General features: G+C 70.0%; 53 protein-coding genes and 1 pseudogene (2 of these 54 running past the window's edge). 29 read left to right on the forward strand and 25 right to left on the reverse strand.

Annotated features, from left to right (window positions below; all coding sequences use genetic code 11):
- The 5 genes from KIP79_RS02210 to KIP79_RS02230 all read left to right on the forward strand — a co-directional run.
- A protein-coding gene (locus tag KIP79_RS02210) for an alpha-ketoacid dehydrogenase subunit beta (RefSeq protein WP_214102987.1) crosses the window boundary here: on the forward strand, nt 1-616 show its 3' portion. The gene continues 368 nt to the left of window position 1, outside the view; the window shows 616 of its 984 coding nt (coding positions 369-984); its start codon lies off the left edge, out of view; the stop codon is at nt 614-616.
- Complete coding sequence (locus KIP79_RS02215) at nt 613-1,725, forward strand: 2-oxo acid dehydrogenase subunit E2 (protein ID WP_214102988.1); 1,113 nt, start codon at nt 613-615, stop codon at nt 1,723-1,725. The genes KIP79_RS02210 and KIP79_RS02215 overlap by 4 nt, the downstream gene beginning before the upstream one ends.
- 71 nt (nt 1,726-1,796) lie before the next feature.
- Nucleotides 1,797-3,095 carry a GH1 family beta-glucosidase gene (locus KIP79_RS02220; RefSeq protein WP_214102989.1) on the forward strand — a complete coding sequence of 433 codons (1,299 nt, stop codon included), beginning with the start codon at nt 1,797-1,799 and terminating at the stop codon, nt 3,093-3,095.
- Nucleotides 3,096-3,322: 227 nt separating this feature from the next.
- A complete protein-coding gene (locus KIP79_RS02225; RefSeq protein WP_214102990.1) occupies nt 3,323-4,201 on the forward strand; it encodes an aldose 1-epimerase family protein in 879 nt (292 codons plus the stop codon).
- Nucleotides 4,202-4,232: 31 nt separating this feature from the next.
- A complete protein-coding gene (locus KIP79_RS02230) occupies nt 4,233-5,219 on the forward strand; it encodes a phosphotransferase family protein (RefSeq protein WP_214102991.1) in 987 nt (328 codons plus the stop codon).
- A gap of 40 nt (nt 5,220-5,259) precedes the next feature.
- Here the strand turns inward: KIP79_RS02230 and KIP79_RS02235 are convergent, their stop codons facing one another.
- Entirely contained in the window at nt 5,260-6,006 is a 747-nt protein-coding gene (locus KIP79_RS02235) for an anti-sigma factor (protein WP_214103137.1), read from the reverse strand.
- 98 nt (nt 6,007-6,104) lie between these two features.
- Between KIP79_RS02235 and KIP79_RS02240 the strand changes: the two genes are divergently transcribed.
- The 3 genes from KIP79_RS02240 (at nt 6,105) to KIP79_RS02250 (ending at nt 9,560) form a co-directional block, all read left to right on the forward strand.
- Entirely contained in the window at nt 6,105-7,358 is a 1,254-nt protein-coding gene (locus tag KIP79_RS02240; RefSeq protein ID WP_214102992.1) for an FAD-dependent oxidoreductase, read from the forward strand.
- A gap of 11 nt (nt 7,359-7,369) precedes the next feature.
- Nucleotides 7,370-8,704 (forward strand): class II 3-deoxy-7-phosphoheptulonate synthase, encoded by a 1,335-nt coding sequence (locus KIP79_RS02245; protein WP_214102993.1) that lies wholly within the window; start codon nt 7,370-7,372, stop codon nt 8,702-8,704.
- Between the two features lie 67 nt (nt 8,705-8,771).
- Complete coding sequence (locus tag KIP79_RS02250) at nt 8,772-9,560, forward strand: SAM-dependent methyltransferase (protein WP_214102994.1); 789 nt, start codon at nt 8,772-8,774, stop codon at nt 9,558-9,560.
- Nucleotides 9,561-9,829: 269 nt separating this feature from the next.
- On the opposite strand, the gene trxA is transcribed toward KIP79_RS02250, so the two are convergent.
- From trxA to KIP79_RS02275, 5 genes are all read right to left on the reverse strand, one after another.
- A complete protein-coding gene (gene trxA, locus KIP79_RS02255) occupies nt 9,830-10,207 on the reverse strand; it encodes a thioredoxin (RefSeq protein WP_214102995.1) in 378 nt (125 codons plus the stop codon).
- 497 nt (nt 10,208-10,704) lie between these two features.
- Nucleotides 10,705-12,393, reverse strand: a complete 1,689-nt coding sequence (gene cydC, locus KIP79_RS02260; RefSeq protein WP_250212571.1) for a thiol reductant ABC exporter subunit CydC — start codon at nt 12,391-12,393, stop codon at nt 10,705-10,707.
- A gap of 40 nt (nt 12,394-12,433) precedes the next feature.
- Complete coding sequence (gene cydD, locus KIP79_RS02265) at nt 12,434-14,053, reverse strand: thiol reductant ABC exporter subunit CydD (protein ID WP_214102996.1); 1,620 nt, start codon at nt 14,051-14,053, stop codon at nt 12,434-12,436.
- An 18-nt stretch (nt 14,054-14,071) separates the two neighbouring features.
- The gene (locus KIP79_RS02270) at nt 14,072-14,806 is read right to left on the reverse strand and encodes a cytochrome d ubiquinol oxidase subunit II (protein WP_214102997.1); all 735 of its coding nucleotides are present in this window, start codon (nt 14,804-14,806) and stop codon (nt 14,072-14,074) included.
- A 12-nt stretch (nt 14,807-14,818) separates the two neighbouring features.
- Complete coding sequence (locus KIP79_RS02275; protein ID WP_214102998.1) at nt 14,819-15,979, reverse strand: cytochrome ubiquinol oxidase subunit I; 1,161 nt, start codon at nt 15,977-15,979, stop codon at nt 14,819-14,821.
- A gap of 71 nt (nt 15,980-16,050) precedes the next feature.
- Here KIP79_RS02275 and KIP79_RS02280 point away from each other — a divergent pair, with 71 nt between their 5' ends.
- A complete protein-coding gene (locus tag KIP79_RS02280; protein ID WP_214102999.1) occupies nt 16,051-16,374 on the forward strand; it encodes a PadR family transcriptional regulator in 324 nt (107 codons plus the stop codon).
- Here KIP79_RS02280 and KIP79_RS02285 read toward each other — a convergent pair.
- The 7 genes from KIP79_RS02285 to lon form a co-directional block, all read right to left on the reverse strand.
- Nucleotides 16,358-17,020, reverse strand: a complete 663-nt coding sequence (locus tag KIP79_RS02285) for a permease prefix domain 1-containing protein (protein ID WP_214103000.1) — start codon at nt 17,018-17,020, stop codon at nt 16,358-16,360. The genes KIP79_RS02280 and KIP79_RS02285 overlap by 17 nt on opposite strands.
- A 79-nt stretch (nt 17,021-17,099) precedes the next feature.
- Entirely contained in the window at nt 17,100-18,311 is a 1,212-nt protein-coding gene (locus KIP79_RS02290) for a pentapeptide repeat-containing protein (RefSeq protein ID WP_214103001.1), read from the reverse strand.
- A gap of 218 nt (nt 18,312-18,529) precedes the next feature.
- Nucleotides 18,530-19,852, reverse strand: a complete 1,323-nt coding sequence (locus KIP79_RS02295) for a S1C family serine protease (protein WP_214103002.1) — start codon at nt 19,850-19,852, stop codon at nt 18,530-18,532.
- 367 nt (nt 19,853-20,219) lie between these two features.
- Nucleotides 20,220-20,795, reverse strand: coding sequence for a hypothetical protein (locus tag KIP79_RS02300; protein WP_214103003.1), 576 nt, complete (start codon nt 20,793-20,795; stop codon nt 20,220-20,222).
- A 97-nt stretch (nt 20,796-20,892) separates the two neighbouring features.
- Nucleotides 20,893-22,062: a C39 family peptidase gene (locus tag KIP79_RS02305; RefSeq protein ID WP_214103004.1), complete on the reverse strand. Its 1,170-nt coding sequence runs from the start codon at nt 22,060-22,062 to the stop codon at nt 20,893-20,895.
- Nucleotides 22,063-22,385: 323 nt separating this feature from the next.
- Nucleotides 22,386-22,550: a hypothetical protein gene (locus KIP79_RS02310; protein WP_214103005.1), complete on the reverse strand. Its 165-nt coding sequence runs from the start codon at nt 22,548-22,550 to the stop codon at nt 22,386-22,388.
- A 146-nt stretch (nt 22,551-22,696) separates the two neighbouring features.
- Nucleotides 22,697-25,051 (reverse strand): endopeptidase La, encoded by a 2,355-nt coding sequence (lon, locus tag KIP79_RS02315; RefSeq protein ID WP_214103006.1) that lies wholly within the window; start codon nt 25,049-25,051, stop codon nt 22,697-22,699.
- Between the two features lie 177 nt (nt 25,052-25,228).
- On the opposite strand from lon, the gene KIP79_RS02320 reads away from it, so the two are divergent.
- The 5 genes from KIP79_RS02320 (at nt 25,229) to KIP79_RS02340 (ending at nt 29,858) form a co-directional block, all read left to right on the forward strand.
- Nucleotides 25,229-26,479 carry a sensor histidine kinase gene (locus KIP79_RS02320; RefSeq protein WP_214103007.1) on the forward strand — a complete coding sequence of 417 codons (1,251 nt, stop codon included), beginning with the start codon at nt 25,229-25,231 and terminating at the stop codon, nt 26,477-26,479.
- Complete coding sequence (locus KIP79_RS02325; protein WP_308169526.1) at nt 26,476-27,132, forward strand: response regulator; 657 nt, start codon at nt 26,476-26,478, stop codon at nt 27,130-27,132. Before KIP79_RS02320 ends, KIP79_RS02325 begins: the two co-directional genes overlap by 4 nt.
- A gap of 78 nt (nt 27,133-27,210) precedes the next feature.
- Nucleotides 27,211-27,846: a biliverdin-producing heme oxygenase gene (locus KIP79_RS02330; RefSeq protein WP_214103008.1), complete on the forward strand. Its 636-nt coding sequence runs from the start codon at nt 27,211-27,213 to the stop codon at nt 27,844-27,846.
- 1 nt (nt 27,847) lies between these two features.
- A complete protein-coding gene (locus tag KIP79_RS02335; protein WP_214103009.1) occupies nt 27,848-28,438 on the forward strand; it encodes a TetR/AcrR family transcriptional regulator in 591 nt (196 codons plus the stop codon).
- A gap of 49 nt (nt 28,439-28,487) precedes the next feature.
- A complete protein-coding gene (locus KIP79_RS02340; RefSeq protein WP_214103010.1) occupies nt 28,488-29,858 on the forward strand; it encodes an MFS transporter in 1,371 nt (456 codons plus the stop codon).
- A gap of 48 nt (nt 29,859-29,906) precedes the next feature.
- On the opposite strand, the gene KIP79_RS02345 is transcribed toward KIP79_RS02340, so the two are convergent.
- Nucleotides 29,907-31,169 carry an RNA-guided endonuclease InsQ/TnpB family protein gene (locus KIP79_RS02345; RefSeq protein WP_308169527.1) on the reverse strand — a complete coding sequence of 421 codons (1,263 nt, stop codon included), beginning with the start codon at nt 31,167-31,169 and terminating at the stop codon, nt 29,907-29,909.
- Nucleotides 31,170-31,200: 31 nt separating this feature from the next.
- Between KIP79_RS02345 and tnpA the strand changes: the two are divergent.
- Nucleotides 31,201-31,613 (forward strand): annotated as a pseudogene (gene tnpA / locus KIP79_RS02350) (IS200/IS605 family transposase).
- Nucleotides 31,614-31,651: 38 nt separating this feature from the next.
- Here the strand turns inward: tnpA and KIP79_RS02355 are convergent.
- The 3 genes from KIP79_RS02355 to KIP79_RS02365 all read right to left on the reverse strand — a co-directional run bounded on the left by KIP79_RS02355 (nt 31,652) and on the right by KIP79_RS02365 (nt 35,531).
- Entirely contained in the window at nt 31,652-32,998 is a 1,347-nt protein-coding gene (locus KIP79_RS02355; protein ID WP_214103011.1) for an FG-GAP and VCBS repeat-containing protein, read from the reverse strand.
- Nucleotides 32,995-34,512, reverse strand: coding sequence for an alkaline phosphatase D family protein (locus KIP79_RS02360; RefSeq protein ID WP_308169528.1), 1,518 nt, complete (start codon nt 34,510-34,512; stop codon nt 32,995-32,997). Before KIP79_RS02360 ends, KIP79_RS02355 begins: the two co-directional genes overlap by 4 nt.
- A 185-nt stretch (nt 34,513-34,697) precedes the next feature.
- Complete coding sequence (locus tag KIP79_RS02365) at nt 34,698-35,531, reverse strand: hypothetical protein (protein WP_214103013.1); 834 nt, start codon at nt 35,529-35,531, stop codon at nt 34,698-34,700.
- Nucleotides 35,532-35,650: 119 nt separating this feature from the next.
- Between KIP79_RS02365 and arfB the strand changes: the two genes are divergently transcribed.
- The gene (arfB, locus tag KIP79_RS02370) at nt 35,651-36,073 is read left to right on the forward strand and encodes an alternative ribosome rescue aminoacyl-tRNA hydrolase ArfB (protein ID WP_214103014.1); all 423 of its coding nucleotides are present in this window, start codon (nt 35,651-35,653) and stop codon (nt 36,071-36,073) included.
- Here the strand turns inward: arfB and KIP79_RS02375 are convergent.
- Nucleotides 36,070-36,696 carry a DinB family protein gene (locus KIP79_RS02375; RefSeq protein WP_214103015.1) on the reverse strand — a complete coding sequence of 209 codons (627 nt, stop codon included), beginning with the start codon at nt 36,694-36,696 and terminating at the stop codon, nt 36,070-36,072. The two genes, arfB and KIP79_RS02375, sit on opposite strands and share 4 nt — an antisense overlap.
- Before the next feature lie 176 nt (nt 36,697-36,872).
- Between KIP79_RS02375 and KIP79_RS02380 the strand changes: the two genes are divergently transcribed.
- Nucleotides 36,873-37,766, forward strand: a complete 894-nt coding sequence (locus tag KIP79_RS02380; RefSeq protein ID WP_214103016.1) for a DMT family transporter — start codon at nt 36,873-36,875, stop codon at nt 37,764-37,766.
- Between the two features lie 11 nt (nt 37,767-37,777).
- Here KIP79_RS02380 and KIP79_RS02385 read toward each other — a convergent pair whose 3' ends face one another.
- The gene (locus tag KIP79_RS02385; RefSeq protein WP_214103017.1) at nt 37,778-38,557 is read right to left on the reverse strand and encodes an HAD-IIA family hydrolase; all 780 of its coding nucleotides are present in this window, start codon (nt 38,555-38,557) and stop codon (nt 37,778-37,780) included.
- A gap of 96 nt (nt 38,558-38,653) precedes the next feature.
- Here KIP79_RS02385 and KIP79_RS02390 point away from each other — a divergent pair, with 96 nt between their 5' ends.
- Genes KIP79_RS02390 through KIP79_RS02405 form a run of 4 tightly spaced genes read left to right on the forward strand, consistent with a single transcriptional unit; the run spans nt 38,654 to nt 42,232 of the window.
- Nucleotides 38,654-39,646 carry an LLM class flavin-dependent oxidoreductase gene (locus tag KIP79_RS02390; protein WP_214103018.1) on the forward strand — a complete coding sequence of 331 codons (993 nt, stop codon included), beginning with the start codon at nt 38,654-38,656 and terminating at the stop codon, nt 39,644-39,646.
- Nucleotides 39,647-39,685: 39 nt separating this feature from the next.
- Nucleotides 39,686-40,594, forward strand: a complete 909-nt coding sequence (locus KIP79_RS02395; protein ID WP_214103019.1) for an ABC transporter substrate-binding protein — start codon at nt 39,686-39,688, stop codon at nt 40,592-40,594.
- Nucleotides 40,581-41,471, forward strand: coding sequence for an amino acid ABC transporter permease (locus KIP79_RS02400; protein ID WP_308169529.1), 891 nt, complete (start codon nt 40,581-40,583; stop codon nt 41,469-41,471). Before KIP79_RS02395 ends, KIP79_RS02400 begins: the two co-directional genes overlap by 14 nt.
- Complete coding sequence (locus KIP79_RS02405; protein WP_308169530.1) at nt 41,468-42,232, forward strand: amino acid ABC transporter ATP-binding protein; 765 nt, start codon at nt 41,468-41,470, stop codon at nt 42,230-42,232. Before KIP79_RS02400 ends, KIP79_RS02405 begins: the two co-directional genes overlap by 4 nt.
- On the opposite strand, the gene KIP79_RS02410 is transcribed toward KIP79_RS02405, so the two are convergent.
- Together KIP79_RS02410 and KIP79_RS02415 are read right to left on the reverse strand one after the other, a co-directional pair.
- Nucleotides 42,229-43,119, reverse strand: a complete 891-nt coding sequence (locus tag KIP79_RS02410; RefSeq protein ID WP_214103020.1) for an LLM class flavin-dependent oxidoreductase — start codon at nt 43,117-43,119, stop codon at nt 42,229-42,231. The genes KIP79_RS02405 and KIP79_RS02410 overlap by 4 nt on opposite strands.
- 23 nt (nt 43,120-43,142) lie before the next feature.
- Entirely contained in the window at nt 43,143-43,772 is a 630-nt protein-coding gene (locus KIP79_RS02415; RefSeq protein WP_214103021.1) for a TetR/AcrR family transcriptional regulator, read from the reverse strand.
- 56 nt (nt 43,773-43,828) lie between these two features.
- Here KIP79_RS02415 and KIP79_RS02420 point away from each other — a divergent pair, with 56 nt between their 5' ends.
- From KIP79_RS02420 to KIP79_RS02430, 3 genes are read left to right on the forward strand one after another with little or no spacing between them, the layout of a single operon-like run.
- Nucleotides 43,829-44,176 (forward strand): alpha/beta fold hydrolase, encoded by a 348-nt coding sequence (locus KIP79_RS02420; RefSeq protein WP_214103022.1) that lies wholly within the window; start codon nt 43,829-43,831, stop codon nt 44,174-44,176.
- A gap of 35 nt (nt 44,177-44,211) precedes the next feature.
- Nucleotides 44,212-45,033, forward strand: a complete 822-nt coding sequence (locus tag KIP79_RS02425) for a phosphotransferase family protein (protein ID WP_214103023.1) — start codon at nt 44,212-44,214, stop codon at nt 45,031-45,033.
- A gap of 36 nt (nt 45,034-45,069) precedes the next feature.
- Nucleotides 45,070-45,327, forward strand: a complete 258-nt coding sequence (locus tag KIP79_RS02430; protein WP_214103024.1) for a TFIIB-type zinc ribbon-containing protein — start codon at nt 45,070-45,072, stop codon at nt 45,325-45,327.
- A gap of 57 nt (nt 45,328-45,384) precedes the next feature.
- Here KIP79_RS02430 and KIP79_RS02435 read toward each other — a convergent pair whose 3' ends face one another.
- Both KIP79_RS02435 and KIP79_RS02440 read right to left on the reverse strand, forming a co-directional pair.
- Entirely contained in the window at nt 45,385-46,323 is a 939-nt protein-coding gene (locus KIP79_RS02435) for a hypothetical protein (RefSeq protein WP_214103025.1), read from the reverse strand.
- Nucleotides 46,320-47,960, reverse strand: coding sequence for an ABC-F family ATP-binding cassette domain-containing protein (locus tag KIP79_RS02440; protein ID WP_214103026.1), 1,641 nt, complete (start codon nt 47,958-47,960; stop codon nt 46,320-46,322). Before KIP79_RS02440 ends, KIP79_RS02435 begins: the two co-directional genes overlap by 4 nt.
- A 273-nt stretch (nt 47,961-48,233) precedes the next feature.
- On the opposite strand from KIP79_RS02440, the gene efeU reads away from it, so the two are divergent.
- From efeU to efeB, 3 genes are all read left to right on the forward strand, one after another.
- Nucleotides 48,234-49,070 (forward strand): iron uptake transporter permease EfeU, encoded by an 837-nt coding sequence (gene efeU / locus KIP79_RS02445; RefSeq protein ID WP_214103027.1) that lies wholly within the window; start codon nt 48,234-48,236, stop codon nt 49,068-49,070.
- A gap of 41 nt (nt 49,071-49,111) precedes the next feature.
- Nucleotides 49,112-50,248 (forward strand): iron uptake system protein EfeO, encoded by a 1,137-nt coding sequence (gene efeO / locus KIP79_RS02450; RefSeq protein ID WP_214103028.1) that lies wholly within the window; start codon nt 49,112-49,114, stop codon nt 50,246-50,248.
- A gap of 129 nt (nt 50,249-50,377) precedes the next feature.
- On the forward strand, nt 50,378-51,634 hold the full coding sequence (gene efeB, locus KIP79_RS02455) for an iron uptake transporter deferrochelatase/peroxidase subunit (protein WP_214103029.1): 1,257 nt from the start codon (nt 50,378-50,380) through the stop codon (nt 51,632-51,634).
- Nucleotides 51,635-51,754: 120 nt separating this feature from the next.
- Here the strand turns inward: efeB and KIP79_RS02460 are convergent, their stop codons facing one another.
- Entirely contained in the window at nt 51,755-52,741 is a 987-nt protein-coding gene (locus tag KIP79_RS02460; RefSeq protein WP_214103030.1) for an aldo/keto reductase, read from the reverse strand.
- A gap of 113 nt (nt 52,742-52,854) precedes the next feature.
- Nucleotides 52,855-54,819 carry a CehA/McbA family metallohydrolase gene (locus KIP79_RS02465; protein WP_214103031.1) on the reverse strand — a complete coding sequence of 655 codons (1,965 nt, stop codon included), beginning with the start codon at nt 54,817-54,819 and terminating at the stop codon, nt 52,855-52,857.
- A 217-nt stretch (nt 54,820-55,036) separates the two neighbouring features.
- On the opposite strand from KIP79_RS02465, the gene KIP79_RS02470 reads away from it, so the two are divergent.
- Together KIP79_RS02470 and KIP79_RS02475 are read left to right on the forward strand one after the other, a co-directional pair.
- Nucleotides 55,037-56,092, forward strand: a complete 1,056-nt coding sequence (locus KIP79_RS02470; protein WP_214103032.1) for a hypothetical protein — start codon at nt 55,037-55,039, stop codon at nt 56,090-56,092.
- 107 nt (nt 56,093-56,199) lie between these two features.
- On the forward strand, nt 56,200-56,535 hold the start of the coding sequence (locus KIP79_RS02475; RefSeq protein WP_308169531.1) for a toxic anion resistance protein. 765 nt of this gene lie beyond the right edge of the window; the window shows 336 of its 1,101 coding nt (coding positions 1-336); its start codon is at nt 56,200-56,202; its stop codon lies off the right edge, out of view.

The following is a 56,535-nucleotide window of genomic DNA, read 5'->3' on the forward strand; positions in this document are numbered from 1 at the left end:
CCCGACGCACAGCCAGAGCCCGCAGAAACACTTCATCGGCATGCCCGGCCTGGCCCTGTACGAGCTGAGCCCCTTCCACGACGCGCACGCCCTGCTCACCGACATGTTCGCCCGCCAGGCCCCCTGCGTGCTCTTCGAGGACAAGGTGCTCTACACCCGGCGGATCTGCCGGGACGGCGTGGTGGACGACCTGTTCCGGTTCGAGCTGACCGGCGGCTGGGCCCGCGTGTACGCCGACGGCGACCTGCCCCCGGACTGCGTGATCATCGCGCCCGGTGGGCTGGCCGACCGGGCCCTGGAGGCGATGCGGGAGCTGCTCATCGAGCACGAGATCACCTGCGTGCTGCTGGTCCCCGGCCGCCTCTACCCGCTGGAGGTGGCCCCGGTGCTGGACCTGCTCCGCTCGGCCGGCACGGTCTGCGTGGCCGAGGACGGCACCGCCGGCGGCACCTGGGGGGCCGAGGTGGCCCGATTGCTCCACCCGGCACTGTGGGACACCCTGTCCGGCCCGATCCGGCTGGTCAGCGGCGCGGACTCGGTCATCCCGACCGCCCCGCACCTGGAACGCGAGGTCATCGTGCAGGCGGACACCATCAGGAAGGCAGTGCTCGCGTGATCGAGATCCGGGTGCCCAAGCTCAACAACAACGACACCAGCTACGTGCTGGTGGAGTGGCTGGCCGACGACGGTGCCGCCGTGGCCATCGGCGACCCGCTGGTGGTGGTGGAGACCTCCAAGACCGCCGAGGAGCTCTGCGCCGAGGACGCCGGCATCCTGCGCCGGGTGATCGCCGAGGGCGCCGACTGCGAGCCGGGCCAGCTGATCGCCCGCCTCCAGGCGCCGGGCGAGTCCGCGGAGATCCCTACGTCCGTGGAAGCGCCCACGGAGGCGGTGGAGGACGTCGTCATCACCGCCCCCGCCCGCGCCCGCATGGCCGAGCTCGGCGTGACGGCCGGGCAACTGGCCGTCCTCGGCAAGAAGGTGATCCGCCGCGAGGACGTGGAGAGCCTCGCCGCCTTGGCGGAGCAGGCCGCCGAGCCCGAGGACCCCCGCCTCGTCCGGCTCACCAAGGCCCAGCGCCTCACCGCCGAGGTGGTCAGCCTCTCGCACCAGACCGTCCCCGCCGCGTTCACCGCCGTCAAGGTCGACGTCACCGACACGGCCAAGCTGACCAGGGACCTGTCCCGGCACGCCCGCACCCTGATCGGCCTGTCCGAACTGCTGGTGAAGGCGGTCGCCGAGCAGCTGATCGAGTTCCCGCTGATGTTCGCCACCCTGGTCGAGCCCGGCACCGTACGGCTGGCCGAGGCGGCCCACGTGGGCGTCACCATCGACGTCGGCAAGGGCCTGTTCATCCCGGTGGTCAGGGACGCGCAGGCCCGCCCGCTGGACGCCGTGGCCCGCGAGCTCATGGACTACCGGATGACCGCGCTGCGCGGCAGCTTCCGGGAGCGTGACCTGGAGGGCGCCAACATCACGGTGACCCTGCACAACGACGGCGCGGTGACGCTGGCGGTGCCGATCATCTACCCCGGCCAGGTGGCCGCGCTCTCGCTGGCCGCCACCCAGCAGGAGGTGGTCCCGGCCGGGGAGGGCTTCGCGGTCCGGCAGGTGGTGCAGCTGGGGATCGCCTTCGACCACCGGGTGGTGAACGGGCGGGACGCCGCGCTCTTCCTGGCTGCGGTGAAACACCTACTGGAAACACCACGCCATTGGCTGGAATGACGCACCATACGGTATTTCTGCTCATACCACTCAGTACGTGAGCAACCGCTACACAATTACCAAGGAGACCCATGAACGCTCTGCGGTTCCCGAGCGACTTCGTCTGGGGCGCGGCCACTTCCGCGTACCAGATCGAAGGAGCGACCAAGGAGGACGGGCGGGGGGTGTCCATCTGGGACACCTTCGCCGCCACCCCGGGAAAAGTGCGGAACGGCGACACCGGGGACCCCGGGGCCGACCACTACCACCGCTACGAGCAGGACCTGGACCTGATGCGGGACCTGGAACTGCGCAGCTACCGGTTCTCGGTGGCCTGGCCGCGGATCCAGCCCACCGGGAAGGGCGCGCCCAACCAGAAGGGCCTGGACTTCTACCGGCGGCTGGTGGACGGATTGGTCGAACGGGGCATCCGGCCGATGGTCACGCTCTTCCACTGGGACCTGCCGCAGGCGCTCCAGGACGAGGGCGGCTGGGAGAGCCGGGAGACCGCGCACCGGTTCGCCGACTACGCCGAGATCGTCTTCGGGGCGCTGCACGTCCGGGACTGGCTGACCATCAACGAGCCGAAGACGGTGGTGGAGTGCGGCTACAAGACGGGCGTGCACGCCCCTGGCGTGGCCGACTGGGACCGGGCCCTGGTGGCCTGCCACCACCTGCTGCTGGCGCACGGCCTGGCCAGCCGCGTCCTGCACGAGCAGTACGCCGGCCGCCGGATCGGCCCCGCGCTCAACCTGCACCCGACCTACCCAGCCGAGGACACCCCCGAGGCCAGGACGGCGGCCTGGCACCAGGACGGGCTGGAGAACCGGCTCTACCTCGACCCGATCTTCAAGGGCGCCTACCCCGAGGGGATCCTGACCGACCGCAGCCACATCCACGAGGGCGACCTGGCCGCCATCAGCGAGCCCGTCGACCTGCTCGCGGTGCAGTACTACACGCCGGTCTTCGTCGGCTCGGACGGCGAGCGGGTGATCAAGCATCCGGTGCGTGCGGCGAGCTGGCTGGAGGACTACCCGGACGGCTTCCACGACATCCTGGTCCAGGTCAAGCGGGACTACCCCGAGGTCCCGCTGGTCATCACCGAGAACGGCCTGGCCACCGACGACGAGCCCGGCCAGGACGGCCGGGTCGCGGACCTGGACCGCATCTCCTACCTGCGCGGCCACCTGGCGGCACTGCACCGGGCGATGAAGGCGGGCGTACGGGTGGAGGGCTACCACGTCTGGTCGCTGCTCGACAACTACGAGTGGGCCGAGGGCTACGCCCAGCGGTTCGGCGTCGTGCACGTGGACTTCGCCACCCAGCACCGCACTCTCAAGGACAGCGCCCTCTGGTACCGCGACGTGATCAAGACCGGAGAAGTCCGATAATCCCAGCAAACCGCCCCCTTTTGTTGACTCTCCAACCTAAAGGACTAGGATTACCCATAGTAGTGGGAGCGCTCCCACAATCGCTCGGTTCCCCTCCGTAAACTGATCTCGTCCGGCCGCGCCGGTGTCTGGAGCTATGGAGGGAGGACACCGGCTGAACGCGGCCGGACCAGGCCAATGCCGGCCAACGTACGGTTCGGTTAATAAACACAGAGAGGACACCCCCCGTGTCTACGTACACCCTTCTTGGCGGTGGATATCAGGCGGATGTGACGGATGTCGGCGCAGCCGTGCATGGACTGCGTTTCGACGGACGTGAGTTGATACCGGGCTGGGCGCCGGAAGGGCCTCCCCCGTTCTTCAACGGCGCCGTGCTGGCCCCGTGGCCCAACCGGGTGGTCGGCGCGCGGTATGTCTTCGCCGACGAGTGCTTCGAGTTGCCGGTGAACGAGCCCGAGCGGGGCCACGCCCTGCACGGGTTCGTCGCCGCCGTGCCGTGGACCTGCGCCGAGTTCGCCTGCGTCGAGGACGACCACGCGTTCGCCCGGTTCACCCACACCCTGGAACCCCAGCCCGGCTACCCGTTCCGGCTCCGCCTGGAGACCCGCCACGACCTGTCCGCCGCCGGGCTCACCACCACCGTCACCGCCGAGAACATCGGCGAGAACGCCGCGCCGTACGGCACCGGACCGCACCCGTGGCTGCTGGCAGGACCGGATGTGCGGGAGTACGAGCTGGACCTGCCGGCCGCCAAGGTCCTCCTGGTGGACGAGCTGCTCGCCCCCCGCGCGCTGGAGGACGTCACCTACACCCCCTACGACTACCGCCAGGCGCGCCGGATCGGGGACACCGCCATCGACCACGCCTTCACCGCGCTGGCCGAGGGCCAGGTGCGGGTGCGCGGCCCGGAGGGCGGCCTGGAGATGTCCTGGGACGCGACCGTGCTGCCGTGGGTCCAGATCTGCACCGGCACCGGGCTCGACTACCACGGCCTGGCGGTGGAGCCGATGACCTGTCCGCCGGACGCGTTCAACTCGGGGACCGACCTGATCGTGCTGAAGCCGGGCGACACCCACCGGGCCGCCTGGACCCTCGCCGCCCTTTGACCCCCGAGACCCCTTTCAAACATGGACGGACATGGATAGCAGGACCAAGCGGCGCCTGACCGCCGCCGAGCTGGACGCCCTCGTGCTGGACGCGCTGGGGGTGGGCATGGTCTCCTCCGAGGAGCTCACGGACGGCTTCGCCAACGCCGTCTGGCGGCTCGGCCTGGAGGACGGCAGGGACGTCGTGCTCAAGGTCAGCCCGCCGCCCGACCTGAAGCTGCTCACCTACGAGCGGGACCTGCTCCGCACCGAGGCGATGGTCTACCAGCTGGCGGCCGACGCCGACCTCCCGCTCGCGGCCCTGCTGCACGCCGGCTTCGACGACCCGTTGATCGGCGGCGACTTCCTCATCCTGTCCGCCCTGGACGGGGTGCCGTGGAACCGGGCCACCGTGACCCCGGACCAGGAGCGGGTCATCCGCTTCGAACTCGGCGCCTGCCTGGCCCGGCTGCACACCATCCCCGGCCACGGCGTCTTCGGCTACCCGTACGCGGGACTGACCGGCCGCACCTGGCGGGAGGCGTTCCTGGTGATGGCCGGGGCCATCCTGGACGACGCGGTCCGGTACGCCACCCGGTTACCCGCCTCCATCGTGGAGATCGCCGGGCTGTTCCACCGGAACGGCCCCGCGCTGGACGAGATCGTCGTCCCCCGCCTGGTGCACTTCGACATCTGGCCCGGCAACGTCTTCCTCAGGGACGGCGGGATCGAGGCGCTGATCGACCACGAGCGGGCCTTCTGGGGTGACCCGATCGCCGACTTCGTCACCCCCACCATCTTCGGCGAGATCCAGGGCGACGACCCGATGCTGGTCGGCTACCACGACGCCGGGGGCGGGCAGGGCCTGTTCACCCACACCACCGAGGTGCGGGTCGCCCTCTACCGGGCCTACCTGTACCTGATCATGCTGGTCGAGGAGGCTCCCCGGCAGCACCCGGAGGAGGAGTACAAACAGATCCGCACCCTCGCCACCGAGGGCCTGGTCCGCGCCCTGGAGGTCCTCAGACGAGGCAGGTGAACGCCCGGCCTCCCGTCAACGCTCGGCGTCCTGGCAGCCGTCAGGCGAGCCGGGTGAGCAGGATCGGCGTGCTGGTCGGCTGCTCCGAGCCGCCGGCCGGTTCGACCGTCAGCCCGAACCGCCGCGCCCCGCCGGACACCGGCACGGTGGCGGTGCGCACCCCGCCGCCGTCCACCAGCCCCGCCGACCGCGTCCCGCCCGGGCCGATCAGCCACATCTGGTACGTCCGGCCCGCGGGCAACGCCGGCAGGTCGGAGGCGAACAGCAGCCGCCCCTGGCCCGCGGAGGCCACCACGGTCGCCGAACCGCCGCCGGTCAACGGCACCCTGCGGACCACCACGTCCGGCGCGGCCAGCAGGCCCGTGGTCTCGGCCAGGGTGCGGTCCCGCTGCCGCACGGTGGTCACCGCCAGCACACCCGCCGAGACCGCCGCCGCCACCGAGACCGCCACCAGCCCGACCGCGATCCGGCCGCGCCACCGGACGCGCGTCCTGGCCCGCTCCCTCGCCCGGCTCTTGGCGAGCTGGTAAGGCGTCGGCTCCGCGCGCACGGGCTCCGGCGGAAGCTGCCGCACCTGGGCGATCTCCGTCAGCACCCGGGGCCTCAGCCGCGGCGGCGGCCGCTCCGCCACACCCGCGGCCAGCGCCCCCGCGGTCTCCCGCAGCCCGAGCACCTCCCCCGCGCACGCCTCACAGCGCATCAGGTGTTCCTCGAACACCCCCTGTTCCTCATCCGGCAGCGCGTTCAGCACGTACGCCCCCAAGAGGGTGTGGAGGTCGTCGTTCATGTCCACCCCCCTTTCACACTGCGCTATTCGCGCACCGTGGCCCGGCGGATTGGCGAGCCGGCGTCATTTTTCCCGGCATTCCAGGGTAAGGGTCCGAAGTGGACACGACATGTGTGATCGCGGGCGGCGGCCCCGCCGGCGCGATGCTGGCCCTGCTGCTGGCCAGAGCCGGCGTCCAGGTGACGCTGCTCGAGAAACACGCCGACTTCCTGCGGGACTTCCGAGGGGACACCATCCACCCGTCCACCCTCCAGGTGCTGGACGAGCTGGGCCTGCTGGGCGAGTTCCAGAAGCTGCCCTACCACGAGTTCCCCTACCTGGCCCTGAACACCGGTGACCGGGTGGTCACGGTGGCCGACTTCCGGAGCCTGCCCGGGCGGTTCCAGAAGATCGCCATGGTGCCGCAGTGGGAATTCCTCAACATGATCATCTCGGCGGCCAAGGCCTACCCGGCCTTCAATCTGATCATGGAGGCCGAGGTCACCGGCGTGCTCAGGGACGGCGCCGTGATCCGCGGCCTGCGCTACCGGCACGACGGGCGCACCCACGAGATCCGCGCCGGCCTCACCGTGGCGGCCGACGGCCGCCACTCCGACGTACGACGGGTGCTCGGCCTCAAACCGGTCGACCTGGGCGCCCCCATGGACGTGGTCTGGTTCCGGCTGGAGCGCGACCCTGGCACGCCCGAGGACACCTTCCTGCGGCCCGGCCGGGGCGAGGGCATGGTGGCGATCAACCGGGACACCTACTGGCAACTGGCCTACCTGATCCCCAAGGGGAGCTACGGGGCGCTCAAGGCGCGCGGCGTGGAGTCGTTCCGGGCCGCCATCCGGAAGCTCATCCCGTTCGTCCGGCCGGACCGGCTCACCTTCGACGACGTGAGCGTGCTCACCGTGGCGGTGAACCGGCTCCGCCGCTGGCACCTGACCGGCCTGCTGGTGATCGGCGACGCCGCCCACGCGATGTCCCCCATCGGCGGCGTCGGCATCAACCTGGCCGTGCAGGACGCGGTGGCCGCGGCCAACATCCTGGCCGGACCGCTGGCCCGGGCGCAGCAACGGCGCCGGCCGGTGCTGGACCCGGTGCCCGCCTCGCTGCTGGCCAAGGTCCGGCGGCGGCGCATCTTCCCGACCGTCGCCACCCAGCAGCTCCAGATCATGGTGCAGAACCGGGTGATCCAGCCCGTGCTGGCCGGCGCCCAGCTCCCCCAGGACCTGGGCGCCGCCGCCGACCGGCTCCCGCTGGGAGTGAAACGGCTGGTCGGACGGGTGATCGGCCTGGGCTTCCTGCCGGAACACGTCCGATCTCACCAGGTGGACAAGAGATCGGTGACGACCGGGCAGGTGACATAACCTGGTGTCCCGTGAGCGCACTCAATCTCGACACCTGGCGTGACCTGCCCGCCGCCCAGCAGCCCGACTGGCCCGACCGTGCCGAACTCGACAGAGTGGTGGCCGAACTCAAGGGCCTGCCCCCGCTCGTCTTCGCCGGGGAGTGCGACCAGCTCAAGGCCGACCTGGCGGCGGTGGCCCGGGGCGAGGCCTTCGTGCTCCAGGGCGGCGACTGCGCCGAGACCTTCGCCGGGGCCACCGCCGACAACGTGCGGAACAAGCTGAAGACGCTGCTCCAGATGGCGATCGTGCTGACCTACGCGGGCCGGGTGCCGGTGGTCAAGATCGGCCGGCTGGCCGGGCAGTTCGCCAAGCCCCGCTCCAAGAACACCGAGATCCGGAACGGGGTGGAACTGCCCGCCTACCGGGGTGACATGGTCAACGGCTTCGAGTTCACCGCCGAGGCCCGGGTCCCAGACCCGGGCCGTCTGCTGCGCGCGTACCACTCCTCGGCCGTCACCCTCAACCTGGCCCGCGCCTTCACCAAGGGCGGCTACGCCGACCTCCGCCAGGTGCACGCCTGGAACCAGGACTTCGTGGCCGCCTCCCCCGCCGGGCAGCGGTACGAGCGGCTGGCCCGGGAGATCGACCAGGCGCTGGCCTTCATGCGGGCCTGCCGGGCCGATCCCGAGGAGTTCCACACGGTGGAGTTCTACTCCTCGCACGAGGCGCTGATCCTGGACTACGACCACGCGCTGACCCGGATCGACTCGCGCACCGGCCAGCCGTACGACGTGTCCGCGCACATGGTCTGGATCGGGGAGCGCACCCGGCAGCTGGACGGGGCGCACGTGGAGTTCTTCAGCCAGATCCGCAACCCGATCGGCGTCAAGCTGGGCCCGGCCACCACGCCCGAGCAGGCGCTGTCCCTGGTGGAGAAGCTCAACCCCGACAACGAGCCCGGGCGGCTCAGCTTCATCACCCGGATGGGCGCCGGCAAGGTGCGCGAGGCGCTGCCCACCCTGGTGGAGAAGGTGACCGCGAGCGGCGCCACGGTGACCTGGATCTGCGACCCGATGCACGGCAACACCTTCGAGGCGGCCGGGGGCTTCAAGACCCGGCGGCTGGACGACGTGCTCAACGAGGTGGCCGGGTTCTTCGAGGTGCACCACGCGCTGGGCACCCACCCCGGGGGCATCCACATCGAGTTCACCGGCGACGACGTCACCGAGTGTGTCGGCGGCGGCCACGCGATCGTGGAGGAGGACCTGGCGCTCCGCTACGAGACCGCCTGCGACCCGCGCCTCAACCGGGGCCAGTCACTGGACCTGGCGTTCCGGGTGGCCGAGCTCTACCGAGCTCAGTGACCACTATTAGGGGATATTTCCCCCGTGAACGTCGTATGATCGTTTCTCCGATTTCATGGGAGAGCATATGACCCAGCCGCCGCCACCCGGTGTCGACCCGAACGTCCCCAACGTCGCCCGGATTTACGATTACCACCTAGGCGGCAAGGACAACTTCGCCGCCGACCGGGCGGCGGCCGAGCAGATGACCGCGCTGTTCCCCGACGTCCGCAACGCCGCCCGGGAGAACCGGGCGTTCCTCGCCAGGACCGTGCACTGCCTGGTCGACGCCGGGGTGCGGCAGATCGTGGACATCGGCTCCGGGTTGCCCACCCAGGGCAACGTGCACGAGATCGCGCACGCGCTGGCCCCCGACTGCAAGGTCGTCTACGTCGACTACGACCCCGTGGTGGTGTCGCACGGGCAGGCCCTGCTCGGCCGGGGTGAGAACGTCGAGGTCGTCCGCGCCGACCTGCGCGACGTCGACGACCTGCTGACGGCGGTCAGCGGCGAGATCGACTTCGACAAGCCGGTGGCCTTCCTGCTCTTCGCCATCCTCCACTTCCTCCATGAAGCGGACAAACCTTACGAGGTGGTAGCGCGCCTGCGCGATGTCAGCGCCCCGGGCAGCTACCTGGCCCTCAGCCACGCCACCGAGTCCATGCCCGAGATCATCGGCGACGCCCTGGAGATCTACCGCAAGGCCACCGCCTCCCTGGCCCTCCGCAGCCACGCCGAGATCCTGGGCTTCTTCGACGGCTACGAACTCCTCGACCCGGGCTTGGTCTACCCCCGCGACTGGCGCCCGGACGCCGACGAGATCTTCCCGAACACCAGCGTCTCCATCGGCTTCGGCGGCATCGGCCGCAAACTCTAACCGTCCGCGGCGTTCGGCCACCCCGGCGCCCGCATTCGGGCCTGTGAAAGCGTTACGGGGCCTCCACCGAAATCCTCGGTGGAGGCCCCGTCTTCGTGAACGCCTTCGGTCGGACCCGGCTCCGCCAGGGTGGCCGGCCGCCGCATTGATGCGCGGAATTTGCTTGCCGTGGTCCTTCCGCCCTACCCGGTAACAGCCTCCGGCAGAGATCCGGTGGCGATACGCCACCGAAATCCGCCCCGGACCTCGGCGAAGGGCCGCGTCCCTACCTACGCCTGCTTGGCCTGCTTGTCCATCTCCGCGCTGATCTCGGCGCGGATGGCGTCCATGTCCAGCGCCCGCAACTGCCTGATCAGATCGTCGAGCGCCGCCCCCGGCAGGGCGCCCGGCTGGGCGAAGACCACGATGCCATCCCGGATCGCCATGATCGTGGGAATCGCGGTGATATCGAACCCCTGGGCCAGCGCCGGCTGCGCCTCAGTGTCGACCTTCCCGAAGGTGATGTCGGCGTGCTCCTCCGACGCCTTCTCAAAGATCGGGGCGAACGTCCGGCACGGCCCACACCACGCCGCCCAGAAGTCAAGCAGAACGATCCCGCTGTCCGCGACCTCGTTGAAGTTCTTCTCGGTTACCTCGACCGTCGCCACACACGACTCCCTTCTTCAGTGGACACAACCATGTGCCCCCGCGCGGCATTCCGTCGTCCAGTTGTCTACCTTCGGGGATGAAGCCCCCTACCTCGAGGAGAGGCCATGCTTCCCGGCTGCGGCTCGTGCAACTGCTCCGACGAGATCCTGACCACCCTAAACCCCCCACGAATCATCCAACTCAGCCAGAAATAGTCCCCACGCAAATGGGCACCCCCGACCATCGGAGGTGCCCATACCACTTACCCGACGAGGCGAATCATCCCCGCGTCCACGGGGAGCACCCAGTGGACAGAACCATGTCCCCCTGCCCAGCAGGACCACCCCCGCGTGCGCGGGGAACACGTGGCCAAGGTGGCCAGGATCTCGTCGCTGCAGGGACCACCCCCGCGTGCGCGGGGAACACACTCGCTAGCCTGGGCAAGTTACTGCCAGAGTAGCCGGAACCCACTAGCTTTGAGGAATTGGAGATTTCGGGCCATGTCGACAATGGGCTGTTAACTCGTGAGCATGGCTTCCGCTTGCCACAAAGCCCGATAGTATCCGGAGGCCTTTAGGAGCTGGGCATGAGTACCTTGTTGGATCACTTTGCCGTTTTCAAGGACAATGATTTCGTCGACTGCTTCCAGGCCGCGAAGCCGGTGGGTGACCAAGAGCGTGGTGCGACCGTGCGTGGCGTCCAGTAGGTCGGTCATCAGATCGTCTGCTGTGGCTTCATCGAGGGCCTCGGCGGGCTCGTCCAGGAGTAGGACACGTGGGTCGTAGAGCAGGGCGCGGGCCAGGGCGAGCCGTTGGAGTTGGCCACCAGAGAGGGTGCGGCCATCTTCGCCGAGTTCGGTGTCCCAGCCTGTGCGAGCCACCCAGGTTTCCAAATGCGCGGCCTGCACCACCTGCTCTAGACGCCCATCTGAGGCATCAGGCCCGGCAAGCCGCAGGTTGGCCTTAATGGATGCCTGGAATACGTAAGGATCTTGGGTGAGCCCACTAACCACCCCTCGGACATCGTCCGATGCGATATCCCGAACATCAATTCCGTTAATAAGGATTTTCCCGGACACATAATCAACTGTTCGCATCAATGCGGACAATAGAGTGCTTTTCCCCGCTCCGCTGGGTCCCACGACCGCCACCCGCCGACCAGGAGTGAGCGTGAGGCTGACCCCATCCAGTGCAGGACGGCCGGAGTGATGCACGGCCAGATCTTGGATCTCGATGGTGAGCGGTCCCGAGGGCATGGAGACCGGCGTCGAGGGTTCGTGCACCGCTGGGGGCGTAGCCTTGATCTCGCGTAGACGGCGTAGCGCGGCCAGCACGCCTGTCAACCGCTCTCCGGCCGCCGCCAGCGGCAGCACGGGCTCGAAGGCGACGAGCGACACCAGGGCCAGGACGGTGGTGGTGATGGTCCCGGCGGCTGCGGAGGTACAGATCCAGACCACGGCCACGACGGTGAGTCCCTGGGCCAGCACTCCGGCCATCATGGCCGTCGCCCCTGTCCGGGCTTGACGCCGCTCCAGTGCTGCCAAGCGATCATCGGCCGCCATCCCGGCCTCAAGTGCCCGCCCCTCGGCCCCGTAGGCCGCTAGGTCGGCCGCGCCATGGACCAGGTCCGCCACCCGGGACGCGAGTTCGGCCCGTGCCGGGGCAAGCCGGGCCGACCAGCGCCGGGATGCGGTGGCTGTGGCGAGCGGTAGCAGTACCCCGGCCATCACCAGACCCACCAGCAGCGCGACGGCGGCGGTGGGCAGGAGGAAGACGCCGATCACCACGGCCACCACGCCGGTGGCCAGGGCCGCGATGGCGGGGAGCAGGCAGCGCACCAGCAGGTCCTGGACGGCGTCGGTGTCGTCCACCATGCGGCTGAGCAGGTCGGCGCCCCGGTGGGTCAGTGGACCGGCCGGGATCAGGGACGTGTACAGCTCTTCGCGAGTCCTGGCCTGGGCTCGCAAGGCCACGTCGTGCCCGGCCAGTCGTTCGGCGTAGCGAAGGACTCCGCGTCCGGTGGCGAATGCCCGTACTCCGACGATGGCGACGGAAAGGACGGCCAGCGGGGGCTGCTCGGCGGCCCGGGTGATCAGCCAGGCGGCCGACGCGATCAGCCCGATTCCGAACAGATCCGCCGCGGCTCCGGCCAGCGCGGCGACCGTCAGCCGCCCGGCCATACCTTTGATCCAGGTCATCCAGGTCATTTCCACGTCATCCCGGTCATCCGAGTGCCCACAAAGTTCATCAGACGCCTCCCGCCCGGACCCGGTCGTCCACGATCTTTCCGGCGGAGACGCGGATGACCCGGTCGGCGAGGTCGATCATGGCAGGGCGGTGGGCCACGATGATCGCGGTGCGGCCCTCGGCGAGGCGGCGGGTGGCGTCGAGGACGGCGGATTCGCTGCGGCCGTCCAGGCGGGCGGTGGGTTCGTCGAGGAGGAGGATCTCGGCGGAGGGGCGGCAGAAGGCGCGGGCCAGGGCGACGCGCTGGCGTTGACCGGCGGACAGGGTAGCCCCGCGTTCGCCGAGGACGGTGTCGTAGCCGTCGGGAAGGTCGTCGATGAAGCCCGCGGCCTGGGCCTCGGTGGCGGCTGTGCGGATCTCGGCGGGTGAGGCGTTGGCCCCGAGGCTGATGTTCTCCGCCACCGAGGTGGCGAACAGGTGGGGGCGCTGGGGAACGAAGGCGAGGCGGCGGCGCCAGGCGTCCAGGTCGAGGTCGGCCAGGTCGACACCGCCGACCAGGATGCGGCCCGAGGTGGGGGCGACGAAGCCGAGCAGCAGGTGGAGCAGGGTGCTCTTGCCGGCCCCGCTTTCGCCGATCACCGCCACCCGTTCGCCTGGTGCGATGACCAGGGAGACCTCGTCGAGTGCGGGATCGTCGCGCCCGGGATAGCGCACGGTGACCCCTTCCAGTCGGATCTCCCCGCTGCTCTCGAGCCGCCCGGGCTCCCGCGACACGCCCTCGCCGAGCAGCGCGAACGTCTGGTCGGCCGCCGTCACCCCTTCCATCGCGGCGTGGAACCGGGTCCCCATCACCCGCAACGGCAGGTACGCCTCCGGCGCCAGCAGCAGCACCAGCAGCGCGGTGGTCAGATCCAGCGACCCGGAAAGCAGCCGCAGCCCAACCGGCACGGCCACCAGCGCCAGCGACAACGACGCCACCAGCTCAAGCACCAGCGAGGAGAGGAAGGCCACCCGGAGCGTGCGCATGGTGGCCGAGCGGTGCGCGTCCGCCACCTCACGGATCACCGACGCCTGGTACCGCGCCCGCCCGAAGGCCCGCAGCGTCGGCAGCCCGCGGACCACGTCGAGGAAGTGCCCCCCGAGCCGGGCCAGCGCCCGCCACTGCCGTTCGGTCACCGCCTTGGTGGTCATCCCCACCAGGGCCCCGAAGATCGGAATGAGCGGCAGCGTGACCAGGACGATGATCGCGGTCGTCAGATCGGCCACGAACAGCCGGATGAGCACCGCGACGGGCACCACGGCCGCCACCGCCACCGACGGCAGGTACCCGGTCAGATACGGATCGAGCGCGTCCAGCCCCCGCCCGGTGAGCGTGACCAACTCCCCCGACCGGTGACCGGAAAGCTCCAGCTCCTGGAACCGCGCGAGCAGCCGGTGCCGCAGCAGTGACTTGACCCCGCTGGCGGTCCGCCCGGCCGCGACGCCCTGCACCCAGCTCAGCGCCCCCCGGGCCCCGATCACCAGCGCCAGCGGCAGCAGCACCGCCGGGGTGAACCGCCCGGAGAGCACCCCGGCCAGCAGCTCGGCCTGGACCAGCACCAGCAGCCCCGCCACGATCGCCGCGCCCAGACAGACCGCCAGATGCAGGCGGGGCAGCGACCGCAGCAGCTCCCTGTGCACGATTCCCCCCGAAGCCGGTCAGAAGAACGTCGGTACGGCGCCCTTCCCGAAGCTGCGCCAGACCCAGACCTGCGCCCCGGCGAGCACGGGAACGAACGGCAACACGATAAGGCTCAGCACCGACAGGGTCGCCGACGGGGCGGCTCTGTCCACCACGTCACCGGCCAGCACCCCCAGCGGCACCAGGGCGGGCGCCATCGCGACGACCGCCGACACACCCAGCGCCGCCCCACCGCGCCGCGCCCCTTGCGCCACGGCGTCCCCAGGCAGCCGCCAGGCCAGGAAGGTCCACCCGTGGAAGGCGAACGCCACCGCCACCACCACACCGTACGCGAGGCCGAGAAGTGCCGGACCCCCAATGATCCCGGCCAGCACCCCGCCCCAGGACAGCGCGAGACCGAGGGAGCCCACGGTGATCGCGCCGGTCCAGAAGGCGCGCCAGCCCGGCCCGTCCAGGCGGCGGCGGAACCAGAGCCCGGCGTCCCTGACGATCCACGACAGCAGCAGCGCCACCACGACCCCGTAGTGCGCGCTCAGCACCTCCCCTTCCAGCAGGGGGAACGCGCCGAGCAGCACGCCGCCCAGCGCGACCAGCCAGACCTCGTTGGCCAGCACGAAGGGCCCGATGGCGCCGACCGCCTTGTCCCGGTCGCCGGTGAACGGCAGGAGCAGCCCGACCCCGATGTCGAAGCCTTCCAGGGCGAAGTAGCCGGCCAGCAGCACGGCGAGTATCCCGAACCAAATGATTTCCATCGTCCGGCTCCTTCAGAAGGTCAGCGCGGGGACCGGCCGCTCGCCCAGGGGGACCCTTTCGGGGCCGCGCCGGACCAGCCGCGCGATCAGGACGTAGTCGACGACCGCGAGCAGCCCGAGCACGCCGACGAAGCCGACGAAGGAGAGCGTGATCTGCCCGGCGGTCAGGCCGGGGGTGAGCGCGTCGGCGACGGTGAGCTTGCCGTAGATGAGCCAGGGCTGGCGGCCTTCCTCCCGGGCGAGCCAGCCGAGGATCACGGTGATGAACGGCATCGGGGTGATGAGCATCACCAGCGGGTGGAGCCACCGCCAGTTCGGCAGCCACTTCAGCAGCGCCAGCAGGATGCCGGTGGCGAGGAAGAGCAGCATGCCGATGGAGATCATGTTGCCGACGGCGACCCCGGCCAGCGCGTTGGCGCCCCACTTGTTCGGCTGCACCGACTCGACCGGCCCGATCTGGGCGAACCCGAACGAGACGACAAAGAACGCGCCCACGAAGGCGGTGATCACCCCCATCCGCAGTGACCGGGCGAAGAACTCCCGCTCCGCGGTCCTCCGGAACAGCTGGTACGCGCTGGCCCCCATCATCACGGCCCCGCCGGTCAGCAGCCCGGCGGAAAGGACGTGCGGGAACGCCATCTGCAGCGTGGGGTTGGCGAGCAGTGCCCCGAAGTCGGTCAGCACCAGGCGGTCACCCTGGAGGACCGCACCCGCCGGGTTCTGCAGGAAGGAGTTGGCCACCATGATCCAGAAGGCCGACAGGTACGCGGTGAGCGTGACCAGCCAGATGCACGCCAGGTGCAGCCGCTTCGGCAACCGGTGCCACCCGAAGACCCACAACCCGAGGAAGGTGGACTCCAGGAAGAAGGCCAGCAGAGTCTCGATGGCCAGCGGCGCGCCGAACACGTCTCCCGCGTAATGCGTCAGCCCACTCCAGCTCAGCCCGAACTGGAACTCCATCACCAGTCCGGTGACGATGCCGAGGGCGTAGTTGACCAGGTAGATCTGCCCCCAGAAGCGGGTCAGGCGCTCATGCTCGGGGTTGCCGCTCCGGACGTACCGGGTGTGCATGATCGCGACTAGCGGCGCCAGGCCGAGGGTCAGCGCGACGAACAGGAAGTGCAGGCTCGCCGTGACGGCAAACTGCCACCTGGCCAGATCCAGGACGTCCATGGGGCTCCTCTCTACGTGTAGCCAGACTACATGTAGAGTGCCTACATGAGGAACCGAGATAGGGTGACCCCGTGAATGCCGACGAGCTCCGCGGACACCTGGATGCCCTGCTGCTGTCGGTGCTCGAACACGAGCCGCTGCACGGCTACGCGATCATCGAGGCTCTCCGCGCCCGCAGCGGCGGCGTGCTCGACCTGCCCACCGGGACCATCTATCCCGCGCTGCGGCGGCTGGAGCGTGCCGGGTTCCTGGCCAGCGAATGGGCCGTGGTCGGCGGACGGCGGCGCCGCACGTACCGGCTGACCGGCACCGGGCGCGCCGAACTGGCCGGTGAGCGCTCCGCGTGGGCGGCCTTCACCCAGGTGATCGGCAGCGTGCTCAACCCCGCCCGCTGACCGCCAGACAGCGTGCCGCACTGTGCAACTGCCAGACCCAGAAGACCACGCTCACCCCGGTGGCCACCAGCCCCGGCGGGTAGCCCATGTGGGTCATCGAGTCGCTCGACCCGTGCATCAGGGCGGTGCAGAGCGCGCCGAGCACCGGTAGCTGGATCCACATCAGCAGCCCGAGCGAGCGCGCCACCAGGTCCGGGCGCCTGCCCCGGCGCAACCACCACAGGGCCAGCCCGCCGTAGAGACCGGTGGCCAGCTGGATCAGGTCCACCGCCCGGGCCACCGGCCCGTACCACCCCGGATGCACCGACACCGGCCCGGCCGGAAAGAACTTCCAGATCACCGTCCACAGCACCGCCACCGCGGGCACGGTGAGGAACAGCAGCAGCGCGGTGCGCCGCCCCTGGCCTGCGGTCAGCTCTCGCTGGAACTCCGGCGCGATCTCCGCCACCGAACCGAACTCCGCGACCGCGCGCCGCTCGGCCTCCCGAGGGCCCAGGCCCTCCGCCCGATAGGCGTCGGCCGCGTCCCGCAGGCCGTCCCGCACCTCCGCGACCATGTCCCGCTTCAGCCGCCCGGGTCCACGCAGGGCACGGCGGAGCGAGTCGGCGTACTCGTCCACGCTGTCGGTCACGATGAGGGTTTCCATGGCCCGGCCACCCTATTCGGTACCAGGACCGGGCCGGTATCGGGGTCAACCCTGACCTTTTCCCCGGCTACCCCGGCTTTCAGCCGTGGTACGGCGTGACGTTGGCCTGCGTGGTCCGCACCGCCGGCCGCCTGGCCTGGTGCTGCGGAGTGGACGAGTAGACCAGCGTGGCCACCGCGACCACCGCCACCAGACCGAACCAGGCGAACCTGAAGAACCTGAACCTGCTCCCCGGGGCGCGGCGCGGCCAGAACCTCGGCGGCCAGCTCAGCCGCAGCTGGTGGCGCCCCCGGGGCGTGCTGGCGAAGACGCAGTCCTGGAACCGCAACCCCTCCGGGCCGGCCACCCCCGGCAGGTGGCATCCGCTCAGGTCGGCGCCGTCGATGGTCATCTCCTCCGCGTCCAGCCGCTCCACCGACAGCACCCGGACGGCCCCGCCGCGCCGGGTCACGCTGGACTCGCCCCGGCTGACCAGGTCGCGCAGGTCCAGGTCGGCGTCGTGCAGCCGGACCACCAGCCGCCCCAGCACCCGCGCGCCCGCCAGCTCCACCGGGCAGCCCGCCGCGTCGATCTCCACCGCGCCCTGCGCCCGGGCCCCCGACAGGGCCAGCCGCCGCGCCACCGCCGACGGCGCCAGGAACGCCTTGCCGACGAACCTGACCGACTCGAACCCGGCCGCGCCCTCGAACGTGGTGCGCCGGAAGGACACCGCCCGCCAGAACCGTGCGCCGCGAAAGATGGCGTCGCCGTGGAACCTGGTCCGGTCGAAGGAGGCGAAGCCGTGCAGTTCGGCCCGGCGGAACGAGGCGGAGCCCAGGCAGGCCTCGCCGAACAGGGCGTCGCTGGTGACCGTCGACTGGTCGAGGGAGAGGTGGCCGCGCACGCGCGAGCCGTACAGGGAGAACTCGCGGGCGAAGCGGGTCTCGTGGAAGGACAGGTTGCCGTCGAAGCGGGCCCCGAAGAAGGAGGCCAGCGCCTCGAAGCGGGCGCCGTCGAAGGAGGCGTCGCCGGTGAAGGCGGTGTCGCCGAAGCGGGCGGGGGACAGGAACCGGGCGCGGTCGAACCTGGCGCGTCCCAGTAAGCCGCCGGTGGCGGTCAGGACACGATCAAGCAGGTCAGCGTTGATCACCGTGCCACGCAGGTCCACCGCCTGCCCCGGGGCGAAGGAGCGGAGGCATTCCTCCAGCTCCTCGGCTTCCAGGTGGTGCAGGCAGCGCCCGTACGGCTGCCGCGCCACCCCTACGCAGTCGGCGCTCGTGGCGCACGTGCTCCAGGACAGGAGAGGCCTCATACCGAAGGCATACCCAGAAATGGCAGCTGCCGCCATTCCTTCTTGCGGCCTTCATCACGAAAAATCAAATATGCACTAATTCACCGTTTTACCGGCTTATATGGCACTAAGTCGGACTTTGCGTCGTCGAGATCTTCAACCGGTCCTGATCATCCTCGGCGGAAAACGGGATCGGCCGCGCCTCCCGAGTGGCGCGGCCGATCCCGTTCGAGGGTAGGTCAGCTGGTGGCCGTCTTCTCCTCCAGGGGGACGGTCGCCGTGGCGGACTTTCCGTTGCGGACGTACTGGACGGTGATCTTGTCGCCGGGCTTGTGGCCGCGGATGATGCCGACCACGGTCTCGCCGGCGTCGACCGGCGTGTCGTCGATCTTGGTGATGATGTCACCCTGCTGGAGGCCGGCCTTGGCGGCGGGGCTGTCCGGGGTGATGGCGCCGACCAGCGCGCCCGGGGTGTCGCCGGTGGCGTCGCTGACGCTGACGCCGAGGTAGACGTGGACGGCCTTGCCGGTGCTGATCAGCTGTTCCGCGACCTGCTTGGCGGTGGTGATCGGGATCGCGAAGCCGACGCCGATGTTGCCGGTGCTGCCGCTGCCGCCGGTGGCGATGGCGGTGTTGATGCCGATCACCCGGCCGGCCGAGTCGACCAGGGCGCCGCCCGAGTTGCCCGGGTTGATGGCCGCGTCCGTCTGGATCATGCCGCCGAGGGTGGTGGTCGAGGACTCGGTCTGGGAGCGCTGCTCAAGGCCCCAGCCGGGCGGGAGCTGCTGGTCCTGCTGGCCGCTGCCCGAGGTGACCGTACGGTCCAGGGCGGAGACGATGCCGGCGGTGACCGAGCCCTCCAGGCCGAGCGGGCTGCCGATGGCCAGGACCGAGTCGCCGACCTGGAGCTGGTCGCTGTCGCCGAGGGTGGCCTTGGTGAGGCCGGAGACGTTCTGGGCGCGGATGACCGCGATGTCGGTGAGCGGGTCCGTGCCGACCAGGGTCGCCTGCGCGGTCTTGCCGTCACTGAACTTGACCGTCAGCTGGGCGTTCGCCCCGGCGCCCGAGACCACGTGGTTGTTGGTGAGGATCAGGCCGTCCTCGGAGAGGATGACCCCGGAGCCCTCGCCGCCGCCCAGCTGCGAGCTGACCGTGATCATCACGACCGAGGGCTGCACCGCGCGGGCCACGTCGGCGACGCTGGTCCCCGCGGCCCCGCTGGAGCCGGTGTTCGAGGAGTTGAGGGCCGGGCTGGCCACCACGGTCCTCGGCTCGGCGAAGGAGTTGGCGATGAAGGCCCCCGTGACCCCGCCGCCCAACGCCATCGCGGCCATCGCGAGCACCGCCCCGCCCTTGCGCAGTCCCCCCGGCCGGGACAGCGGCCGCGCGTTCGGCGGCGGAGGCGGGGGCATGGTGGGGACGGCGAACGTCGCGGTCGGGTGCTGTCCGGTCTGCGGTGGGCGCTGGCCGAGCTGGCTCCAGCCGCCATCGGTGATCGTGGTGGTCCCACCGCCGGTCGCGCCCGTGTCCGTGATCCTGTCTCTCTGCTCTTCAGCGCTCATGTCTGCCATCCCCTTACCGACGCTCCGGCTCTCCGCCGGTAAGACAACGATGGCAAACCGCCGATAAGGCCCAGCTAAGCGATCTACGGCCGACCCGCCGAAAGCCCTACACGGGTCTTATCCGCGCTGCTCGGAGGCCTTGTGGACGGGCGCCATAAAGTTTCCGTTCAATCCGCGCCCGGCCCTGCTCCGGGCTCGCGAAAGGGCCTCAAACGCGCGGAGCCCGCCATGTTTCATGGCGGGCTGGTCCGGCGTTCGGTGGGGCTCTCGGACATTGACCGAGGGTTCGCCCCCCGGGAGGGGTGGGGGGTGGGCCCGCGCGGGAGAGGGAGCGCGAGCCTCGCTACTTCCGTGTCATGTCAGGTGATCACACCTCGTGCTCGTACACGGTCTCCCAGGAGCCGTGGTAGCCCTTCGGCTCCCAGGCGTTGCCGCGGGACACCTTCACCGAGATCTTCTCGGCGTTCTTGCCCTCGAACCAGAAGTGCTTCGGCTCGTCGTGGCAGTTCTTGAACTTCTTGAAGTACCAGTGGCCGTCGAAGGTCTCGATCTTGAAGGTGGCCCAGGCGCACGCGTACTTGGGCTTACCCCACGCGTGGTGGTTGATCAGCTGGCCCTTGACCTCGAACTGGAACTTCTCGACCCACTTCCAGGTCCAGACCTTCTTCCACTTCCAGTCGTCCTTGCACTTCTTCTTGCCGTGCTCCCACCAGCACTTGGTGACCTTGACCTTCTTCTTGTCCCAGTACCACTCCTTGACCTTGTGCGTCTCGACCGTCACGTCGCCGCTGGCCTCGGCCTTGTGGTCGGAGGAGAAGTAGGGGCCCCAGGGGCCGGTGTAGTACGGAGTGGTCGCGTTCGCCGACGCCGGCGAGAACAGCGCGCCACCGATGAGCGCGGCGGCCGCGACGGCGCCGACCGCGAGCTTCTTGATGAATCGCATTTCGGGTCCTCTCGGGAAGGAGACAGAATTTCTGTCGCCTTATGAATAGGCCCGAGAGGTTGAGGCCGACTTTCAGCTCGCTTTAAGGCGCAGTTCATCATGGGTGCTCGGTAATTCCGTCCGGCACGGGGTGACCGGTGGGATAGATGAGGTAAGCGGCTCCCCCGCTGCCCCGCTGCCAGGCACGTTCGAACTCGGCGCGCGGATAGACCCGGCGCACGGTGGCGTTGCTGGGCGCCGCCGGGTCGTTCACGATCACGTCACCGCCGCCGGTGAACCCGACCACGACCATGAGATGCCCGTCGGTGTCGTAGTCGGCGCCGGGCAGGTCGCCCTTCCGGAACGACTGGGAGGTGATGACCGGAATGCCCTCCTTGATGTACGCCTCGAGCTCGGTCAGCGAGAGCAGCCGGGTGACCGAGGCGTCCAGGCCGTACCGTCCGGCGTAGGCGGTGTTGAAGGCCCAGTTCCCGGTGCCCCGGTAGGCGTGGTCGTAGGAGTACCGGGCGGCGTGGTCCACCTCGGGGTCGGGGTAGGCCGGGTCGACCCAGGTCAGGTCGTTCGTGCTCGGCCACTTGCCCCAGTAGCCGAGCACCATCGCGGTCGACGTCGGCGAGCACCACGCCTTGCCGCCCCCGTCGTACTGCGGGTACTCCCCCGCGTGCACCTGCTGCGAGCGGCGCGGCACCCGCAGCTCGATGCCCCAGGCGCCGCCGGTCGGGCTGACCGCCATGTTCGGGCGGTCCGGTACGGCCGACGCGGTCGCCCCCAGCGTCCGCACCACGGGCACCGCCCCGCCCTTCCGGTAGAGGGTGAGCCGGAGCTGGTACGCGTTGACCGGCTTGCCGTCCGCCGCGACGAAGGTGTCGGTCCGTACCGTGCCGTCCCCGTCGCCCTGCCCGGGAACCGAGGTCCGGAGGATGTCACGGTCGCCGTACGCCCAGCGGCCCATGACGTACCACTTGGTCAGGCCCTCGGCGTTGCGGGCCCGCAGGTCGACCTGGATCCAGCTGCCGGGTGGGGTGTCCGCCGTCCAGGACGGGATCACCTCGGTGGCGTCGAACCCGATGCTCCGCTCGGGGCTCGTCCACCGGTCGTACTCCCAGAAAGTGGTCCCGAGAGCGTCGGTGTACCGGCTCGTGCCCTGCGGGGCGTCGAACCGGACGGGGCCGGCCTCCCGCTGGTAGACCACCTCGGCGACCTGCGCCCGCGCGACCGGAACGCCACCCACCAACAACGCCGACAACAGCGCACTGAACAATGCCATGCGCTAAACCATCCCCGACCCGCCGGTCCCGGTTCCACGCCGACGCTTATACGAATCGCATGCTTACCGTCAGAACTCCGCAAAGGGATGCCAAGTAGGGCGGCCGCGGCCCTCGGCAGGAGGGTCGCGGCCGCCCGGATCGGCTCCCGGTTCCATTAACGCGCTCCCCGGCGTAACGCCGGAGATTCAGCCTGTGCCGCGCATGCGACACCTCTGCGGCTTCCTGCTTCACCGACCTGCGCCACCGAAATGGTCTTACCGGGTCTCCACAAGCTTTGAACCCGGGGGTTCCGTTCCCGCCCGCCCGGCGGTACCTGACCGGCTCACCGTACCAGGCGCCGGTTAGCCTCGACGGCAAACCGGCTTTTCCTACCCCACGCCTTGGGTGCGGCGGCCGCCTCGGCCGTACCGGCTAACACCATGGGCGCCCCCACCGCGAACACCGCGGCGGAGCCGATGCCAACGACGACTCGCTTACCGAATCGCATCTCGGGCCCTCCTTTCGGGACCCGACCCACATCCCCCACAACAGCCGTTCACACGTTGTGAGTGATCCGACTAGCCGGAAAGTAACGCCGATCTGACCCATGAGAAAGGGCGGATCACCCAGCCGGGTGATCCGCCCTTCCTGCGCTCAGGCGGCGGCCTGCCGGGTGGCCGTCGCCGGGGTCAGTGCCAGGTCGAGGACCTCGCGGACGTCGCTGACCGGGTGGACGGTCAGGTCGGCCAGGACGTCGGCAGGGACGTCGTCGAGGTCGGGCTCGTTTCTGGCGGGGATGAGGACGGTGGTGATGCCGGCCCGGTGGGCGGCGAGCAGTTTCTGCTTGACGCCGCCGATGGGCAGGACCCGGCCGGTGAGGGAGACCTCGCCGGTCATGGCCACGTCGCCGCGGACCGGGCGGCCGGACAGCAGCGAGGCGAGCGCGGTGGTCATGGTGACCCCGGCCGAGGGGCCGTCCTTGGGCACGGCTCCGGCGGGCACGTGGACGTGCACCGAGCGGTCCTTCAGCGAGCTGACCGGGAGTTCCAGTTCCGCGCCCCTGGAGCGCAGGTAGGAGAGCGCGATCTGCGCCGACTCCTTCATCACGTCGCCGAGCTGGCCGGTCAGGGTCACCCCGGTGCCGCCGGTCTCCGGGTCGGCCAGGGACGCCTCCACATAGAGCACGTCGCCTCCCGCGCCGGTGACCGCGAGCCCGGTGGCCACCCCGGGCACCGCCGTACGCTGCCGGGATTCCGGCAGCGCGGACTCCGGCACGTGCCGGGGCCGCCCCAGGTACTCGACCAGGTCGGTGACCTGGACGGGCAGGGTCTTGTCGCCGAGCGCCAGGCCCGCGGTGACCTTGCGCAGGACGCGGGCGATGCCCCGCTCCAGGGAGCGCACGCCCGCCTCCCGGGTGTACTCCCCGGCCAGCCGGCGCAGCGCCGCGTCGTCGATGGTGACGTCCTCGGCGGTCAGCCCGGCCTTGTCCAGCTGCCGGGGCAGCAGGTGGTCGCGGGCGATGACGATCTTCTCGTCCTCGGTGTAGCCGTCCAGGGTGACCACGTCCATGCGGTCGAGCAGCGGGCCGGGGATCTGCTCCAGCGCGTTGGCGGTGGCCAGGAAGAGCACGTCGGACAGGTCCAGCTCGACCTCCAGGTAGTGGTCCCTGAAGGTGTGGTTCTGGGCGGGGTCGAGCACTTCGAGCAGGGCCGCGGTGGGGTCGCCGCGGTAGTCGGCGCCGACCTTGTCGATCTCGTCGAGCAGCACCACGGGGTTCATCGAGCCCGCCTCGCGGATGGCCCGCACGATGCGGCCGGGCAGCGCGCCCACGTAGGTGCGCCGGTGGCCGCGGACCTCGGCCTCGTCGCGGACGCCGCCGAGGGCGACCCGGACGAACGTGCGGCCCATGGCGCGGGCCACCGACTCGCCGAGCGAGGTCTTGCCGACTCCGGGCGGGCCCGCCAGCGCCAGCACGGCGCCGCTGCGCCGCCCGCCGACCACGCCCAGGCCCTTGTCGGCGCGGCGCTTGCGCACGGCCAGGTACTCGATGATGCGGTCCTTCACGTCGTCGAGGCCGGTGTGGTCGGCGTCCAGCACCGCGCGGGCGCCCGCGATGTCGTAGGCGTCCTCGGTGCGCACGTTCCATGGGATGTCGAGCACGGTGTCCAGCCAGGTGCGGATCCAGCCGGTCTCGGGGGACTGGTCGGAGGTGCGCTCCAGCTTGTCGACCTCCTTGAGCGCGGCCTCGCGGACCTTCTCCGGCAGGTCGGCGGCCTCGACCCGGGCCCGGTAGTCCTGCTCCTCGGTCTCCGGCTCGCCGTTCAGCTCGGCCAGTTCCTTGCGCACGGCGGCCAGCTGCTGGCGGAGCAGGAACTCGCGCTGCTGCTTCTCCATGCCCTCCTGGACGTCCTTGCGGATGCTCTCCGCGACGTCGACCTCGGCGAGGTGGTCGCGGGCCCAGCCGACCAGCTTCTCCAGCCGGACGGCCGGGTCGGGCGTCTCCAGCAGGAGCAGTTTCTGGGCGGTGGACAGCCAGGGCGCGTACCCGGAGCTGTCGGCGAGGACGGACGGGTCCTCGATGGCGTTGACGGAGTCCACCACCTGCCAGGCGCCGCGCTTCTGCAGGATGGTGGTGGTGAGCGCCTTGTACTCCTTCATGAGGGCGTCCGCCTCGGCCCTGACCGGCTCGACGACGGTCGCCTGAACCCAGAGCGCGGCGCCGGGACCGGTGGTTCCGATGCCCACCCTGGCCCGGCTCACGCCGCGCACCACGGCGGCGGGCTCCCCGCCGGGCAGGCGGCCGACCTGCTCGACCACGGCGGTGACGCCGACGGCGCCGTAATGGCCGTCGATCCGGGGGACCAGCAGGACGTGCGGCTTCTTGGCGCCGGTGGCCTGGGCGGCCTCGATCGCCGCGCGCACCTCGGAATCGGACAGGTCCAGCGGCACGACCATGCCCGGCAGGACAACCTCGTCGTCCAGGGGAAGGACGGGAAGGATCTCAGTCATGCGTACTCCAAAGGTTGAGTTATGCACGCTCAACTATTGAGAGCCTGACCCTGTTCCCAGATCTGCGCCAGTTCGCTGTGAGCGATCGTAATTGTGTAATCGCACGCTCAGGGGTTACGGCGGGGATCACACCACGGTGTGATGTGGACGACAAAGTCGCGTTCCTAGCGTGAGGTCATGATTCTTTCCCGACTGGTACGGCTGCCGCGCGGCATCCTGGACGCGCTCATCCTGGGCCGGATCGACCTCGAGAGGCCCGCCAGACCCTGGCGGACCCTGGCCCTGGACGCCGGGCTCTTCCTGGTGCTGTTCTACTTCACCTTCTCGATGCTGCTCGCCGACGAATCCGCGCTGCCGCCAAGGGGCTCGCGGGTGGTGTTCGGCGACGAGGGGATCCGCGTCACGCACGTGTTCGTGGAGGCGGCCCCCGACTGGCGGCTGGCGCTGGCCGCCTTCGGTTCCGCCTCCCCCGTGCTGCTGCTTCGCCGCCGGCCGCTGTGGGCCTGGCGGTACGCGACGGTCGCGATCATCCTGGTCGCGCCGACTCTGCTGCTGGTGTCGTCGGGGCCGATCACCTCGGGGGCGGTCATCGCGTACGTCGCCTGCCTCTACCGGGTGGCCACCCTGGCGTCGGGGCCGGTCACGGTGGGTGTGGGCGTGCTCAGCCTGGTCGCCGTGGGGTTCCTGCCGGAGAACTGGCAGGTGCTCACCTACGCGCCGTTCGTGGTCCCCGGGGTGCTGGCGCTCGGGTACAACATCCGGCGGCGAAGGCAGGCCAGCGGCGAGCTCGCGGTGGAGCACGACGCCCGGGCGCTGCTGGCGGAGCGGGCCAGGATCGCCCGGGAACTGCACGACGTGATCGCGCACCACGTGTCGGTGATCGCCATCCAGGCCGAGGCGGTGCCGTTACAGGCCGGCGGCGACCGGGCCAAGCTGGAGTCCGGGCTGGCCTCGATCCGGGAGCTGTCGCTGGAGGCGCTGAAGGAGATGCGCCGGGCGCTGGGGGTGCTCCGGGACGAGGGCGGCGCGGTGGACACCGCTCCCCAGCCCGGGCTGGACCGGCTGGGGGAACTCGCCGAGAACGCCCGGCGGGGCGGGCTGACCGTGGAGCTGCCTGCCGAGATCCCCGAGGTGCCCGCGGCGGTGGGGCTGTCGGCATACCGGATCGTGCAGGAGTCGCTGAGCAACGCGATGCGGCACTCCCCTGGGAGCAGGGTCCTGGTCCGGCTGACCCGGACGCCCGACGCGCTGACGGTGGTGGTCGCCAACGGGGGCGGCAGCCGTACCGGGGTGGGGTCGGGCGAGGGGCAGGGGCTGATCGGCATGCGGGAGCGGGCGGCCATGCTCGGCGGCACGCTCACCGCCGGGCCGGTGCCCGGCGGCGGTTACGAGGTGCGGGCTACGCTCCCGTGCGTGGAGGAAGCGTGACTTTCCGGACCAAGACGATCCGGGTGGTGATCGCCGACGACCAGGGCATGGTCCGGGCGGGTTTCGCGGCGTTCCTGAACGCCCAGCCGGACATCGAGGTCGTCGGCGAGGCCGCCGACGGAGCCGAGGCGGTGGCGCGGGCCGAGGCCCTCCAGCCGGACGTGGTCCTGATGGACATCAGGATGCCCGGTGTGGACGGCATCGCGGCCACCGCCCGGATCCGCACCGCCAAGGTGCTCATCCTCACCACCTTCGACCTCGACGAGTACGTCTACGCGGCGCTGCGCGCGGGCGCCAGCGGTTTCCTGCTGAAGGACGCCTCGGCGGCGCAGCTGGCGGAGGCGGTCCGGGTGGTGGCGGCCGGGGAGGCGCTGCTGTCGCCCCGGATCACCCGCCGGCTGATCGCCGAGTTCGCCCGGCTCCCCCGGCCGAGTTCCCGGCGCCGCCTGGACGGCATCACCGAGCGCGAGACGGAGGTGCTCAAGCTGGTGGCCCAGGGCCTGTCCAACCAGGAGATCGCCCGCGAGCTGGTGCTCTCCGAGCAGACCGTGAAAACCCACATTGGCCGCATCCTGGCCAAACTCCAGCTCCGAGACCGGGCACAGGCCATCGTGTACGCGTACGAGGTCGGCCTCGTCCGGCCAGGTTCATGACACACTGTCGTCAAACCGTTGACGGGCCCTCCGCTCTTTTGTGACACTTTGTCATGAACGACCCTTTGAGGAGAGCAGATGGGCTTTTCTGAAGTTCTGCGTAGTGCGACGTGGAATGACCACCAGTCGGCGGAGGACGACAGCTATCTGAAGAGCCTGATGGCCGGGCAGCTGAACCCGGAGGCGTACGGGGAGATGGTGGCCCAGCACTATTTCGCCTACCTCGCTCTGGACGGGGCGTCCAAGGCGCTGGCCGGCCACCCGGTGGCCGGCGATTTCGTCTTCCCCGAGCTGTATCGGGAGGAGGCGCTGGTCCGCGACCTGACCACGGTCTTCGGCCCGCGCTGGGCGGACCGGATCGAGCCGAGCAAGCCGACCCGGACGCTGGTGGCCCGGATCAACCAGGTCGCCGACTGGCCTGGCGGTTACATCGCCCACCACTACACTCGGTACCTGGGCGACCTGTCCGGCGGGCAGTTCATCCGGATGGAGCTGCAGAAGATCTACGGGTACCAGCGAGGGGGCGGTGTGGACTTCTACTTCTTCGACATCGGCAGCCTGCCCCGCTTCAAGGAGGAGTACCGGCGCCGTCTGGACGCCCTCGACCTCGACGAGGCCGAGCAGCAGCGGATCATCCGGGAGACCAAGCTCGCCTACCAGCTCAACACCGAAGTGCTCGCCGACCTCGGCCGGTACGCACGGGCAGCGGCCTGACGTGCCCCGCATCTCGGCCGCCACCATCGGCGAGCACCGCGCGCAGACCCAGGAGCGCATCCTGACGGCCTTCGCGCGGCTGGCCAGGAGCCAGGGCATCGACGCGATCTCGATGACCGACGTGGCGGCCGAGGCCGGGATCACCCGGACCGTCCTGTACAACTACTTCCCCGACAAGGCGGCACTGCTCCTGGGCTTCACCGAACGCGTGACCCAGTATTTCGTGGAAAGCTACGACCGCGACCTCCCCGCCGACGCCTCCCCCTCGGTACGGCTCCGCGCCTTCGTCCGCCTGCAACTGGCCGGCCTGATGGCGCATCCGCACCCGGGCGCCGCGGACCTGTCGGCGACCCTCGGCCCGGACGCCTACCAGCAGCTGGCCGCGCACGTGGCCCCCATGCAACGCATCCTCTGCGAGATCCTGCAGAGCGGCGTCGACACCGGCGAGTTCCGCACCACCGACATCCCGGCCACGGCCCGGATCGTGCTGGCCATCCTGGGCGCCCAGCGACTCCCCCTGCTGGACGGCTCGCAGACGGTGGACGCGGCGGAGGAGTTCGTCAGCGGGTTCATCCTGCGCGCCCTGACCTAGCCGGACCCGTCGCGGGGAATGTCGGTGGCGGGGAGTAGGTTCTGGGGCCATGCAGTCCGTTCAGGTCGTTCAGCTCAGGTCGGCGCGTGGTCGGTGGGTGTTGCTGGCCACCGTGCTCGGGTCGGGTGTCGCGATGCTGGACGGCACCGTGGTCAATGTGGCGCTCCGGGTGCTCGGGGAGGATCTGGGCGCTGATATCGCGGGGTTGCAGTGGACGGTGAACGCCTACACGCTCACGCTGGCCGGGCTGATCTTGCTGGGTGGGTCGCTCGGTGACCGGTACGGCAGGCGCAAGATCTTTCTGATCGGGGTGGTCTGGTTCGCGCTGGCCTCGGCGCTGTGTGGGCTGGCTCCCAATATCGGCACGTTGAATGCCGCGCGGGCGCTTCAAGGGATCGGCGGCGCGCTGCTCACGCCGGGATCGCTGGCGATCATCCAGGCCGGGTTCGCCCGTGAGGACCGGCCGCGCGCCATCGGCCTCTGGTCGGGCCTGGGCGGCGTGGCGGCGGCGGTCGGGCCGCTGCTGGGCGGCTGGATCGTGGAGACCGCCGGCTGGCGGTGGGTGTTCCTGATCAACCTGCCGCTGGCCGCGCTGGTGGTGGCGGTGGCCATGCGGCACGTGCCGGAGACCCGGGACGAGGGCGCCACCGGCTCCTTCGACCTGGCGGGCTCGGCGCTGGCCGCGCTGGCCCTGGCGGGGATCACCTACGGGCTGATCGAGACGTTCACCCCGCCGCTACTGGCCGGTTTCGCGTTGCTGGTGGCGTTCGTGCTGCTGGAACGGAGGCGCAGGAACCCGCTCATCCCGGTGGACATCTTCACCTCGCGCACGTTCACCGGGGTCAACGTGGTGACCCTGTTCATGTACGCGGCGCTCGGCGCGGTGATGTTCCTGGTCGTGCTCCAGCTTCAGGTGGTGGCCGGGTTCAGCCCACTGGCGGCCGGTTCCGCCATGGTGCCGGTGACCATCCTGATGTTGCTGCTCTCCCCCCGGGCGGGCGAGCTGGCCCGGCGGATCGGCCCGCGGATCCCGATGGTGACGGGCACGCTGGCCTGCGGCGCCGGGTTCCTGCTGATGAGCGGTATCGGCCCCGGCGCCGGGTACCTGACCGGCGTGCTACCCGGCGTGACCCTCTTCGGCCTCGGCCTGTCGGCGGCCGTCGCCCCGCTGACGGCCACCGTGCTGGCCAGCGCGGCCGATCGGCACGCGGGCATCGCCAGCGGCATCAACAACGCGGTGGCCCGCACCGGCAGCCTGCTCGCGGTGGCCGCCATCCCACCGCTGGTCGGGCTGACCGGGGAGGCCTACGACCATCCGGCCGTGTTCTCCACCGGTTTCCACACGGCCATGCTGGTCTGCGCGGGGATGATGGCCGTGTCGGCAGTGATCACTCTGGTGTCGGTTCAAATCAAGCTTTGACGCGCTCCCCGGGCTGAAGTCCGGGGATTCCGCCTGCGCCGCGCATGCTCACGCGGCGGCGCTTCGGTGGCTTCCTGCTTCATCGACCGTGCCCTTCTTCCCGCGCCTGGGCGTGGGGGTTGGGGTCTTACCCATCTCGACAGGCGTTTTAGGTCTCCGCTTCCCGCCCGTTTCAGGTGCGGGTTTCCGTCCAGCGGCGACCTGCCGCCTCCCGGCGGCCAAGATGTTGAGCGCGGCGTTGACGTCCCGGTCGTGCTCTGCGCCGCAGGCGCATACCCAGCCACGGACGTTGAGCGGCATCGACGCCTGCCGGGTGCCGCAGGCCGAGCAGAGCTTGGAGGAGGGGAAGAACCGGTCGATCCGGACGAAGGTCCGCCCGTACAGCCTCGCCTTGTACTCCAGCATCCCGGCAAACGCCGACCAGCCCGCATCGTGCACGCTCTTGGCCAGCCGGGTGCGCGCCAGTCCCTTGACCGCCAGGTCCTCCACCGCCACCGTTTGGTTCTCACGGATGATCGTTGTGGAGAGCTGGTGATGGAACTCGCGGCGCGCGTCAGCGATCCTGGCGTGCTGGCGGGCGACCTTCATCCGGGCTTTGGCCCGGTTGCTTGATCCCTTCTCCTTCCGGGACAACGCTTTTTGTAACTTCCTGAGTTTCTTCTCCGCCCGGCGCAGAAACCGGGGGGAGTCGATCTTCCGCCCGTCCGAAAGGACCGCGAAGTGCTCCAAGCCGAGGTCGATGCCGGTCTCGGCCTCGACCTGCGGGAGCGGTTGTTGGGTGACCTCGACCACGAACGAGGCGAAGAACCTGCCTGCCGCGTCCTTGACCACGGTCACGCTGGACGGTTCGGCGGGCAGGTTCCGCGACCACCGCACGGGGAGGTCACCGATCTTCGGCAGGCGCAGCTTCCCGCCCGCGGTGATGGCGAAGCGGGCATTGCGGGTGAAGCGGATCGCCTGCCGGTTATCCCTCTTGGACCGGAACGTCGGCGGGGCGATCTTCGGCCCTTTCCGCTTCCCGGACAGGGAGGCGAAGAAGTTCCGGTACGCGGTGTTCAAGTCGGCCAGCGCCTGCTGTAACACCACGGCGGAGACCTCGCCCAGCCACGCCCGCCGCGGAGTCTTCTTCGCCTCGGTGATCACCTGCTTAAACAGGTCCCCATCGCCGATGTAGGACAGCCCGGCCGCGTGGGCTTGCTGCCGGAGACGCAACCCGTCGTTGAACACCACCCGCGCGCACCCGAACGCACGAGCCAGCGCCTGGCACTGACCCGGCGTCGGGTAGAGACGCATGTTGTACCGGAGCTGCACCCCGCGACCATAACAGTGTTCCTATTGGTCTATGGCTCAGAATGGAGACATCAAAATCGGCAGGCATTGCCTTTTGTCCTACATGCCCACTTGGTCTTCCTGACCAGGTTTCGGCATCTGGTGTTCACCGGCGCCCACCTGGAACGCATGGGGCAGATCATGCGGGACGTGTGCGCGGACTTCGAGACCGAGCTGCGCGAATTCAACGGCGAGAGCACCCATGTCCACCTGTTGGTGAATTTCCCGCCCAAGGTCGTCCTGTCCAGACTCGTCAACTCGCTCAAAGGTGTGTCCCCGCAGGATGTGCAGCGAGTTCCCCGAACTGGCCCGCCACTACTACCAAACGAACGAGCTGTGGTCGGGCTCCTACTCCGCTGGGAGCGTGGCCGCGCACCGATCAGCGTCCTGCACCGCTACATCGAGCAGCACAACCACCGGGTCTGAGCCCGTTCCGATGAGTAGGTCATGGGTGGGCGGGGTGTTCAGGTCAGGGCGTAGCCGTACAGGCCGGGGCCGTGGCCGAGGAGGGTGCCCTTCTTGGTTACGCCGGGGTAGGAGCCGATCTTGCGGTGGCCGCGGAAGAGGGTGACCTCGCCGAGCATCGGGCCGCCCACGATGAGGTTGCCGCCGACGATGGTGAGGGCGGCGCCGAACTCGCTGCCCGGGGGACCGGGGATGAGCAGGTTGTGGTTCTTGGTGAGGCCGCCCGACTTGGTGCCGGGCAGGACCTGGACGGCGTTCTCGCCGGGGACGCCGACCACCAGTTCGTCGTCGCCGTCGCCGTTGAGGTCTCCGGCGGCCAGGGCGGCGCCGAAGCGGTCGTAGATGCGTGGAATTCCTTCGAGGCTGTTCTGGGACCAGCCTTCGGTGGTGGAGGTCTTCAGGCCGTCCGGGGAGCCGTAGATCACGTGTACGGTGCCCTCGCCGTACTCCATGGCCCGCGCGTTCTGGCTGAGTCCCTCGCCGGGCACGCCGATGGCCAGGTCGGCGCGGCCGTCACCGTTGAAGTCGCCGGCGGCCAGGGCCGCGCCGAAGTAGTCCCAGCTCTCCGCGACGCCCTTGATCCAGGGGCTGTTCTGGGAGTAGACGGTGCGGCGGCCGCGCCGGTCGACGACGGTCACCGTGCCTTCGGCCTTCTTCTCGATGTTGTCGCCGGGGGCGCCGATGGCCAGTTCCGCGGTGCCGTCGCCGTCGAAGTCGCCGGTGGCCAGGGCGGCGCCGAACTGGTCGGTCTCGGCGCCGTCGTTCTTGATCATTTTCCTCTTGGCGCCGTGGATGAACACGGCCCCGCCGCCTCTGTAACCGGGGGCGCCGATGGCCAGTTCGTCGTCGCCGTCGCCGTCCAGGTCGCCGGCGGCCAGCGCGGCGCCGAGCCGGGCGGTGTCGTGTTCCGGCAGGTCGATGAGGCGGGCGTGGTGCAGTCCGGTGCGGGAGCCGTACAGGAGGTGGACCATGCCCTGGCCGTCGGCGCCGGCCAGGGGTTCGGGGCCGATGAACTCTTCGGAGACGCCGATGGCCAGGTCGGCGCAGCCGTCGCCGTTGAAGTCGCCGGTGGCCAGGGCTGAGCCGAAGGAGTCGCCGCGTTCGGCTTCGCCGGGGATGCCCGGGCTGTCCTGGGAGAGCACCGGGCCCTTCTGGAAGCCGGTGGCGGTGCCGTGGAAGATCAGGACCTCGCCCGCCCTGGTCTGCCCGTTGACGGTCGCGTACGGCATGGCCACGGCCAGGTCGGGGCGGCCGTCCCCGTTGTAGTCGGCGGGCACGCCGGAGCAGGCGGCGGGTGCGCCGTGCAGGGCCGGGAGCAGCAGGACGGCGGCCAGGAGGCTTTTCACACCAGGCTCCGCTCACCGGACGGGATGGTGAAACGGGCCGAGGTGTGGGCAGGCGCCCCGCGGCGGCTGATGTACTCCAATGTCCGGAAATCTGCGGTTAAGGCGTCGGGGGTGAGGCGGGCCAGGATGTAGCCGCGGCGCTGGTCGAGGTAGGAGATGTGCGGGTTCTCGGCGAGGACGGCGGCGTTGCGTTCGGTGTCGCGGTAGCCGTCGCCGTCGCTGGCGATCGAGGAGGTGACGAGTTCCACGGCGGCCTTGGTCTCGGGGTCGGCGGGGTTCTCGTACAGTTCGGCGGCGTGGTGCATGTGCGCGTCGCCGGTGAGCACCACCGGGTTGGCGGCGGTGCGCATGCCCTTGAGCAGGGTGGCGCGCTCGGCCGCGTACCCGTCCCAGGAGTCGAGGTTGACCTCGGTGCCGGGGCCGATCTTGTAGTCCTTCTGCGCCATGATGACCTGCTGGCCGACCAGGTTCCACCGGGCTTGGGAGGCGCGCAGCCCGTCCAGCAGCCAGCGGTGCTGGTCCGCGCCCAGGATGGTGCGGTCCTCGGCCAGCCGGTCGTCGCAGCCGGCGCGCACGCCGTCCTCACAGGCCTGGTCGTCGCGGAACTGGCGGGTGTCGAGCAGGTGGAACTGGGCGAGCCGGCCCCAGGTCACCCGTCTGTTGATCTTGATGGCGGCGCCGTGCGGCACGCTCGCCTTCCGCAACGGCATGTTCTCGTAGTACGCCTGGAAGGCGTTGGCCTTGCGGCGCTCGAAGGCGGGAGCGCCGCTGCTCGACTTGGGCCCGGCCCAGTTGTTCTCGATCTCGTGGTCGTCGAAGGCGACCAGCCAGGGCGCCACCGCGTGCGCGGCCTGCAGGTCGGGGTCGCTCTTGTACTGGGCGTGCCGCATGCGGTAGTCGGCCAGGGTGGCGCACTTGTGCCCGCCGGAGTGCTGCCGGATGTTCCCGCCGGGGGCGGTGTATCCGTCGGGCTGGTACTCGTACATGTAGTCGCCGAGATGCACGACCAGGTCGGGTTCCTGCTCGGCCAGGCGTTTGTAGGCGGTGTAGTAGCCGTGCTCGTAGTGCGCGCAGGCGGCGATCGCGAACGCCAGCGGGGAGAGCCCCACCGGCGCGGTCCTGGTCCGCCCGACCGGCGAGACGTGGCCGTCCGCCCGGAACCGGTAGAAGTACTCCCGCCCCGGCTGGAGCCCGTTCAGCTCCACGTGCACGCTGTGCGCCGACCGCCAGGACGCGGTCGTGGTGCCGGTACGGACGATGTCCGCGAACCGCTCATCCGTGGCCACCTGCCACTGCACGTCGTAGTCCCGGGACGGCATGCCCCCGCGCCCGTTGAGGCCGAGCGGATCGAGGACCAGCCGGGTCCACAACACGAAGCCGTCGGCGGCGGGGTCGCCCGAGGCGATGCCCACCCCGAACGGGTCCTGACGGAGGGATCGGGTGGGCGCCTGTCCGGGATATCCGGCTCCGGTGAGAAGGAGCCCGCCGGCGGCGGCCACGCTGGACAGGAACACTCTACGTGACGCATTTCCCTGCACCCTTACAGTGCAGGACACTCACCTGACGGTTGCGGGTAAGGCTGCTGACCTGCGAAAAAACCATTAGTGAACAGACATGCGGATTACCCGCTGTGACTGAACAACCGCCAAACGCGCAACGACGAGTTCGGGAAGGCCCGGCTGCCGGGGGCGTACGGGGATCAGGACAGGTGGGGTTTGAGCAGGTCGGTGAGGACCCCGCAACCCAGGTAGTTACGCACCGTGTGGAAGTCCAGCCAGTCGATATTGCAGGAAATGTCCTGGTCGACCCCCTGGAAGTACGGCCGCAGCCCCGGCGGAATGGCCGCCAGGTCGTCCTTGTCGGCCACGTTCACCCACCGTTTGACCCCCGGTGGCCGGGAGCCCTTCCCGTTCACCGGCACCGGCGCCAGCCGCTCGAAGACGACGTTCCGCATGCCGAGCGGGCTGCCCAGGGTGATCAGCAGATCGGTGCGGAGATCCGGATGCGCCCAGAACGTCTCGTAGGTCACTACACTGCCCAGCGAGTGCGCGATCACCACGCTCGGCTTCCGCCGCCGGATCGTCTCGGCCACCGCGTTCCTCGACCGGGTCCGCGGCTCCCCACCCGCCAGGTAGGTCGCGACCTCCGGGCAGAAATCCTCCGCGAACCGGACGGCGTTCTCCCCCAGCCGTCCCAGCAGCCATTCCGCCATCCGGTGGGCCAGCCCGGTCAGCGACTCCCCCGCCACCGTCGCGACCCGCCCGTTCAGCTGCTTGGTCCAGTCGGCGAACACCATCTTCGAGGCCGGGTCCATCTTCTTGGGCGGCTGCGGCTCCCCTTTCCGCAGGTGCTGGGCGTAGTAGGCCACCTCGGCCACGTACGACTCCCCGGCGTAGGCCTTCTTCGTCCCCAGCCCCTTGTGCAGGTATCCGTTCCACTTGGCACGCATCACCTCGGCCGCGCCCTGCGGAGACCTCCCCGCCTCCTCGAAATAGTGGTACTTGCCGATTCCGTGCACTCCCACAATCGTCACGCAGCAACTGTGCCCGACCGGCCAGGCCCCCGCCAGGCGTACGCCGATAAATGCGTTGAGCAGCGGGTACAACCGCCAGATACCCTTGCCGGGTCCGGTTTTCGGAAGGAGGGAAACCCATGCCGGGACCCATTGTGGTGACGCCGTCCATCGTCATTCCAGAAAACGAGCTGAGCTGGCGTTTCTCCCGTTCGTCCGGACCGGGCGGCCAGGGGGTCAACACCACCGACAGCCGCGTCGAGCTCACCTACGACCTCGCGGGGAGCACGGTCTTCCCGCCCGCGCTGCACGCCCGCGCCCTGGACAGACTCGCCTCCCGCCTCGTCAACGGCACCATCACCGTCACCGCGTCGGAGTTCCGCGCCCAGCTGCGCAACCGCGAAGCCGCGGAAACCCGCCTGGCCGGCCTGCTCCGCGCCGCGATCGCGCCACCGCCCAAGAAACGGCGGCCCACCAAACCGTCCAAAGGCGCCGTGGAACACCGCCTCACCAACAAGAAACACCGCGCCGACCTGAAGCGACTGCGCCGCTCGATCGACTAGCCGGAGCGATCCTGCATCTCCCACAGGTGGTCCAGGACGTGCCAGATGACGCGGCGGGTGGTGTAGCGGGCGGGCCAGTTCTCTTCGCTCGGGGCCGGCGAAGGGCGGGAGAGGGTCTCCAGGAGGGTGGCGCGCATGGCGGCCACGTCGTCGGGGGTTTTGAGGGGCGGGATCTTCAGTCCGAGGCGGCGGGCGTAGGCGCGTTCGGCCTCGATCACATGGTTGATCATCTTGGTACGGTCACGACCGCCACCACGCGGACCCTTGCGGAGTTCCTCCGGGGTGATCTCCGCCACCGCGTCGAACTCCGCCCAGGCGGCACCGAGCAGGGCCCCCGCCCGAGCGGCCTCCGCCGCTCCGACAGCTTCCCGGTCGCTGTCGGGAATCGCACCGGGGGCACCGAAGTCGGTGGTGGTGTCGCCCTTGACCCGATCGACGACGGCCGGCTCGCCGGGAGCGAACGGGATCCCCGCCCGCTCGGCGATCACCCGATAGCGGCCCGTGTAGTCGATCACAGCCTCGATCGCCAGATCCTCCGACCTGCCGATCCGGCACCAGCCGGGCCAGTCGATCGAACAGGCGAAGACCTTCTTGGGGCCAAGTTCCAGATAGAGGCGGTTCATCCCTTCAGCCTCACACGCAATGCTGACAGAATCCGGCAGTTTCCCCTACCCACCTGCCCGTAGAGTGGCGACGCATTACTGGACAAATGGGTAAATACCACTCGGGTTCGGGTGGGGGATTCGTGGAGGCGAGCGATGCGGGGCCGACAGCAGAGCATCCGGCAGGCGTCGGTCTTTTGATCACCATCGTGCTGGCGCTGGCGGCGGCGGGCCTGCTCGGGCTGGGATTCGTGGCCCAGCAGCACGCGGCCTACGCCGAGCCGCTCGGCGAGATGCTGCATCTGCGCCTGCTGCTGCACCTGATCCGCAAGCCGCTCTGGCTGGGCGGCCTCGCCGCGATGATCGGCGGCCAGCTACTCGGCGCGCTGGCCCTGCAGCGCAGTGACGTGGCGCGCGTCGTACCGCTCACGGCGACCAACCTCATCTTCGCCCTGGCCGTGGCGGCGGCCGTGTACCGGGAGCGCCTGGGACGCGGGGAGTGGCTGGGGGCGGTGCTGGTCAGCGGAGGGGTGGCGGTGTTCCTGGTGTCCGGGGAGCCGCACAGCGTCGGCCCGCCCGACTCCAGCCCCGCCGCCTGGCTGGCCATGCTGGTCACGCTGATCGCGGCGGGCGGGCTGGTGCTGGTGGCGGTACGGTCCGCGCTGTCGACCAAGGCGATGCTGCTGGCGGCGGCCGCGGGCACACTGTACGGGGTCCAGGACGTGCTGACCCGCGACTCGCTGGTCCGGATGGAGCGGACCGGGCAGGGGCTGGGCGCGCTGCTGACCGCCTGGCAGCCGTACCTACTGATCATGGTCGCGGTGGTGGGCATCCTGCTCAGCCAGAGCGCCTTCGACGCCGCGCCGCTGCGCGTCTCGCTGCCGGCCGCCACCGCGGCCGAGCCGATCATCGGGATCGTGCTGGGCGTGGCCATCCTCGGCGAACGCCTGCGCGTCGATCCACCCGCCCTGGCGGGCGAGGTCGCGGGCCTGATCGCGCTGGTGGCCGGGATCATCATCCTCGGCCGCTCACCGTTCCTGGCCAAATCCGAGCAAGGCCCCGCCCGGTCCCCCGACCGGGCGCAGGGGTGATTTACGGCCGATCAGACCAAGGGGATCAGGTCGGCCACCGAGTCGACGATCTGGGAGGGACGGAACGGGAAGCGGTCGACCTGGCCGCGCTGGGTCACGCCGGTGAGGACCAGGATGGTGTGCAGGCCGGCCTCCATGCCGCAGACGACGTCGGTGTCCATGCGGTCGCCGATCATGGCGGTGCTCTCGCTGTGCGCCTCGATGCGGTTGAGGGCGCTGCGCATCATCATCGGGTTGGGTTTGCCGACGAAGTACGGGTCCACGCCGGTGGCTTTGGTGATCATGGCGGCCACGGCGCCGCAGGCGGGGAGGTTGCCCTCGTGGGAGGGGCCGACCGCGTCGGGGTTGGTGGCGATGAAGCGGGCGCCGTTCTCGATCAGGCGGATCGCCCGGGTGATGTGGGAGAAGCTGTAGGTGCGGGTCTCGCCGAGCACCACGTAGTCGGGGTCCAGGTCGGTGAGCACGTAGCCGGCCTCGTGCAGGGCCGTGGTCAGGCCCGCCTCGCCCACCACGTACGCCGAGCCCTCCGGGCGCTGGGTGGCCAGGAAGTCGGCGGTGGCCATCGCGGAGGTCCAGATGGCCTCGGGGGGCACGTCCAGGCCGGCCGCGCGGAGCCGTACCGACAGGTCGCGGGGGGTGTAGATGGAGTTGTTGGTGAGCACGAGAAACCGTTTGCCGGAGGCGCTCAGCTTCTTGATGAACTCGTCGGCTCCGGGCACGGGCTTGCCCTCGTGGACCAGGACGCCGTCCATGTCCGACAGCCAGCAGGAGATGGGCTTGCGCTCAGTCATGGTGCAAGCATGGCAGGAGCCCCAGGCCGGAAACCAATCGGCTGATCACGCCGCTGGCGGGAAATATCCGGAGTAGGTCTCCGGTTGTCGGTGTTCATGGAGAACAATCGGCTGTCCGTGCTGGAACTGGTCACCGTGGGCGAGGGCAGTTCGCCCGGTGAGGCGCTCCGGGGCGCGACCGAACTCGCCCAACGCGCCGAAGAATGGGGATATTTCAGGATCTGGGTGGCGGAGCATCATGGGATGCCGGGGGTGGCCAGCAGTTCCCCGGCGGTGATCATCGCGCATCTGGCGGCGGCCACCCGGACCATCCGGGTCGGGTCGGGCGGGGTGATGCTCCCCAACCACGCACCGCTGGTGATCGCCGAGCAGTTCGGCACCCTGCACGCGCTGCACCCCGGCCGCATCGACCTCGGCTTGGGCCGCGCCCCCGGCACCGATCTGGCCACCGCGCACGCGCTGCGCCGCTCGGCCCACGTGGACCCGGACGAGTTCCCCCAGCAGGTCGCCGAGTTGACCGCGTTCCTGGACGGGACCTATCCCAGCATCCAGGCCATCCCGCGCGGCGACGACCGCCCGCCCATCTGGCTGCTGGGCTCCAGCGGGTTCAGCGCCCGGCTGGCCGGTCTGCTCGGGCTGCCGTTCGCGTTCGCCCACCACTTCAGCGCGGTCAACACTGAACCGGCTCTGGAGATCTACCGCACCTCGTTCCGCCCGTCGGAGGCGCTGGCCGAGCCGTACGCGATGATCGGGGTCTCCGCGCTGGCGGCCGAGACCGAGGAGGAGGCGCGGCGGCAGGCCCTGCCGGGGGCGCTGGCCTTCCTGCGCATGCGGCACGGGCGCCCCGGCCGCTTCCCCACCCCCGAGGAGGCCGCCGCCTACCCGTTCACGGCCGCCGAGTCCGAGTTCGTGTACGGGCGGCTGGCCGATGTCGTCTACGGCGATCCCGACCAGGTCCGTACCGGCCTGGACGAGCTGCGCAAGCGCACCGGGGCCGACGAATTGATGATCACCACCACCGTGCACGGCGTCGACACCCGGCTCCGGTCCTACGAGCTGATTGCCAGGGCATATGAAATGACCCCCTAGGGTGGATTCCAGCCCAAATGGGATTCGGGGGGATGAAACATGACACGGTCGCGCCCCTGGCGCGCCATACGCGCCTGTGCTCTGGGCCTGGGCGCCTGCGGCCTGGGGCTGGCCGTCGTGAGCTGCGGGAACACCGGCAACACCGGGACCACCGCCGCGACGCCCAGCCCGGTGCCCAGCCTCGCCGCGCAGGTTCCGCAGGCGATCAGGGACGACGGGAAGCTGATGATCGCCACCGACGCCTCGTACCCGCCCAACGAGTACGTGGACCCGGCCACCCAGCAGATCGTCGGCTGGAACGTCGAACTGGGCACGGCCGTCGCCGGAAAGCTGGGCCTGCGGCCGGAGTTCCAGAACGCCGGGTTCGACACGATCATCCCCGGACTGCAGTCCGGCAAGTACGAGATCGGCATCTCCTCCTTCACCGACAACAAGGAGCGGGAGAAGGCGGTCGACTTCGTCACCTACTACAGCGCGGGCACCTCGTGGGCGTCCCTGAAGGACAACCCGAAGCACGTCACCCCGGACAACGCCTGCGGCAAGACCGTCGGCGTGCAGCAGGGCACCGTGCAGGTACAGGACGTGGCGGTCCGCAGCGCCGCCTGCCAGCAGGCCGGCAAGCCCGCCATCCAGACCGTGGTGCGCAAGCAGCAGACCGAGGTCAACGCCGACCTGGTGGCCGGGAAGACCGACGCGATGCTGGCCGACTCCCCGATCGTCGGCTACGTGGTCAAGCAGACCGGCGGCAAGCTGGCCGTGATCGGCACCGCCTACGGCACCGCCCCGTACGGCTGGGCGATCGGCAAGAACTCCGGCACCCTCAAGGACGCCGTGCTGGCCGCGGTCAAAGCGATCATCGCCGATGGAACGTACCAAAAGATTCTCGACAAGTGGGGCGTCCAGCAGGGCGCCATCACCGATCCGGTGATCAACGGTGCGCGGGGCTGACGCGGGACCGGGGCTCGGGGTGGCCGAGCGCCCGGACCACCGCGAACAACGGCACCCCATCAAGGCCGTGCCGGTCCGCCATCCGGGCCGGTGGGTGGCGGGGGTGGCGGTCGCCGTACTGGCGGCCATGCTGGTCAACAGCCTGCTCACCAACCCGGCCTTCAACTGGCCTGAGCAGGCCAAATACCTGTTCTCCCCGCCCGTGCTGGACGGCGTGCGCAACACCATCTGGCTGACCGTGGCGGCGATGGCCGGCGGGGTCGGCTTCGGGATCGTGCTGGCGCTGATGCGGCTGTCGGCCAACCCGCTGCTGCGCGGCGCGTCCTGGCTGTACGTCTGGTTCTTCCGCGGTACTCCCCTGTTCACCCAGCTGCTGATCTGGGGGAACATCGGGGCGCTCTTCCCCACTCTGGGCCTGGGCATCCCGTTCGGGCCGCAGTTCGTCCAGGGCCAGACCAACGCGCTCTACAGCGCCGCGGCCGCCGCCGCGCTCGGCCTGATCTTCAACGAGGCGGCGTACATGGCGGAGATCGTCCGGGGTGGCATCCAGTCGGTCGACCACGGCCAGCAGGAGGCCGCCGCCGCGCTCGGCATGAGCCGGGCGCAGACGCTCCGCCGGATCGTGCTGCCGCAGGCGATGCGGGTGATCGTGCCGCCGACCGGCAATGAGGCCATCTCGATGCTGAAGAACACCTCGCTGGTGGCCGCGGTGCCGTACCTGGAACTGACCTTCACTGCGCAGACCATCTACGCCACCACGTACCAGATCATCCCGATGCTGGTGATGGTCTGCCTGTGGTACCTGTTCCTGTCCTCGCTGATGATGGTCGGCCAGTTCTACCTGGAACGCCACTACGCGAAAGGCCACCGCCGATGAGCGAGCCCATGGTGCGCGCCGAAGCGGTCTGCAAGAGCTTCGGCCATGTGCCGGTCCTGAAGGGCATCGACCTGGAGGTACGGCCCGGCGAGGTGATGTGCGTGGTCGGGCCCTCCGGGTCCGGCAAGTCCACCTTCCTGCGCTGCGTCAACCACCTGGAGAAGATCGACGCCGGCCGCCTCTGGGTGGACGGCCAGCTGATCGGCTACCGGCAGCGGGGCGACCGGCTGCACGAGCTGCGCGACCGCGAGGTGGCCGCGCAGCGCCGCGACATCGGCATGGTCTTCCAGCGCTTCCACCTGTTCCCGCACATGACCGCGCTGGAGAACGTGATGGAGGCGCCGCTGCGGGTGCGCGGGGACAGCCGGGCCGCGGCCACCGAGCAGGCCCGCGCCCTGCTGGACCGGGTGGGCCTGGCCGACCGCACCGGCAACTATCCCGCCCAGCTCTCCGGCGGCCAGCAGCAGCGGGTGGCCATCGCCCGCGCGCTGGCCATGCACCCCAAGCTGATGCTCTTCGACGAGCCCACCTCGGCCCTGGACCCCGAGCTGGTCGGCGAGGTCCTGGACGTCATGCGCGACCTGGCCGGGGACGGCATGACCATGATCGTGGTCACCCACGAGATGGGCTTCGCCCGGGAGGTCGGCGACTCCCTGGTCTTCATGGACGACGGCCTGGTGGTCGAACGCGGCGCCCCCAAGGAGGTGCTGACCAACCCCCGGCACGAGCGCACCCAGGCGTTCCTGTCGAAGGTGCTCTAGGGCGCCAGCGCCTCCAGGGCCTCCTCCGCGCGGCGCATCGACTCGGCCGGGTCGGCCTCCGGGCCGCTGACGGCCGGGTTGAAGTTGAGGTCGTGGAACAGCTCGGTCACGCCCTGCTCGGCGAGCGCCGCCACGTCCTCCTTGATCTTCTCGTACGGCCCGGCGAGCAGCCCGGACGTGTCGTCACCGGGCCGGGTGACGCCACGGCAGATGAAACGCAGCGCCTCCGGGTCGCGACCGGCCTGCTCGGCCGCCTCCTTCACCGCGGAGATCTGCTCGTGGAGCCGGGTCAGGTCCATCCGGCTGGCGGAGATCCAGCCGTCGGCCAGCCGCCCGGCCCGGCGCAACGCGGCGGGCGCGCCCCCGCCGAGCAGCAGCGGCGGCACCACCGGGGGCTTCGGGTTCAGATGGGCGGCGGGCACCGTGTAGAACTCGCCGTCCTGCTCGACCGGATCCTCGCTCCAGAGCCGGCGCAGCAACGGGATGTACTCCTCCGCACGCTTGCCGCGCCGCTCGATCGGCACACCCGAGGCCACGAACTCCTCCGGCACCCAGCCGAGGCCGGCCCCGACGTCCAGCCGCCCGCCCGCGACGCTCTGCAGGGTGGAAAGCAGCTTGGCCAGCATGACCGGCGAGTAGAACGGCAGGTTCAGCACCGCCACGCCCAGCCGGATCCGCCGGGTGAGCCCCGCCAGGTAGGCGAGGGTCACGATCGGGTCCTGCACGCTCAGGTAGGTGGGCCCCATCGGGTGGCCCACCGGATAGAGCAGCCGCTGGAACGTCCACACCTCGTGGTAGCCCAACTCCTCGGCCCGGCCCGCCACCCGCGCCATGTTCTCCGGAGTGGCCCACGCACCCGACACCGGCACCGCGAATCCCAACTTCATGAGGATCACCCTAGAAGACCCGATCAGTGAGGTGGCGGACCGGTGGAGGTCCGATGACCCAGGCGAGTGATCTGGCCGTTGAGGATGCGCAGAGCCCGCTCGGTGGTGAGGTGGCCGAGCAGCAGATCGGAGGCCAGCCCGTCCACAAGGGCGAGCAGGGTGTCCGCGGCCAGCGCGGCCTCTTCGCCACGCTGGGCGTCGCCGTCCTTCGCCGGACCCGCTTTCTGGAGCAGGTCGGCCACCGCTGCGGCGAGCTGGGCACGGCCCTCGCGGTAGCGGTCGGCCATGGACGGGTCGTTGAGTGCCCTGATGAACACCGCGACGCCCACCAGCGTCTCCGCCCTGCTGTCGGGATCGGTCGGGAGCAGCGCCGTCAGCAGGGCACGCAGCTGGGCCGCCGGGCTCGCCGGCAGTGGCACCGCGGCCAGGCCGCGCCGGATCCGCTCGCCGAGTCTTTCGCGTAGCCGGCTCGTGGCGTACACGAGCATTTCGTCTTTGCTGGGGAAGTAGTGCTGCACCAGCCCGATCGACATGCCCGCCGCGGTCGCGACCTCCCGCATGCTGACGGCCTCAAGCCCGCGCTCGGCGGCGATCCGCCACAGCGCCTGGCTGATCTGTCCGCGCCGCTCCTCATGATCGACCTGTTTTGGCATCCGTACTTCCTGTTTCGCCGTTTATCATACGATCGTATGGCAAAGGAGGCGATGGGATGGCACGCGCCAGGATCGGCCGGTTCACGACACCGGCGGCTCAGGAGAGGTACGAGAAGGTCTACGACGAAGGGGCCTCGGCCTTCCCGTCCCCCGTGCAGGCCCGCGACGTCGACACCGGGTTCGGGCGGGTCCGCGTCTACCAGTTCGGCCAGGACGACCGGCCGCCGATCGTGCTGCTGCACGGCAGGGGCGCCACCAGCGTCATGTGGCTGCCCAACCTCGCGGCTCTGGCCGAGCACCGCCGGGTGTACACCGTCGACCTGCTGGGTGTCCAGCCAGGCGGCGACCATCGCCGGTCAGTGCGCCGCCGAGGTGAACAACCGGGTCCTGCGCTTCATCGATGAGCAGGGGCAGCTCTTCGGCGGGTAGATTGTCCCGGGTGTCTCCTGACCTGGTCCCCCATCTGCTCCGGCTGGCCGGCGGCGACGGTCCGGTGACCGTACTGAAGGACACCAAGGTGCTGGTGCTCCGGGTGGGTGAGCTGGTGGTCAAGGCTCATCCGGCGGGGGCCGACGAGAAGGCGCTCCGGGCCCGGCTGGCGGTTCGGCTGCCGGGACTGATGCTCGCGCCGCTGAAGATCGATCGGGTCGGCGACCGGCTGGTCAGCGTGTGGCCGGCCGGGATCCCGCTCACCCCCGACGACCTGGAGGAACCGCCCTGGGAGGCGGGCGGGCGGCTGCTGGCCCGGCTGCACGCGCAACCCGTGCCGCCGGGATTGCCCGCCATGGGCGGGCAGGACCGGGTGCATCGGGCGGTCGCCCCGCTGGAGGAGGGTCACGTGATCCGGCAGGCGTACCGGACCCTGGATCTGGCGCCGCGCGGGAACCGGCTGGTGCACGGGGACTGGCACCTGGGACAGCTGGTCCGGTTCCCGAGCGGGTGGCTGCTGATCGACCCGGACGACCTGGGGTACGGCGAGCAGGTCTGGGATCTGGCCCGCCCGGCCGCCTGGTACGCCTCCGGGCTGGTCTCGGGGGCCGAGTGGGAGCGGTTTCTCGGAGCGTACCTGGCCGAGGGCGGTACGGCGGTGACACCGGAGGATCCGTGGCGGGAACTCGACGGTCCGGCACGGGCGTTGACCGTGCAACTGGCCGCCATCGCCGTGACCACGGCGCGCCGGGAGGGGAACACCCTTGACGAGGCGGCGGAGGCTCTGGTCTCCTCCTGCGAGAGGATCCTGGCCACACCGCCTACGTCGTAGGGTGTTCGGTTGTACGCCTCTTAAGGAGATGGACTCATGCAGTGCCCTAAGTGCCGCGGGAACATGCGGACCTTCGACCGCAACGGGGTTCACATCGAGCAGTGCGACAACTGCCGCGGGATCTTCCTCGACTACGGCGAGCTGGAGACCCTCAGCCGCATGGAGAACCAGTGGAACCAGCAGCACTACGCGCCGCCGCCGGCGCCGGGGCCGGCCTGGGGCGGCGGGCACCACGGCGGCCACCACTACGGCCACCACCGGCGTAGCTGGGTGAACGCGCTCTTCTCCAGCTGAGTTCCCGCCGCCGCGGTCCCGCGCCTCCGGGACCGCGGCTTTCCTGTTTCCGACAGGTCAGGCCGGGAAATCGTCCGGGTCGACCTCGCTGAACTTGGCGTTCCCTCCGTCCACGGGAGTGATGGTGAGCGTCCAGTCGACCCAGCGGATCGCGGAGCCGCTGTAGGTGGTGCGGAAGCGTACGGGGTCGTCGAACTTGACGAAGTCGCAGCCGCGCGTGAAGGCGCGTTTCTTGCTGTCGTAGTCGGTGCCGGTGGTGAAGTAGACGCGGTAGCTGCCGTCCTTGATGTTGGTGATCGTGGCCTTGCTCTTCTTCCGCACGTAGACGGTGATCGCCTTGCGCTTGCCGAGCATCATGGTGAGCACGCTGTCCTGCTTGCCGTCGTTCCTGACGGTCAGCTTGCTCCGCCCGCCCCGGATACTGGAGCGGAGCAGCTTGCCGTTGGACAGGCTCCGGTTCCGCTCCTTGGGCGGCTTCACGGTGACCTTGCCGCCCGGGTAGTCGCCGAGCGAGGCCAGATCGACGCCCGCCTCCCGGAGCGCGGTGAACCCCTCGGACTTGCCGAGACCGGCCATGACGGCGGTGGCCGTGCAGTAGGCGCGCTGATCCACCCCGCTGCGCAGTTCGCCCAGGCTGGTCCGCATCGACCGCAGCCCGTCGAGGTAGTCGGCGTGCTCGGTGGTGATCTCGGCGGGCGGCTGCACGGGTTCGAGCTGCTGGAGCGCCTGTTCGACCGCTCTCTCGGCACGATCCAGCCGTTCCTGCAGTGCTTTGGCCGTTTTACCCTTCTCCAGGTTCTTGAGTGCGGTGTCCACCGGGCCGCCCGCCGCGTCCAGGGCGGTGCGGTACGCGGCGGGGGTGAGCCCAGGTGGTGCGGCACTGCCGGTGGTCCCTGATGTGCTCGGTACGCTGGCGGGGGAACCCGAGGGGGCCGACGTGCAGGCCGTCAGCGTCACCGCGGTCGCGGCCAGGACGAGGTACCGGGGAGTGATCACCCATCTAACTTTTGTTGGATAAGTCCGGACGTGTCAATTCGGCGGGTGGGGGCGATCGAGGCCAGGAACGGCAGGTCGTGACTGGCCACGATCAAGGCCCCCCGGTACGCGCCGAGGGCCTGGGCGAGCTGGCGCACGCTGGCCAGGTCCAGGTTGTTGGTGGGCTCGTCGAGCAGCAGCAGCTGGGGGTCGGCGAGCAGCAGCGTGGCCAGGACGGCACGGAAACGTTCCCCGCCGGAGAGGGTGCCCGCCCGCTGGTCGACCCGGGCGCCGCGGAACAGGAACCGGGCCAGGCCCGCCCGGATCGTGTTGACGGAGGCGTCGGGGGCGGCGGCGCGTACGTTGTCCAGCAGGCTGAGCGAGTCGTCGAGAATGTCCAGGCGTTGCGGCAGGTACCGCGCCGGCACATACACCTCTCCCGAAATTTCGGTACCTGGGGGGCGGGAGGTGGGGAGATCGGCCAGGGCGGCGATCGCCTCCAGCAGCGTGGTCTTGCCCGAACCGTTCCGCCCGACCAGTGCGATCCGCTCCGGTCCGCGGACCACCAGCTCGTCCATGGCCCGCCCCGGCACCTCCGCCTCCGGCGACATGCCCGAAATATCGTGATCGGTTGCGGTCAGCCAGGGCAGCGGGAGGCGCAGCGCCACCCGCGCCGCCGGGACCACCGTCCGGGGCAGCTCGATCCTGATCTCCGCGTCGTCCCGTACCAGTTCCTCGGCCTCGGCCAGCCGCTCCCGCGCCTCGGCCACCTTCTCCTCGTGGAGCCCGCGCTGCCGTCCGGCCGTCACCTGCGCCTGCCGCTTCCACGCGCCGAGCACGATCTTCGGTGCCCGCCCCTCGTCGGCCATCCTCTTGCCGTACCGGGCGGAGCGCTCGGCCTTGGTGCGCGCCTCGATCTGCTCGCGCCGCTGCCGCCGCAGGTCGGCCTCGGCGGTCCGCACCGCCCGCTCGGCCGCCCCCTGCTCGGCCGCGATGATCTCCTCGTACGCCTCGAGGGGGCCTCCGAAGATCCGCCCGGAGGGCAGTTCGGCGATCTGGTCGACCAGGCCGAGCAGGCCCCGGTCGTGGCTGACCACGACCAGCGTGCCGTTCCAGGCCAGCATGGCGTCGTACAGGCGGTGCCGGGCGGTCAGGTCGAGGTTGTTGGTGGGCTCGTCCAGCAGCAGCACGTCGGGGCGGCGGAGGAACTGGGCGGCCAGGCCGACCATGATCGCCTCTCCCCCGGAGAGCGTGGCCACCGTACGGTCCAGGTCCACCTGGTCGAGCCCGAGCCGGTCCAGCTCGGCCCTGGCCCGCTCCTCCACATCCCAGACCACGGCCTCGAAGAGCTCCTCGGCCGTCTCGCCGCGCTCGATGGCGTGCAGCGCCTGCCTGGCCGGGGTGATGCCAAGCTGGTCGGAGACCGTACGGGCGACGTCGAGCGGCAGGTTCTGCGGCAGGTAGCCGAGCACGCCGCCCACCTTGACGCTCCCCCGGCTGGGCGCCAGTTCCCCGGCGGCGATGCGGAGCAGGGTGGACTTGCCGGAGCCGTTGACCCCGATCAGCCCGGTACGCCCGGGCCCGAAAGTGAATTCGACGCCCTCCAGGACGGAGGTGCCGTCCGGCCAGGCGAAAGAAAGATCATGCAATACCAACATAAAGCGGTTCCCTGAGGTCGAGTACGTACGAATACGCGGTGGGTGACCTCAGATCGGTTCACCCCCACAGGCGTGGGGAAAGAGACGATCTGGGTCAGGCCGCGGTCTTCAACGTCAACTCCAGGGAACCGGCAGTGGGACGTGACCGACCTTACGGCCCCGGGCCACCGCAGGCCACCGAATTTATCCGGACACCCCCCTGTGTGGCCGCTCAGTCATACGGGTAAGGTAATGCTGGCCTAAATTAGGCAAGCCTCACCTTGGAGTGTTCACGTGTTCGCCAGCTTCCTCATCGGCCTTCGCGAGGGCCTGGAGGCGACCCTGGTCGTCTCGATCCTGGTGGCGTTCCTCGTCAAGAGCGACCGCAAGGACAAACTCCCCCTCGTCTGGGCCGGAGTGGGCACCGCCCTCGTCCTCGCCATCGGGTTCGGCGCGCTGCTGTCGTTCACCGCCGCCCACCTCAACCACGAGCAGCAGGAGTTGTTCGACGCCCTCACCTCGATCGCGGCCACCGTCTTCGTGACCTGGATGATCTTCTGGATGCGCGGCGCGGCCCGGAAGATCTCCACCGACCTGCGGGCCAAGCTGGGTGAGGCGCTCCAGGTCGGCTCGGTCGCGGTCGCCGTGATGGCCTTCCTGTCGGTGATCCGGGAGGGCCTGGAGACCTCGCTGCTCTTCTTCGCCTCCGCCCAGGGCGCCGCCACCACCGCCAGCCCGCTCATCGGGATCTCCCTCGGCGTGCTCACCTCGGTCCTGATCGGCTGGGGCATCTACGCCAGCGCGCTCCGGATCAACCTCACCAAGTTCTTCACCTGGACCGGCCTGCTGCTGATCCTGGTCGCCGCCGGCATCCTCAAGTACGGCGTGCACGACCTGCAGGAGGCCGCCCTGCTGCCGGGGCTGACCACCCAGGCGTTCGACCTCAGCGCCGTACTGGACCCGGGGGCCTGGTACTCCGCGCTGGTCAGCGGCATGTTCAACATCACCGCGCAGCCCACCGTGCTGGAGATGGTGGCCTGGGTCGCGTACGCGGTGCCGGTGCTGTTCCTCTTCCTCCGCCCGGCGGGCGGCCTGCCCAAGGCCACCGCCGGCCAGCCCGTCTCGCAGTAGTCCCCCACCTCACTTCGCAGGAAGCCCTCAGGAGTCCACCCATGCGTAGCCCGATCATCATCGGCGCCCTCGCCCTAGCCGCACTCACCGCCTGCGGCAGCGCCGACCCGGCGCCCTCCGCCGCCCCGGCCGGCGGCGGCGACCTTCCCGCGAAGGTGACGGTGGCCGCCAACGACACCTCCTGCCAGGTGGCCACCGCCGAGCTGGCGGCCGGGACCAGCACGTTCTCGATCACCAACGGCGGAAGCAAGGTGACCGAGTTCTACGTGTACGCCCCCGGCGACCGGGTCATGGGGGAGATCGAGAACATCGTGCCCGGGCTGACCAGGGAACTGGTCGTGGAGTTGCCGCCGGGGACGTACGAGACGGCCTGCAAGCCCGGGATGATCGGCAAGGGCATCCGGGGTCCGCTCAAGGTGACCGGCGAGCACAAGCCGCTCACCGACGACGCCCAGATGGCCGAGGCCACCGCCGGCTACCAGCGGTACGTGAAGAGCCAGACCGACACCCTCCTGGTGAAGACCCAGGAATTCGTGGACGCGGTCAAGGCGGGCGACATCGAGAAGGCCAAGTCGCTCTACCCCGTGTCCCGTACCTACTGGGAGCGCATCGAACCGGTCGCGGAGATCTTCGGCGACCTCGACCCGAAGATCGACGGCCGGGAGGAGGTCATCGAGGAGGGCATGGAGTTCACCGGGTACCACCGGCTGGAGCGCGACCTCTGGAAGGACAACGACGTCAGCAAGTCCGGGCCGATCGCCGACCAGCTGATGAGCGATGTCAAACTGATCGTGGAGCGGGCGAACGCGGAGAAGCTCTCCCCGCTCCAGCTCGGCAACGGGGCCAAGGAACTCCTCGACGAGGTGGCCACCGGGAAGATCACCGGTGAGGAGGACCGCTACTCGCACACCGACCTCTGGGACTTCGCCGCCAACCTGGACGGCTCCAAGGCGGCCGTGCAGGCGCTGCGGCCGGTGCTGGAGACGCGGGCGCCCGACCTGGTGAAGACGCTGGACGAGAAGTTCGCGGGGGCGGAGGCGGCGTTGGAGGCGCATCGCAGTGGCGACGGGTGGAAACTGCACACGGACCTGTCCAAGGACGACCTGAAGGTGCTCTCCGACGCGATCAACGCCCTCGCCGAGCCGGTTAGCAAGATCGCCGCAGTGGTGGCGCAGTAGTCGTCCGGTCGGCCGTGCCACCGATCAGGGACGGTGGCCCGGCCGACCGGCGGCCCTCTGGTCCGCGGGGGCGCGGCACGCAGAGGCATTCCAGGGAACATTGCTGTAGTCAGCGTCAGTAGGGACATCATGTCGGGCATCAGTCGGCGTAAGTTGTTCGGGCTCGGAGCCGCCGGGGTGGCCGCCGCCGGGGCGGGGGCCCTAGCCGTCCGGGTTGGCTCCGAGGAGGGGGTCACGGCCGCGGAACCCGTGCACACCGCCGGGGCGGTGCCCTTCTACGGCGAGCACCAGGCCGGAATCGTCACCCCCGCCCAGGACCGGCTGCACTTCGTCGCCTTCGACGTCACCACCGCTAGCCGGAACGAACTGATCGAACTGCTCCAGGAGTGGACGGCCGCCGCCGCCCGCATGACCCAGGGCCAGGAGGCGGGCACCTTCGGCGCGGTCGGCGGCGTCCCCGAGGCTCCCCCAGACGACACCGGCGAAGCCCTCGGCCTACCCCCCTCCGGCCTCACCCTGACCATTGGCTTCGGCCCCTCCCTCTTCGACGACCGCTTCGGGCTGGCTGGGAAACGCCCCGCCGCTTTGGCCGATCTGCCAAAATTTCCGGGAGACGCGCTTTTGCCGGAAATTTCGGGCGGGGACATCTGCGTGCAGGCGTGTGCGAACGACCCCCAGGTGGCCGTGCACGCCATCCGCAACCTGGCCCGCATCGGGTTCGGCAAGGTCTCCGTCCGCTACTCCCAGCTGGGCTTCGGTCGGACATCCTCCACCTCCCGGGCCCAGGCCACCCCGCGGAACCTGATGGGCTTCAAGGACGGCACCGCCAACCTGAAACTCGAAGACACCTCCGAGCTTCGTACCCACCTCTGGGCGGCCCCCGAAGACGGCACATCCTGGATGTCCGGCGGAACCTACCTGGTCACCCGCAAAATCCGCATGCACATCGAAACCTGGGACCGCACCTCCCTAACCGAACAGGAAGCCATCTTCGGCCGCAACAAGGGCGAAGGCGCCGCCCTCGGCTCCCAGAAGGAATTCGACGAGCCGGACTTCACCAAGAAGGGCCCCGACGGCAAACCGTTGATCGCCGATGCCGCGCATGTACGGCTGGCGCATCCATCCAGCCATGGCGGGGCCCGTTTGCTCCGGCGCGGCTACAACTTCGTGGACGGCTCCGACGGCCTGGGCCGCCTGGACGCCGGGTTGTTCTTCATCGCGTATCAGCGTGATCCGCGGCGAGCGTTCGTTCCCGTGCAGATGGCGCTGGCCCGGCAGGATGTCCTCAACGAGTACATCAAGCACGTGTCGAGCGGCTTGTTCGCCGTTCCACCAGGGGTACGCGACGCGGGCGACTACTGGGGTCGCACTCTGTTCGACACTTGACAGGTCCTACGCCTCACGCTCCCTGGGCGACCATGCCGAACGATGTATTCCGGCCGCCTGGCAGATCCGGGCCAGCACCACCCCATCGTCTTCCTGAGGGAGACGGGCGGTTGCCGGGAACTACCCGGCGGCGTCGAGTTTGGCCAGTTGGTCCGGGGTGAGTTCGATGTCGACGGCGCCCAGGCTCTCCTCCAGCTGGGCCGGCGAGGAGGCGCCGATCAGGGGGATCACCGGGATGTCGCCGCAGATGAGCCAGGCCAGGACCACCTGGTTGAGGGTGGCGCCGAGTTCGGTGGCCACTTCGTGGAGGGCGGTTAGGCGGGTTTCGTAGCCGGGGAGTCGGACGGCCTCGTCGATGGGCTTGTCGGGGCGGGTGTAGGCGCCGCGGAGGAGGGGGCTGTAGGCGACGAGGGTGAGGGACGGGTCGGCGCGGACGTAGCTGAGGAGGTCGCCGGAGGTGGCGCCGAGGTCGCCGTCGGCGGAGAGGGGGGAGGGGCGGTCGGTGCGGCGGCGGAGGTAGGTGTGGTGGTACTGGAGGAGTTCGTAGCCGGGGAGGCCGGCCGCGGCGGCGATGTTGCGGGCTCGTTCGACGCGCCAGATCCAGTGGTTGCTGGCGCCGAGGAGGCCGACGGTGCCTTCGGCGACGAGTTCGGCGAAGCCCTCCACGGTTTCCTGGAGGGGGGTCTTGGTGTCCTCGATGTGGGCGTACAGGACGTCGAGTTTGTCCAGGCCGAGGCGGTCGCGGCTGCGTTCGGAGGATTCGCGGATGACCTTGGCGGAGAGTCCCTCGGGGTTGTCGGTGTAGCTGGTGCCGGGGGCCAGGGGGCGAGCGCCGAGTTTGGTGGCGATGACGATTTCGTCGCCGATGCCGCGGCTGCGGCGCCAGCGGCCGAGGAGTTCTTCGCTTTCGCCGCCCTGGCCGCCGTTCTCCCAGAAGGCGTAGTTGTCGGAGGTGTCGATGAAGGTGCCTCCGGCCTCGACGTAGCGGTCGAGGATGGCGTACGAGGTGGCCTCGTCGGTGGCGGTGCCGAACAGCATGGCGCCGAGGCTGAGCACGCTGACCTCGCGACGGTTGGCCGGGTCTGTGCCGATCGTGCGGTATTTCATGCGTCATCCTTCCCCGTGCCCGGCAGGGGTCCGGGCGCTGGGAAGTAAGTGTGGTTTCTGGAGCGCACTCCAGGTCAAACCCAGGCGGGCCCGGAGCGCCGGGCCCGCCGGGGTCAAATCAGGCGGGAGCGGTAGACCGTGATGGCCTTCTCGATGAGGTCGAGGTGGTCGCGGAGTTGGTCGCGGGAGTCGAGGCGGGCGTGGTCGCGGATGGTGGTGGACAGGAGGTTCAGCCATTCCAGGCACCAGTGGACGTCTTCGGGGCGGGCCACGTGGCGGCCGGCGACGTCGAGGTAGACGGGGCTGGTGTGGGCGTAGACCTCGCGGTGGAGGGAGCGGGGGTGGCGTCCGCCGGAGGCGGCGGCGACCAGGTAGGTGGGGGTGGTCACGTCGAGGGTGGTGGTGAGTTCGCCGCCGGGGCCGGTGGCTATGACGCCGTCGGCGGTGTGCAGTTCCAGGCGTTCGACCTCGGGGCCGACGGTGCGGACGGTGACGGTGACGCGGTCGCCGGGGCGTAGGTGGAGGGTGTCGCCGAGGTCGGCGTGCAGGCCGGTGGCCTCGTCCACGACCGTCAGCTCCAGCCAGGGGCCGGTGGTGGCGAAGGTGCGGCCGAGCCGTACCGCGTTGGCGAAGGAGTCGGCGGAGAGCGGGCCGGACAGGCGGGCGTAGACGCGTTCCCAGCCGGGTGGGCTGGAGACGGTGTCCTGGCGGGTGAAGGAGAGCATGGTGTCGGTGCCGGCGAGGGCGGCCAGCCGGTTGCCGGCGCCGACCAGCCGCCGGTAGACGGTGACCGTGCCGGGGATCTCGGAGAAGTGCAGCAGTTCCATGCCGTCCACCAGGCCGAGCGCGGCGTCCACGACCAGGGCGCGGGCCTCGCAGTTGCGCTCGCCCGCGCGGACGACGTCGGCGGGGTGCTCGACCCTGCCGTGGAAGGGGTGGGCGTAGCCGATCACCGCGCCCAGTTCCCTGAGCTCGCCGCAGGCGGCGCCGTTGGGGGGCCAGTCGGCCTGGCCGACGAAGCCGGTGTGGTAGCTGGACGGCGGGGCGACCAGGCCGAAGGCGTGCACGTGGCCGAGCAGGTCGTTGCGGTACTCCACGCCCATCCGGGCCACGTGGGTGGCGTCGGACCAGGGCAGGTCGCGGCCGGCCCAGTGGTGCAGGGCCTCCTTGTCGTAGACGCGCTCGCCGGCCACGTTCCCGGCGACCAGGTTGAGGACGTGCAGGTCCTCGCCGTGCTGCATGGCGGCGGCCGCGGCGGGGGTGGCCACGATGTCGCCCGCCCAGTTGAGGTGCACGTGCAGGTCGGCTCCGTACCAGCCGCGGGCGGCGGCGTCGTAGAGGCGTTCCGGGGCCAGTTCGACCAGGGTCTCCCGCCAGGGGGCGGGGTGCACGGCGGCCTCGGCGGTGCTGTACTCCATGCCGCGCGTGACCCGTACGGTGAGGGGTTCGGCGGGGACCTCCACCAGCAGGTCGTCGCCGTGGAAGAAGGGTTCGCCGTGGTAGTCGCGGCGGCGGTCGGCGCCGTCGGGGTACCAGCCCTGGCCGTCGGCGGTGGTGACGCTCCACCGGCAGGGGAATCCGGCGCTCAGCCGGAGGCGGGCGGGGACGGCGGCCCGGGTGAGCACCGACAGGTCGACCGGTTCCCCGTCGATGGTGAGCGTGCTGGCGGTGGTGATCTCGATGAGCCGGGCCCCGCCGGGCGGGACGGGGTAGGGGGCGCCGTCGACGTGGACGGTGGCCGGTTCGTCCCTGGCCGAGTCGACCAGGAGGACGCCGGGCAGCGGCGTGGCGGACAGCACCGCGAGCGGGCGGGCCTCCAGGCGGAGCCCGTTGGGAGTGAGCTGGAGGACGGTGAGCCCGTCGGGGGTGGTGTGGCCGCGCAGGGCGTCCCGGAAGGCCCGGTCCAGGTCGGGCACGTTGGACATCTGGTACGCCTCATCCGGGAAACGGAGGAAACTCATCATCCGTACGTAGCCCAGCGGCGGTTCGCCCCAGGTGATGCCGTGGTCGGCCAGGAGCGAGCGGTACTCCGCGAGCGCTCGCGCCACGACCGGCGGCAACATTGGATCTTGGTACATGTTCGCCTCCCCGTAGTCGAAAACGCCAGCATCGTCACACCCGGCAACGGGGGAAAACTTGCAATCGTGCGTTACGGTGCAGTTCTCTGCGCCCCGGTGGGATAACACGTAGTCCCGGACGGATTGGACTTCTCAATTACCCGGAAGTGAACGCCCGCTGAATTCTCGCTTCCAAGGCGCGTCCGGATTGGGCACACCTCACATAATTCGAGGTGTCATGAGGAGAAGTTGGATCGGTGCCGGGTTGGCGCTGCTGCTCCTGGGGGCGGTGGCCGCGGCTCTGGTGCTCGGGAACCGGACCGGGGACGAACTGACCGTCGTGCGCGGCGTGATCGGGTCGGAGAAGAAGCCGTTCTTCGACGACCCGCAGGTCCAGGCCGCGTTCGCCAAGCACGGGCTGAAGGTGGAGGTGGACACCGCCGGCTCCCGGGACATCGCCACCACGGTCGACCTGGGCAAGTACGCCTTCGCCTTCCCGTCGAGCGCCCCCGCCGCAGAGAAGATCAAGAAGGACCGCGGGGCGACCGTGACCTTCGCGCCGTTCCACTCGCCGATGGCGGTGGCGACCTTCCAGCCGATCGTGGACGCCCTCACCAAGGCGGGCCTCGTAACCGGCAATTCACTCGATATCCGGAAATATCTGGATCTGGTGGCTAATGGGACTCGCTGGGAGGATTTGGCGGGGTCGGCGTACAAGGCGCGGAAGCGGGTGCTGCTGACCACCACCGATATTCGCAGTTCCAACTCGGCCGCCATGTATCTCGCGGTGACCAGCTACGTCGCCAACAACGACGACGTGGTCAGCTCGCCGCAGCAGGCCGACCAGGTGGCCCCCAAGATCGCGCCGCTCTTCCTCGACCAGGGCTACTCCGAGTCGAGCACCGAGGCGCCCTTCGAGGACTACCTCGCGATGGGCATGGGCAAAACGCCCATGGTCATGATCTACGAGGCCCAGTACGCCGCCCGCCTGTTCGCCGCCGACGGCGCCATCCGCCCCGACATGCGGCTGCTCTACCCCACCCCGACCGTGCTCAGCAAGCACACCCTGGTCCCGTTCGACGAGCCCGCCACCAGGGTCGGCCGCCTGCTCACCGAGGACCCCGAATTCGCCCGCCTGGCCGCCAAGTACGGCTTCCGCACCGCCAACCCCCAAATCTTCACCGACCTCGCCAAGGGCACCCAACTGGCCACCAACCTTGACGACGTGGTCGAACCACCCACCTACGAGCAGCTGGAGCGCCTGATCGCCGTGATCGAGCAGCGCTACTTATGAGAAACCCGTCCCTTGGACAGCCGCATCGTCTCGGTGCAGGCGACTCACTGCGGCGGCTGACCAGATCACGACTTTCACATAAGACCTGACCCCCTGAGGATCACCCCGTGGACCTTGTCCTGACCCCGCCCGACCCGGTCTCCCCGGTCCCCGCCGAGAAGGCCGCCTCGATGCTGCCGATCCCCGCGGAGCGCGCCGAGGAACTGGCGGGAAGGGCCCGCGAGTTCGCCGGCGAGCTGTCCGCGCTGGACCCGCGCGACCCCGAGTTCACCCGGAAGGTGGCCGGCATCACGGCCATGGGCGACGCCGAGATCCGCGCCTCCTCGCAGGTGGCCAACCGCATGCTGAAGCGCCCGGTGGCCACCGCCGAGGGCCCGGTCCCCGGCCAGCTGGTCGCGCTGCGCCGGACCATCGTGGACCTGGACCCCCGCCAGGCCACCGGC

This window comes from Acrocarpospora catenulata (assembly GCF_018476525.1).
In the GTDB taxonomy this organism is placed as follows: domain Bacteria; phylum Actinomycetota; class Actinomycetes; order Streptosporangiales; family Streptosporangiaceae; genus Acrocarpospora; species Acrocarpospora catenulata.

Coding starts and splice junctions, on each gene's coding strand:
- KIP79_RS02385 (WP_214103017.1), bottom strand. CDS start 38,557: ATGACTGAGCGCAAGCCCATCTCCTGCTGGCTGTCGGACATGGACGGC.
- efeB (WP_214103029.1), top strand. CDS start 50,378: ATGTCGGGCATCAGTCGGCGTAAGTTGTTCGGGCTCGGAGCCGCCGGG.
- KIP79_RS02340 (WP_214103010.1), top strand. CDS start 28,488: ATGCAGTCCGTTCAGGTCGTTCAGCTCAGGTCGGCGCGTGGTCGGTGG.
- KIP79_RS02285 (WP_214103000.1), bottom strand. CDS start 17,020: ATGGAAACCCTCATCGTGACCGACAGCGTGGACGAGTACGCCGACTCG.
- KIP79_RS02250 (WP_214102994.1), top strand. CDS start 8,772: ATGACCCAGCCGCCGCCACCCGGTGTCGACCCGAACGTCCCCAACGTC.
- KIP79_RS02395 (WP_214103019.1), top strand. CDS start 39,686: ATGACACGGTCGCGCCCCTGGCGCGCCATACGCGCCTGTGCTCTGGGC.
- KIP79_RS02405 (WP_308169530.1), top strand. CDS start 41,468: ATGAGCGAGCCCATGGTGCGCGCCGAAGCGGTCTGCAAGAGCTTCGGC.
- KIP79_RS02300 (WP_214103003.1), bottom strand. CDS start 20,795: ATGCGATTCATCAAGAAGCTCGCGGTCGGCGCCGTCGCGGCCGCCGCG.
- KIP79_RS02235 (WP_214103137.1), bottom strand. CDS start 6,006: ATGAACGACGACCTCCACACCCTCTTGGGGGCGTACGTGCTGAACGCG.
- KIP79_RS02330 (WP_214103008.1), top strand. CDS start 27,211: ATGGGCTTTTCTGAAGTTCTGCGTAGTGCGACGTGGAATGACCACCAG.
- KIP79_RS02415 (WP_214103021.1), bottom strand. CDS start 43,772: ATGCCAAAACAGGTCGATCATGAGGAGCGGCGCGGACAGATCAGCCAG.
- KIP79_RS02305 (WP_214103004.1), bottom strand. CDS start 22,062: ATGGCATTGTTCAGTGCGCTGTTGTCGGCGTTGTTGGTGGGTGGCGTT.
- KIP79_RS02295 (WP_214103002.1), bottom strand. CDS start 19,852: ATGAGCGCTGAAGAGCAGAGAGACAGGATCACGGACACGGGCGCGACC.
- efeO (WP_214103028.1), top strand. CDS start 49,112: ATGCGTAGCCCGATCATCATCGGCGCCCTCGCCCTAGCCGCACTCACC.
- lon (WP_214103006.1), bottom strand. CDS start 25,051: ATGACTGAGATCCTTCCCGTCCTTCCCCTGGACGACGAGGTTGTCCTG.
- KIP79_RS02230 (WP_214102991.1), top strand. CDS start 4,233: ATGGATAGCAGGACCAAGCGGCGCCTGACCGCCGCCGAGCTGGACGCC.
- KIP79_RS02320 (WP_214103007.1), top strand. CDS start 25,229: ATGATTCTTTCCCGACTGGTACGGCTGCCGCGCGGCATCCTGGACGCG.
- KIP79_RS02430 (WP_214103024.1), top strand. CDS start 45,070: ATGCAGTGCCCTAAGTGCCGCGGGAACATGCGGACCTTCGACCGCAAC.
- KIP79_RS02290 (WP_214103001.1), bottom strand. CDS start 18,311: ATGAGGCCTCTCCTGTCCTGGAGCACGTGCGCCACGAGCGCCGACTGC.
- KIP79_RS02465 (WP_214103031.1), bottom strand. CDS start 54,819: ATGTACCAAGATCCAATGTTGCCGCCGGTCGTGGCGCGAGCGCTCGCG.
- KIP79_RS02470 (WP_214103032.1), top strand. CDS start 55,037: ATGAGGAGAAGTTGGATCGGTGCCGGGTTGGCGCTGCTGCTCCTGGGG.
- KIP79_RS02220 (WP_214102989.1), top strand. CDS start 1,797: ATGAACGCTCTGCGGTTCCCGAGCGACTTCGTCTGGGGCGCGGCCACT.
- KIP79_RS02410 (WP_214103020.1), bottom strand. CDS start 43,119: ATGAAGTTGGGATTCGCGGTGCCGGTGTCGGGTGCGTGGGCCACTCCG.
- KIP79_RS02440 (WP_214103026.1), bottom strand. CDS start 47,960: ATGTTGGTATTGCATGATCTTTCTTTCGCCTGGCCGGACGGCACCTCC.
- cydC (WP_250212571.1), bottom strand. CDS start 12,393: ATGACCTGGATGACCTGGATCAAAGGTATGGCCGGGCGGCTGACGGTC.
- KIP79_RS02310 (WP_214103005.1), bottom strand. CDS start 22,550: ATGCGATTCGGTAAGCGAGTCGTCGTTGGCATCGGCTCCGCCGCGGTG.
- KIP79_RS02390 (WP_214103018.1), top strand. CDS start 38,654: ATGGAGAACAATCGGCTGTCCGTGCTGGAACTGGTCACCGTGGGCGAG.
- KIP79_RS02270 (WP_214102997.1), bottom strand. CDS start 14,806: ATGGAAATCATTTGGTTCGGGATACTCGCCGTGCTGCTGGCCGGCTAC.
- KIP79_RS02420 (WP_214103022.1), top strand. CDS start 43,829: ATGGCACGCGCCAGGATCGGCCGGTTCACGACACCGGCGGCTCAGGAG.
- KIP79_RS02275 (WP_214102998.1), bottom strand. CDS start 15,979: ATGGACGTCCTGGATCTGGCCAGGTGGCAGTTTGCCGTCACGGCGAGC.
- KIP79_RS02375 (WP_214103015.1), bottom strand. CDS start 36,696: ATGAACCGCCTCTATCTGGAACTTGGCCCCAAGAAGGTCTTCGCCTGT.
- arfB (WP_214103014.1), top strand. CDS start 35,651: ATGCCGGGACCCATTGTGGTGACGCCGTCCATCGTCATTCCAGAAAAC.
- KIP79_RS02460 (WP_214103030.1), bottom strand. CDS start 52,741: ATGAAATACCGCACGATCGGCACAGACCCGGCCAACCGTCGCGAGGTC.